Origin of the sequence: Streptomyces sp. NBC_00459 (assembly GCF_036013955.1) — a bacterium.
Lineage (GTDB): Bacteria > Actinomycetota > Actinomycetes > Streptomycetales > Streptomycetaceae > Streptomyces.
Window position 1 is genome coordinate 345272 of the sequence record NZ_CP107903.1, and the last position, 57671, is coordinate 402942.

42 protein-coding genes and 2 pseudogenes (2 of these 44 running past the window's edge) are annotated in these 57671 nt (G+C 69.6%); 21 read left to right on the forward strand and 23 right to left on the reverse strand.

The genetic code is table 11. From position 1 onward, the window contains the following. Together OHN74_RS01300 and OHN74_RS01305 are read left to right on the forward strand one after the other, a co-directional pair. Positions 1 to 744, forward strand: partial view of a DUF1353 domain-containing protein gene (locus OHN74_RS01300; protein ID WP_327692622.1) — the 3' portion only. 171 nt of this gene lie to the left of the window's left edge; the window shows 744 of its 915 coding nt (coding positions 172–915); its start codon lies beyond the left edge, outside the window; its stop codon occupies positions 742 to 744. 316 nt (positions 745 to 1060) lie between these two features. After that, positions 1061 to 1948: a GNAT family N-acetyltransferase gene (locus tag OHN74_RS01305; protein WP_327692623.1), complete on the forward strand. Its 888-nt coding sequence runs from the start codon at positions 1061 to 1063 to the stop codon at positions 1946 to 1948. A gap of 107 nt (positions 1949 to 2055) precedes the next feature. Here the strand turns inward: OHN74_RS01305 and OHN74_RS01310 are convergent, their stop codons facing one another. Further along, positions 2056 to 2931: an ATP-grasp domain-containing protein gene (locus OHN74_RS01310; protein ID WP_327692624.1), complete on the reverse strand. Its 876-nt coding sequence runs from the start codon at positions 2929 to 2931 to the stop codon at positions 2056 to 2058. 993 nt (positions 2932 to 3924) lie between these two features. On the opposite strand from OHN74_RS01310, the gene OHN74_RS01315 reads away from it, so the two are divergent. Then, on the forward strand, positions 3925 to 4773 hold the full coding sequence (locus tag OHN74_RS01315; RefSeq protein WP_327699943.1) for a phosphotransferase: 849 nt from the start codon (positions 3925 to 3927) through the stop codon (positions 4771 to 4773). Between the two features lie 145 nt (positions 4774 to 4918). Here OHN74_RS01315 and OHN74_RS01320 read toward each other — a convergent pair whose 3' ends face one another. Genes OHN74_RS01320 through OHN74_RS01335 form a run of 4 tightly spaced genes read right to left on the reverse strand, consistent with a single transcriptional unit; the run spans position 4919 to position 8301 of the window. Next, the gene (locus OHN74_RS01320; protein WP_327692625.1) at positions 4919 to 6091 is read right to left on the reverse strand and encodes a pyridoxal-phosphate dependent enzyme; all 1173 of its coding nucleotides are present in this window, start codon (positions 6089 to 6091) and stop codon (positions 4919 to 4921) included. Positions 6092 to 6143: 52 nt separating this feature from the next. After that, positions 6144 to 7310 (reverse strand): alanine racemase, encoded by a 1167-nt coding sequence (locus OHN74_RS01325; protein ID WP_327692626.1) that lies wholly within the window; start codon positions 7308 to 7310, stop codon positions 6144 to 6146. Then, on the reverse strand, positions 7307 to 7606 hold the full coding sequence (locus OHN74_RS01330) for a hypothetical protein (protein WP_327692627.1): 300 nt from the start codon (positions 7604 to 7606) through the stop codon (positions 7307 to 7309). Before OHN74_RS01330 ends, OHN74_RS01325 begins: the two co-directional genes overlap by 4 nt. After that, positions 7603 to 8301, reverse strand: coding sequence for a helix-turn-helix transcriptional regulator (locus OHN74_RS01335; protein ID WP_327692628.1), 699 nt, complete (start codon positions 8299 to 8301; stop codon positions 7603 to 7605). Before OHN74_RS01335 ends, OHN74_RS01330 begins: the two co-directional genes overlap by 4 nt. Positions 8302 to 8538: 237 nt before the next feature. Between OHN74_RS01335 and OHN74_RS01340 the strand changes: the two are divergent. Continuing rightward, positions 8539 to 9387, forward strand: a pseudogene (locus OHN74_RS01340) (IS256 family transposase); the annotation flags it as partial. 374 nt (positions 9388 to 9761) lie between these two features. Here the strand turns inward: OHN74_RS01340 and OHN74_RS01345 are convergent. Next, a complete protein-coding gene (locus OHN74_RS01345) occupies positions 9762 to 10787 on the reverse strand; it encodes a hypothetical protein (protein WP_327692629.1) in 1026 nt (341 codons plus the stop codon). Between the two features lie 532 nt (positions 10788 to 11319). Between OHN74_RS01345 and OHN74_RS01350 the strand changes: the two genes are divergently transcribed. After that, positions 11320 to 11928, forward strand: coding sequence for a hypothetical protein (locus tag OHN74_RS01350; protein WP_327692630.1), 609 nt, complete (start codon positions 11320 to 11322; stop codon positions 11926 to 11928). A gap of 367 nt (positions 11929 to 12295) precedes the next feature. Here the strand turns inward: OHN74_RS01350 and OHN74_RS01355 are convergent, their stop codons facing one another. Together OHN74_RS01355 and OHN74_RS01360 are read right to left on the reverse strand one after the other, a co-directional pair. Beyond that, positions 12296 to 12979, reverse strand: a complete 684-nt coding sequence (locus OHN74_RS01355; RefSeq protein WP_327692631.1) for an MOSC domain-containing protein — start codon at positions 12977 to 12979, stop codon at positions 12296 to 12298. Positions 12980 to 13048: 69 nt separating this feature from the next. After that, a complete protein-coding gene (locus OHN74_RS01360) occupies positions 13049 to 13315 on the reverse strand; it encodes a hypothetical protein (protein WP_327692632.1) in 267 nt (88 codons plus the stop codon). 119 nt (positions 13316 to 13434) lie between these two features. Here OHN74_RS01360 and OHN74_RS01365 point away from each other — a divergent pair, with 119 nt between their 5' ends. The 6 genes from OHN74_RS01365 to OHN74_RS01390 all read left to right on the forward strand — a co-directional run bounded on the left by OHN74_RS01365 (position 13435) and on the right by OHN74_RS01390 (position 20210). After that, positions 13435 to 14229 (forward strand): hypothetical protein, encoded by a 795-nt coding sequence (locus OHN74_RS01365; protein ID WP_327692633.1) that lies wholly within the window; start codon positions 13435 to 13437, stop codon positions 14227 to 14229. A 670-nt stretch (positions 14230 to 14899) separates the two neighbouring features. Next, positions 14900 to 15817: an NADP-dependent oxidoreductase gene (locus OHN74_RS01370; RefSeq protein WP_327692634.1), complete on the forward strand. Its 918-nt coding sequence runs from the start codon at positions 14900 to 14902 to the stop codon at positions 15815 to 15817. A 333-nt stretch (positions 15818 to 16150) separates the two neighbouring features. Next, positions 16151 to 16525, forward strand: coding sequence for a PadR family transcriptional regulator (locus OHN74_RS01375; protein ID WP_327692635.1), 375 nt, complete (start codon positions 16151 to 16153; stop codon positions 16523 to 16525). Beyond that, entirely contained in the window at positions 16522 to 17118 is a 597-nt protein-coding gene (locus OHN74_RS01380) for an HAAS signaling domain-containing protein (RefSeq protein ID WP_327692636.1), read from the forward strand. Before OHN74_RS01375 ends, OHN74_RS01380 begins: the two co-directional genes overlap by 4 nt. 214 nt (positions 17119 to 17332) lie before the next feature. Next, entirely contained in the window at positions 17333 to 19057 is a 1725-nt protein-coding gene (locus tag OHN74_RS01385) for an acyltransferase (protein ID WP_327692637.1), read from the forward strand. Positions 19058 to 19266: 209 nt separating this feature from the next. After that, a protein-coding gene (locus OHN74_RS01390; RefSeq protein WP_443060330.1) for an IS5 family transposase occupies positions 19267 to 20210 on the forward strand; the annotation gives its coding sequence in 2 pieces (ribosomal slippage) (positions 19267 to 19695 and positions 19698 to 20210; 942 coding nt in all). Here OHN74_RS01390 and OHN74_RS01395 read toward each other — a convergent pair. From OHN74_RS01395 to OHN74_RS01415, 5 genes are all read right to left on the reverse strand, one after another. Next, positions 20207 to 22198 carry a CASTOR/POLLUX-related putative ion channel gene (locus tag OHN74_RS01395; protein ID WP_327692639.1) on the reverse strand — a complete coding sequence of 664 codons (1992 nt, stop codon included), beginning with the start codon at positions 22196 to 22198 and terminating at the stop codon, positions 20207 to 20209. The two genes, OHN74_RS01390 and OHN74_RS01395, sit on opposite strands and share 4 nt — an antisense overlap. 667 nt (positions 22199 to 22865) lie before the next feature. After that, positions 22866 to 23651, reverse strand: a complete 786-nt coding sequence (locus OHN74_RS01400) for an IclR family transcriptional regulator (protein WP_327692640.1) — start codon at positions 23649 to 23651, stop codon at positions 22866 to 22868. A gap of 65 nt (positions 23652 to 23716) precedes the next feature. Then, on the reverse strand, positions 23717 to 24559 hold the full coding sequence (locus OHN74_RS01405; RefSeq protein WP_327692641.1) for a fumarylacetoacetate hydrolase family protein: 843 nt from the start codon (positions 24557 to 24559) through the stop codon (positions 23717 to 23719). Then, a complete protein-coding gene (locus OHN74_RS01410; RefSeq protein WP_327692642.1) occupies positions 24556 to 26241 on the reverse strand; it encodes a bifunctional 3-(3-hydroxy-phenyl)propionate/3-hydroxycinnamic acid hydroxylase in 1686 nt (561 codons plus the stop codon). Before OHN74_RS01410 ends, OHN74_RS01405 begins: the two co-directional genes overlap by 4 nt. A gap of 29 nt (positions 26242 to 26270) precedes the next feature. After that, a complete protein-coding gene (locus OHN74_RS01415; RefSeq protein WP_327692643.1) occupies positions 26271 to 26765 on the reverse strand; it encodes a VOC family protein in 495 nt (164 codons plus the stop codon). 227 nt (positions 26766 to 26992) lie between these two features. Here OHN74_RS01415 and OHN74_RS01420 point away from each other — a divergent pair, with 227 nt between their 5' ends. The 3 genes from OHN74_RS01420 (at position 26993) to OHN74_RS01430 (ending at position 31802) form a co-directional block, all read left to right on the forward strand. After that, a complete protein-coding gene (locus tag OHN74_RS01420; RefSeq protein ID WP_327692644.1) occupies positions 26993 to 28654 on the forward strand; it encodes an MFS transporter in 1662 nt (553 codons plus the stop codon). A gap of 95 nt (positions 28655 to 28749) precedes the next feature. After that, a complete protein-coding gene (locus OHN74_RS01425) occupies positions 28750 to 30213 on the forward strand; it encodes a benzaldehyde dehydrogenase (protein WP_327692645.1) in 1464 nt (487 codons plus the stop codon). Between the two features lie 59 nt (positions 30214 to 30272). Next, on the forward strand, positions 30273 to 31802 hold the full coding sequence (locus OHN74_RS01430) for a carotenoid oxygenase family protein (protein WP_327692646.1): 1530 nt from the start codon (positions 30273 to 30275) through the stop codon (positions 31800 to 31802). A gap of 446 nt (positions 31803 to 32248) precedes the next feature. On the opposite strand, the gene OHN74_RS01435 is transcribed toward OHN74_RS01430, so the two are convergent. The 4 genes from OHN74_RS01435 to OHN74_RS01450 all read right to left on the reverse strand — a co-directional run bounded on the left by OHN74_RS01435 (position 32249) and on the right by OHN74_RS01450 (position 36445). Beyond that, entirely contained in the window at positions 32249 to 32899 is a 651-nt protein-coding gene (locus OHN74_RS01435; protein ID WP_327692647.1) for a DUF402 domain-containing protein, read from the reverse strand. 323 nt (positions 32900 to 33222) lie between these two features. Beyond that, positions 33223 to 33501 carry a GlsB/YeaQ/YmgE family stress response membrane protein gene (locus tag OHN74_RS01440; protein WP_327692648.1) on the reverse strand — a complete coding sequence of 93 codons (279 nt, stop codon included), beginning with the start codon at positions 33499 to 33501 and terminating at the stop codon, positions 33223 to 33225. Between the two features lie 278 nt (positions 33502 to 33779). Beyond that, complete coding sequence (locus OHN74_RS01445) at positions 33780 to 35129, reverse strand: pectate lyase family protein (RefSeq protein ID WP_327692649.1); 1350 nt, start codon at positions 35127 to 35129, stop codon at positions 33780 to 33782. Positions 35130 to 35365: 236 nt separating this feature from the next. Beyond that, positions 35366 to 36445, reverse strand: a complete 1080-nt coding sequence (locus tag OHN74_RS01450; protein WP_327692650.1) for an endonuclease/exonuclease/phosphatase family protein — start codon at positions 36443 to 36445, stop codon at positions 35366 to 35368. A 410-nt stretch (positions 36446 to 36855) separates the two neighbouring features. Between OHN74_RS01450 and OHN74_RS01455 the strand changes: the two genes are divergently transcribed. The 3 genes from OHN74_RS01455 to OHN74_RS01465 all read left to right on the forward strand — a co-directional run bounded on the left by OHN74_RS01455 (position 36856) and on the right by OHN74_RS01465 (position 39500). After that, a complete protein-coding gene (locus OHN74_RS01455) occupies positions 36856 to 37551 on the forward strand; it encodes a response regulator transcription factor (RefSeq protein WP_327692651.1) in 696 nt (231 codons plus the stop codon). Between the two features lie 10 nt (positions 37552 to 37561). Next, positions 37562 to 38662 (forward strand): sensor histidine kinase, encoded by a 1101-nt coding sequence (locus tag OHN74_RS01460; RefSeq protein WP_327692652.1) that lies wholly within the window; start codon positions 37562 to 37564, stop codon positions 38660 to 38662. A gap of 310 nt (positions 38663 to 38972) precedes the next feature. Continuing rightward, positions 38973 to 39500 carry a hypothetical protein gene (locus OHN74_RS01465; protein ID WP_327692653.1) on the forward strand — a complete coding sequence of 176 codons (528 nt, stop codon included), beginning with the start codon at positions 38973 to 38975 and terminating at the stop codon, positions 39498 to 39500. Positions 39501 to 39641: 141 nt separating this feature from the next. Here OHN74_RS01465 and OHN74_RS01470 read toward each other — a convergent pair whose 3' ends face one another. Next, entirely contained in the window at positions 39642 to 40475 is an 834-nt protein-coding gene (locus tag OHN74_RS01470; RefSeq protein ID WP_327692654.1) for a DUF1206 domain-containing protein, read from the reverse strand. A gap of 384 nt (positions 40476 to 40859) precedes the next feature. Here OHN74_RS01470 and OHN74_RS01475 point away from each other — a divergent pair, with 384 nt between their 5' ends. Beyond that, on the forward strand, positions 40860 to 42290 hold the full coding sequence (locus OHN74_RS01475; RefSeq protein ID WP_327692655.1) for an MFS transporter: 1431 nt from the start codon (positions 40860 to 40862) through the stop codon (positions 42288 to 42290). Between the two features lie 139 nt (positions 42291 to 42429). Here OHN74_RS01475 and OHN74_RS01480 read toward each other — a convergent pair whose 3' ends face one another. Both OHN74_RS01480 and OHN74_RS01485 read right to left on the reverse strand, forming a co-directional pair. Further along, complete coding sequence (locus tag OHN74_RS01480) at positions 42430 to 42846, reverse strand: ATP-binding protein (protein WP_327692656.1); 417 nt, start codon at positions 42844 to 42846, stop codon at positions 42430 to 42432. A 193-nt stretch (positions 42847 to 43039) separates the two neighbouring features. Beyond that, positions 43040 to 43438, reverse strand: a pseudogene (locus OHN74_RS01485) (hypothetical protein); the annotation flags it as partial. Here OHN74_RS01485 and OHN74_RS01490 point away from each other — a divergent pair. From OHN74_RS01490 to OHN74_RS01500, 3 genes are all read left to right on the forward strand, one after another. Continuing rightward, positions 43425 to 46661 carry an ABC transporter permease gene (locus OHN74_RS01490; RefSeq protein WP_327692657.1) on the forward strand — a complete coding sequence of 1079 codons (3237 nt, stop codon included), beginning with the start codon at positions 43425 to 43427 and terminating at the stop codon, positions 46659 to 46661. The pseudogene OHN74_RS01485 and the gene OHN74_RS01490 overlap by 14 nt on opposite strands. Continuing rightward, positions 46658 to 49432 carry an ABC transporter permease gene (locus tag OHN74_RS01495; RefSeq protein WP_327692658.1) on the forward strand — a complete coding sequence of 925 codons (2775 nt, stop codon included), beginning with the start codon at positions 46658 to 46660 and terminating at the stop codon, positions 49430 to 49432. The genes OHN74_RS01490 and OHN74_RS01495 overlap by 4 nt, the downstream gene beginning before the upstream one ends. A 77-nt stretch (positions 49433 to 49509) precedes the next feature. Next, positions 49510 to 50505 (forward strand): ABC transporter ATP-binding protein, encoded by a 996-nt coding sequence (locus OHN74_RS01500; protein ID WP_327692659.1) that lies wholly within the window; start codon positions 49510 to 49512, stop codon positions 50503 to 50505. Between the two features lie 248 nt (positions 50506 to 50753). On the opposite strand, the gene OHN74_RS01505 is transcribed toward OHN74_RS01500, so the two are convergent. The 3 genes from OHN74_RS01505 to OHN74_RS01515 all read right to left on the reverse strand — a co-directional run. Then, a complete protein-coding gene (locus tag OHN74_RS01505) occupies positions 50754 to 51446 on the reverse strand; it encodes an ABC transporter ATP-binding protein (RefSeq protein WP_327692660.1) in 693 nt (230 codons plus the stop codon). A gap of 192 nt (positions 51447 to 51638) precedes the next feature. Continuing rightward, a complete protein-coding gene (locus tag OHN74_RS01510; protein ID WP_443060331.1) occupies positions 51639 to 54152 on the reverse strand; it encodes a SpoIIE family protein phosphatase in 2514 nt (837 codons plus the stop codon). Positions 54153 to 54201: 49 nt separating this feature from the next. Then, a protein-coding gene (locus tag OHN74_RS01515) for a HAMP domain-containing protein (RefSeq protein WP_327692662.1) crosses the window boundary here: on the reverse strand, positions 54202 to 57671 show its 3' portion. 799 nt of this gene lie beyond the right edge of the window; 3470 of the gene's 4269 nt are visible here — the last part of the coding sequence; its start codon lies beyond the right edge, outside the window; its stop codon occupies positions 54202 to 54204.

Here is a 57671-nt window from a genome sequence, read left to right on the forward strand (position 1 = left end):
CGCATCGCCTACAACGACCGGCACCTCGGCGAGCTCCTGGTGCCCCGGAGGACCCGCACTTTCTGCAGCGATCTGACTTCGGTGCCCACGCTCTTCACCTGGCTCGTGCCGAAGACCGGGGAGCACCTTCCGGCGACGCTGCTGCACGACGGGCTGATCCACCCATCGGGGGACCCGACGTACACCTCGACCAACGGCCATGTCGTACACCGTGTGGAGGCCGACCGCGTTTTGCGCGACGCAATGGCGGACGCGGGCACCGCGCTGATCCGGCGGTGGCTGATCTGGTCGGCCGTGGCGATGGCGACCATGCTCGACGGCAGTGGAACGGGCTGGTCGAAAGGGCGCAAGTGGTATTACCGCCTGACTGCGGGCGTGACACTCCTGCTGGTCTTCGCGCTCGGCATCTACGCGTTCTTCGACCTGTTCGACGCGCACATCCCGAAGCTGCCCTGGATGGGAGACCGTCCGTGGTTCGTCGAAGTCGTCGGAGGGTTGTCGGGCGCGGTGGTGATCCCGCTCGTGCTGGCGCTGTTCTGGGGACGTTTCCGGATCGCCGGCGCGGTTGTGGGGGTGAGCCTCGCGGTGCTGCTGCCCGTCACGGTCGCTCTGCTCGTCCCGACCCTGATCTACCAGTTGCTGGAACTCACTGCGAAGGCGCCGAAGTTGGCACGCGGGCTGGCACTCGCGCTGGGGGCGGCGGCGCTCGCGGTATGGCTCACCTTGAGTCTCCGCCAACTTTGAGTCGCAGGTCAGAGAGCCGGTGTGACCAGAACTCGGGGCGCTCACACTGCTTGTGGGCGGCTGTCCGCTCCCCCGCTCACGCTGTGCCTGATCGCCGTCCCCGCGGTACGGCTCACTCTCCGGACGGGCTCCAGCGAACCGCTCGTCCCGCACAGAGACACCTTCTGCTAGCTTCCGTTCATGGGGCAACTCCACGCTTCAGAGCGGGACTTGGTGGGCATGGCGCATGGCCCAGCCCGATCCACGGTGCCCGCTGGAGTCGGGCGCTCTCTGGGAGCCGTACCACCGGCTCGATCAGCAGGAAGTAGCCATCGGTATGACGATTGTGTTGGGCAAGCCGGGAGCCGACGGGCTGAGCAGGATTGTGGACGTGCTGCGGGAATGGCAGTACGACGGGGCGCCGATGCAACTGCACCCGGGGGACCTGGGCTGGTTCTGGCGGTTCGGTGCAGAGGCGACCGCCGCGGCGGTCCGCACCTGGAGCCGGAACGGACGGATTCTCGCCGTCGGGCTGCTGGACGGTGCCACGCTGTTGCGGCTGACGATCGCGCCGGACGCCGTGCGGGACGAGGAGCTGGCGCAGCAGCTGATCGAGGACGTGACCGGGCCTGAGCGCGGTGTCCTGGTGGAGGGAGAGGTGTCCGTCGAGGCGCCGACGGGCGCACTGGTCCAAGATCTCTTGTTCGAGAACGGCTGGATCACCGACGAGCCGTGGACGCCGCTGCGTCGCGACCTGGCGGAGCCGGTGAAGGACCCAGGCGTGCGGATCAAGGTGATCGGTCCGGAGCAGGTGGACATGCGGACCGCCGTACAGCGGGCATCGTTCGACAGGTCGACGTTCACAGACGATCACTGGCACGCGATGGCAGCCGGATTGCCGTACGCCGACGCCCGGTGTCTGGTCGCGTACGACGACCAGGGCAACGCGGTGGCGGCTGTAACGGTGTGGTCGGCCGGTCCGGGGAAGCCCGGGCTGCTGGAACCAATGGGCGTGCACCGGGAACATCGCCGTCATGGCTACGGCAAGGCGATCACCGTCGCCGCGGCGGCCGCACTCCAGGAGCTTGGCTCGTCGAGCGCGATCGTCTACACCCCGAGCGCCAACGTCGCCGCCGTCACCACCTACGAGGCAGCCGGTTTCCAGCGACTCCCTGAGATCCGGGATCTGCGCCGGACTTGTCGGAGCCAAGGACCGCCGGGATGAACGGCATGGACCTGACCGGTCAGGTCCTGCACCGGACCGCCCTGATGGTGTCCGCGCCGCGGATCACTCTGGTGTGACGAAGGCCGGGGTGAAGGCATTTCCAAGTGCTACGGACCCACCAGCAGCGCGGCCAACTCGCCTCGACTGCTCGGGGGGAGGTCACTGACCTGGCCGTCACCGACTTCGACGACTCGCCACATCCCGTCCGAGCGAAGGGCCACGTCGGTTGTCACGAACCGGCATCCCAGGCTCCGCACCGCAGACACGATTTGGCCGAGGTCAGGTACCGGCCCGCGCTCGAACGGGTCGTCCGGGTGGGGTGTGACCAGTCTGGGTTCGCCGTCCAGCCACCACACGCGCGCTTCAGTCGCAACGGACTCCGGCTTCGAAAACTCCTCGAAGCTGCGCAGAACGATCCCACCAGCAAGGAACTCCTCCTGCAGTTCCACGAAGCGCCGCACGATCCGTGCCAGCCCCGCGGCGTCGGCGAGCTCGGGAACGAAGCACGCCTGCTCCCACTCGTGCTTGCGGGATTTGACGTAGTCCTTCACGATTCCCGGGCCCGGCGCCAACGGTTCGGCGAGAACAGCAAGGTCTTCTGCGGCCAGAACCTCACCCGGCTCGGTGGGACGCCACACGCTCGCGGGCGTGATGTCGACGAACTTCGGATACCAGCCCGGCAGTTCGTGAGCGGCCCGGTATTGCTCGGGAGCAACGAGCAGCGGGGTGCCGCGTCGGCTCAGCGCCTCAGCCAACGCGGGGTATCGATCGCCCGGAATCATCCAGCCCCGGTACCAGGCGCTCCCCAGCCCAGCCGGTACCTGGGCAACAGCTTGTTCTGCGTCACCCTGCAACAGCGCATCGTGGTCGACCAACCCGACCACCCCGCCACAGGCGCGCACCTCCTGTGCTTCCTGCGCGAAATGCTCGTCCACGCGTCGTGGATTCAACGGATCACGGCAGTACAGGACAGGAATCGGCACGACTGACACGCTACGGAATCTCCAGAGAGTCGGGCCACTGATTTCGCGCTGTCAGGCGCGGCGATCCGCCAACCGGTTCAGCCGCATGTACGGGGGCACGTCAGCCCGGTCACCTGACGGTGCGCGCGATCGTGCGTGGGACGCGTGGGTTTCCCCCACCTGCGCCGACTCTCTTCGATCCACCTGATCGAATAGGTTCCCCGCGCGGAAGACGTCGACGGTTCTACTCGGCTGGGTGGTGACGACGTGCACCCCTCGCGACGAGTCTTGATCCCGTATCTGAGCTGGACCTACGCGATTCAGCCGACCGCCGTAGGTGTGGGAGGTGCTACGCGTGTCGCCTGCCGTCGGATCCAGAGGCCGCCGGCCCCGAGGCCTGGGCGCCGACAGGTGCGACGGTGGCGCCGGCCCACCCGGTCGACGTCCTCACCCGCCTCCTCTTCAGCATCCTTGCCACAGGACTCGCCCCGACCTCCTTCTGCACCAACGAGGACCGCGCCCACTTCGACGGCCTCCGCGTCGACTTCACCGCCGAGGCGGTCAACACCCTCGGCTCACGACCCACCCCGACCCACCGCACCTTCAACGCGGTCGACCCCTATGACGACGACATCTCCCTGGACACGTTCGTGACATGGCTGCAAGAAGCGGGGCACCACCTCCGACACTCCCCCACACCTACTGGTCCCCCCGCCTCGAAACCGGCCTTCGCTCCCTCTCCGAACATCGCCGCCGCCACTCCCTCCTCCCCCACCTCCACGCCTTCACCCCGCCCACCCCCAAGCCCGGCTGCTTCGCCCCAGCCGCCCGCTTCCGCACCGCCGTCCGGGAGACAGGTATCGGCACGGACAAGGAGTACTGGCCTTCCGCATCGTTCACGCAGCCGATCGGTGCCTGCCGGTCGAGTGCGGTGTGGCAGCGATGCTGGTCGCAGGTGTGCAGGTCTCCTTTTGCGATCCTTGTCGCCGGGTCCGCGTTTGGAGGGAGAACGGGATGGAGCCAATGGAACTCCGCCGAGCCGTTGAGGCAGGCCGGGCGACCGCTTCGGAGCTGGGCCTTCAGGTCGACGATGTGATCGTCATCCACAACTCGGACCGCGTCGCGCTGCGCCTGGTCCCTTGTGATGTTCTGGCTCGGGTCGCGCCCTCGGGGCATCTGGCGGATTCCGAGTTCGAGGTCGAGGTCGAGGTTGCCCGCCGTCTCGCCGACGTCGGCGCTCCGGTGGCTGAACTCGACCCGAGGGTCGAGCCCCGAGTCCATTTGCGCGACTCCTTCGCCGTCTCGCTCTGGACCTACTACGAACCGGTGGAATCAGAGATCGCGCCCACCGACTACGCACACGTGTTCCTGCGCCACCATGCCGCTCTGCGTCAGATCGATCTGACTGCTCCGCACTTCACCGATCGGGTCGCCGTGGCGCTGAGCGTGGTGAACGACGGGGAGCACTCCCCTGAACTGTCCGATCCTGACCGCGAGTTCCTCAGCGACACACTCGGGCGACTGAACGCCGCGATCGGAATCGACAAGGACGGCGACCAGCTGTTGCACGGCGAGCCTCATCCGGGCAACCTCCTCAACACGCGGCGAGGGCCACTTTTCGTAGACCTCGCCACGTGCTGCCGTGGGCCGGTCGAGTTCGACCTCGCCCATGCGCCCGAAGAAGTGGGAGAGCACTATGCGGGGGCTGACCCCGGTCTGATTCACCGGTGCCGCGCCCTGAACTGGGCAATGTTCTCGGCCTGGCGCTGGCGCCGGAACGACCAAATGCCCGACCGGGGCCACTGGAGAGTGGAGGGCCTCAACCAGGTTCGTGCGGCACTCGATCGCTGCGGACCGGGCTGAACCGGCACCCGTTCAGGAACACGATGCGTGGGTCGTCGCCCGCCGTCGCACCTACGTGACCGCAGACCCCTTCAGTACCCCAGCATCATCGAAGCCGAAGATCATTACAGGTCCGAAGCACGCCTTAAGTGGTGGCAACGCCCTCTCACCGCGAGTTGGAGTCGAGCAGCCCGGCCATTGTCGCGGCGGCTTTGTGTCCCGATCCGGTGAGGATCACCACCACGTCATCGTCCGGACGAAGGTGTCCTGCAGCAAGGAACTGAGCCAGTGCCGGGACGACTTGAGCGCTGGTGGGTTCGGTGTACAGGCCGGTCCGGGCCAGTGCCAGGACGGCCGGACCCAGGTCTGCCTCGTCCACCGCGGTCATCGCGCCGCCGCCGGAGCGGACGGCGGCGAGCACTTCTTGATCGCGGACTGGTCGGGTGATGGCGGTGCCCTCAGCGAGTGTGGAGTGCCACTGGGTCGGTTCGACGTGGTCGTGGCCTGCCGCGAACGCTCGCACCAGGGGGCTGCAGCGGGCGGGTTGACTGACCAGGAGCCGAGGCGGGCTGGCGATCTCGCCGGCCCGGTACAGCTCGTCGAAGCCTTGTGCGCAGCCGAGGACCAGGCTTCCGGCGCCTGCGGGCATCACAACTGCGGTGGGGGCGGTGAAGCCGAGGTCCTCCCAGATCTCGTAGGCGATCAGTTTGATGCCTTCCAGGAAGTGGGGCTGCCAGTTGTGGCTGGCGTAGAAGCGTTCACCGGCGCGCCGCAGCGCTTCGTCGGCGGTGTCCTGTCGGGTGCCGGACCACAGTTCGACCTCGGCGCCGTGGAACCGGCTCTGCAGGAGTTTCGCCGGTGAGGTGGTGGCGGGTGCGAGGATCTGCGCGTGGATGCCCGCAGCGGCGCAGTACGCCGCCACGGACGAGCCGCCGTTGCCGCTGGAGTCCTCCAGGAGCGAGGTCACGCCCTGGGCGCGGAGCACGCTGAGCATGACCGAGCTGCCCCGGTCCTTGAAGCTGCTGGTGGGGTTCTGGGCCTCCATCTTGACGGCGACGTCGAGCCCGGCCAGACGGCGGGGCAGCAGCGGTGTGCGGCCTTCGCCAAGGGTGACGGGGGCGAGGCCCGGCATGCCCAGAGCGGCTGCGTAGCGCCACTGCGACGGTATGCCGGGGTCGATGTCGGCTCGGGTGATGCCGGGGCGCTTCGCGACGGTCAGCGGTGAGCCGTCGTCACCGCACCACCGCGGCCGATCGCCGGGGTACCGGCGGCCCGCTCGGTCCACGAGCGCAGGCCATGCGGTCGGCTTGTCCAGTGTGACGGGGCCGGCGGTGTTCATCGTTCCTCCACTACGTGGTCAGGGGTGGGGGCGCGCCGGAGGGAAAGGTCGGTCACCAGCCCGTGATCCGTTGCCAGAGGTCGGTGATGCGGGGGACGGCGCCGGGGGTGGGCGGTTCGGCGCTGTCGATGACCTGGTAGCCGTGGTGCTGGGCGGCGGTGGCGCACGCGTGGTTGGGCAGGATACGCAGGCGGGCGCCGACGGGCAGATCGGGCAACGGATGACCGTCGCGGGCGGTGAGGATTCCGTGTTCCTGGCTCGCCCCGGTCATGACCAGGCCAGGGATCAGGTTGCCGGTGAGATCGGTGACCAGGCCGTATCCCTGGTCGACGGCCTGGTTCGCGGTGCCGCGGTCTCGGGACATCGCCATCCAGCCACCGTCGGTGAGGATCCATCCGCGTCCGGGCCGGTGCCCGATCACGGTGACGGCCACGGACAGTGCGAGATCCTCGATGCCGCACACGCCCAGGCCGGCCATCACCAGGTCGAAGAAGACGTAGTTCCCGGCGCGGACCTCGGTCACTCCGGTGAGGTCGGTGGCAGCATGCGCGGTCGGGGTGGAGCCGACGCTGACGGTTGCGACCTCCATCCCCTTCTGGCGCAGCCGTTGGGCGGCCGCGACAGCGACGTCACGCTCGTGGGCGGCCGCCTTGCGCTGCCCTTCCGCGGTCGGGGCGAAGTAGGACTCACCGGCGTGTACGAGAATCCCGTCCAGACAGCCGGCCTTGTGGAGCTCGTGTCCGATGGCGAGGAGTGCGTCGTCGTCGACCAGAACACCGCCCCGGTGGCCGTCGCAATCGACCTCGATCAGCGCCGGGATGCTCACTGCCGCCTCACGGGCTGCGGCGGTCACGGCGCGCGCCTGCTCAAGGCTGTCGAGGAGGACCTGCAGCGTGATCCCGCGCCGCAGCAGCGCCACGACACGGGGCAGTTTGTGCGGAGCGATTCCGACCGCGTAGGTGATGTCCGTGTATCCGCCGTCGGCGAAGGCCTCAGCTTCGGCCAGGGTCGAGACCGTGATCGGTCCCGGCCGACCGCCGTGCATGAGCGCGGCAACCCGCAGACTCTTCGCCGTCTTCACATGCGGCCGCAGAGCCACCCCCAGTTCCTGCAGTCGGCCGGCGAGACGCTGAGCGTTGCGCTGTGAGCGGGACACGTCCAGTACGGCGAACGGCGTGTCCGGGTCGGCCAGCGTGGTGTGCGGGGCGGAAGCGGTCACAGCGAGACTCCCAGTGGTTCCAGCACGGCAAGATCCAGGTGAAGGCCCTGAGGACCGATGCGTGAGCTGTCGAATACGGTGATGTCGTGATGGCTCGTCCGGCCTGGTGCGTGGCCGGTCAGCACGTCGCCGAGTGGGGTCACTGGCGCGTCGGCGGGAGCGTGCTGCAACTCGCCCAGTCGGCGGGACTGCTGAGGAAGGTCGCAGGACAACGCGGCCCCGTGCGAGCAGCGGCGGGGGAACACTTCCCGCTTGCCGGGGGCGTTGACTGCGGCGTGCTGGTCACGGTTCCTCACTTCGCGTAGTTGTAGACAGTGGCGCGGGAGATGCCGAGGAGGTCTGCGATCACCTGCGCCGCGTCGCGGGAGTCGAAGAAGCCGTCCTCGCGCAGCTGCCTGACCAGTTCTCGCTTGGCCTCCCGGGGAAGCGCGCGGGGGCTGACCGCCCGCTCGGCCGCGCGGCTTTCCACGATCTGGCGCAGCTCCCGGGAGTTGCGGTTGCGCAGCGCCTCCAGGGGCTCCCCGCGATGCTCGGTCTCGGTGGCGACCAGGTTCGCCAGGGTCAGGGCCAGCGGTGAGAGCACGGACACATCGAGGTTGAGGCACAGGGCTGCGATGTAGTCGCCGGAAGCGTTCTTGATGCCGATCGAGGTGCTCTTGACCGGTCGGCCGTCCGGAAAGCGATTGGCGTAGTTCTGGATGACGCTGGGGTACTCGGGGTCGCTGATCCTTGCCAGGCCCAGCTCGGTGGCCGAGTCGCCCACCTGACGTCCCGACAGGTTGTTCTCGATGGCCCGAATGGCGTGGTCCGGATTCCGCAGGTCGTGGAGGACGACCTCGCACAGGCCCGGCAACGTCCTGCCCACGGCCGTTGCGATCTTCTCCACCTCGCGAATGAGGTGCTCGTCCGCGTCCACAGCGCCTGCGGAAGCGGCAGGCACCGGATCGGGCCGACGGCCCGGCACGTCGTTCACAGTTCCCTCGTCCCTCATCCCTCTGATCGGACCACACCGTGCTGCAGAACGAGCAGGAGCGGTCGGCGCCGTACGGAACACGCATCGGCATGTCCGTGAATGCCTGGGCGAATCCCAGCGACATCAACTTATAGTCTATCTCTAGACAAATAATCTAGACGGATTTATATTCTCTCGTCCAGGGGCAAGACAGCCGCTCGGCGACGACGAGGGCCGACCCGTCTCGACAACGCGAACGACTCCCCAAGGGCGCCACTTCCCCTGCTCTTCCTGCACGGACTGTCCTCCGGCGACTTCGTGCCCGCCATGGAGCAGTTCCTCGGCAGCTCGGCCGGGCTCTCGACGGCCACCGTGACCCGGCTGACCAGCAATGGAGCGATGACCACGCCGTCTTCCAAGCCCACGACCTGTCGGAATCCGACTACGTCTACGTGTGGGCCGACGGCGTCCACCCCAAGATCCGCCTCGGCCAGGGCCGTTCCTGCGTCCTGGTTCTCATGCGTGTGCGCACCGACGGCCGCGCGGAACTCATCGCACTCGCCGAAGGACTGCGCGAGTCCACCGAGTCCTGGGCCGACCTGCTACGTGACTGCCGGCGGCGCGGACTGCGGCCCCGGGCTCGTGGTCGGTGACGGCGCGATGAGCCTGTGGCGGGCTCGCACGGAGGTTTTCCGCAGGCCAGGCACCAAAGGTGCTGGGTTCACATAACCCCGCGACGTGGTCAATGCCCTGCCGAAGTCGTCCCGGCCCGGAGCGGAGAAAGCATTGCAGGAGATCTACAACGCCGAAGACCGCGACCACGCAGAGAAGGCCGTCAAGGACTTCGATCGCACCCACCGCGCGAAGTAGCCAAAGGCGGTGAAGAAGGTCACCGACGAGACCGGTGAACTCCTGGCGTTCTACGATTTCCCCGCCGAACACTGGATCCACCTCAGAACAACGAACCCGATCGAATCCACCATCAGCACCGTCAAGTTGAGGCCCCGGGTCACTCGCGGAGCTGGCAGCCCCGCAGCGGCCCTGGCCATGGTGTTCAAGCTCACGGAGTGCGCCCAGACCCGCCGGCGCGCGATCACCGCACCCCACCTTCTCGCCCTCGTCCGCAACGACTCGCGCTGCCGTGCGACCTGGTCTGGGCCACCGCTTGGGAGGAAGAGGCCAATATCGAGCTGGCACCGCGACTACGGCCTGCCACAGTTGCCGGTCGTGAACTGGCCAGAACCCTCAACCGCCCACGAACGCGAAGACCAGTGGTGCGCGCTCCGTGGAAGACCCGAACCCTCGTCGCGTGCGCGGCCTTCCCGACCGACGAGCTCACCGGGACGCGCTCAACCTGGGGCGATGCGTCGCGGTCGCGTCAGGAATGGCCTGCTTCCTTCTCGGATGTCGAGACGCAGGTGGGCATCCGGGGCCTCCCGGCCACCCGGCGTCACGGCCATTCCCGCACCATGACGCCCCGGCTGCACACTGCGGACGGGCTACGTCATCAACGCGATGTGCGGATGCTCGGGCTCTACCGGGCAGACGAACAGGTGCTTCCGGTAGCCGCTGCCTATCTGGACGCCGGTGGCGTTGTAGCCGCGGTGGCCGGGGTACGGTCCAGCACCTGGGTGGGGGTGAGGAGACCAGCTGTTACCGGCGTCGTCCCCTTCCTCGAACGTGGCGACGGTCATCAGGACCTCCATGCCGGTGCCGCACTCGGAGCAGGACTGCGAGCTGGGGTCGGTGGAGTTCCAAGCGGGCCAGCCGCCGACCTTCCAGCCGGGTGCGTTGGACAGCACACAGTCGTAGTACGTGACCGGGTCCATGTCTTCCTCTTCTGCCTGCGGCACACTCCATTGCTCGATCTGCTCCCGCAGTTCTTCGTTCAGCTCCAGACGGTCTGGGTACTCGGTGATCTGCTCCGGTTCGAGCACGCACTGTTCCGGCAGATAGCCGTCGAACTGCACTGCGGGCGGCTCGGGGGGCGTGTCGAGGATGTCGGTGACGGCGGCTGCCGAACGCCAGAAGAGCAGGGTCCTGGGCATGATCGGATGATCGAAAGGACACCACAGAACCTGCAGCAGGTCCTTGCCCTCCGGCGGGCTCAGATCGGGCACATCCCGTACGTACAGCTGCGCGACGGGCAGCATCGCTATGGGACCGTCGTACGCCTGGACCACCCGCCTCACCGGATACGTCCGAGGGGGCCGGATCCGCTCGAGAGTCTCCCGTTCCTCCGGAGTCAGGTCCCGGCCGTGCGAGGCGGCGAAGATCCTTCGTTCCAGCCGCAGATTCGTCGGGGACTTGGCTGGGTTGATGCCATCCACCACATGCGGTTCCTCACAGTGCGGCCAGCGCTCCTCAGCGGGCCACAGCAGCGGCCCGCCGATCGAGCTGTCGTGCCACGTCGGCGCCCCGGGGCGGGGGTGCAGACGGGTCGCCGTGCGGGCCAGCGGAGCCATTTGGGGAAAGACCGCGGCAACGTCGATCGGCCGTGGCGGAGTGACAGGAGTGACATTCATGACCGCAATCTTGCCAATCGCCTCTGACAACGGCCCTCCTTGCCGCCCCCCGAAGAGCTCCGGCACAGGCGCCACCCGGGAGAGCGCTACGGGTGACGAACGATGCCCCGGCCGTCGTACAGGCGGGCAACGAGCGCCTCGTACGGGCCGTCCGGCACCGCCAGCCGGCAATGCACCGTGCCCGGCCGCCGGGTGAGTCCGGCGATCGGCCAGACGAGCCGGGCCTTGGGCGGACGGACGCCCGTTCGCCTGGGTCGACGACGAGATCACTGACGCCGCCGAGACTGGGTATCCACCCACCACCCGGCCCAGGGGATCCTCCATGGCGTCGCGTCGTCCCGCGGCCTCACGACCGGGACTTCGCAGGCCTCAATCAATGGCTCCAACTGGCTTGAGGTTCTCCGCGATGGTCCACAGGACTTGACAGTTACTCCCACGGGCAACGGGACGGATCGGCTTCATCAGGCCGGCAAGAAGGCACATGTCAGAGCCGTGCAGCAGGATACGCATACGCATGTGGGAGGGGATTGCCATGGGAATCGGCTACAAGACGTCCTGGCTGGCCGTGCCCGGCAGTGACAACAGACAGGTCGCCGACGCGCTCGGGTTGCTCACGCGAGTGGCAATGGACTGGGAGGCGGGGACACAAGCGGCATACCGACGAGGCGTCTTCGTAGCCTCTCCCGTGGACGGCTGGACGCTGGCTCACAGCCGGATCCACCTCCCAGTCGGACTTGAGGACAGCGGTCCGTCCTTGCTGTCCTGGCTTCGGACACTCGGCCTGCGGCTGGGTGACCTTCAGTACTTCCGCACCGATCGCATCGGCGAATTCCACGCCTGGGCAAGAGTGGAGGCCGGCCAAGTCGTCCGGGCCTACTGCTATGACAGCTCAGCCGGTGACGGGCCCCTGCGAGTCGGCGAACCAACCGAGATCGAGCGCCAACTCGGTGTCGGAATCAGGGGGGCGGAAGAGGGGATGGCGTCCTGGGACGAATCCGACTGGGACGACTGGTATGCCGCCATGCCGTCCGAAAGGCACGTCATGGCGATCGCAAGGCACTGGGGAATCTGTCCTCTCGACATCCCGGAAGCGCCACCGCCGGGCGATGGCATCTATGGCTTTCCACCCGGAGCGGAGTGACTTCCGTAGGTGCCGCGACAAGCAGCCCGTTGAGGGCGCACCGTGAGCTCGGGAAGCTGCTTTGCTCCACCGATCGGATCACAATCAATTTCAGGATTGGGCTTGGCAGTTGAGTGTCAGTCAGATCGGGACGAGCTGTTGGGCGCGCGCCGATCTTGTGCCTGATGACCTGTGGGAGCGCGGCGCCACTGTTGCCTATTCGTCCACCCGAGCGCGATCGGCGTCCCGGGCGGCCTTCCTCGGACCAGGTGGCACCGCCGCATGCCGCCACGATGAGGCCGCCGATAGACGATCACAGTCGACGATCTGCCTACCGAGCACGCCAGGTGCCGGACGGCACTGGAGTGCTGAGCCACAGTGATGACATTCAGTCGAGCCAGCGGGCCTTGTCCCCGATACCGACATGGCCGGGCTTCTCGACCGCCGCGTACATTCCGAAGGCGTTGCCGAGCTCGCGGGCGACCCAGCGCAGCACGGCGCGGTCATGCGGGACAGTCGGAGTCTCCTTGGTGATCATCACGCAGCGGTCGCACCTCTGGGTGAAGCGCAACCGCAGTGTGCCGATGCCCATCCGGCGGCCGGTCCAGTCGTGCTCGGGGTACCCGGTCGCGTGGTCGCCGGGCACGTCGTCGAGCACCAGGTTGGGCCGGAACCGGCTGGCGTCTGTCGCACTGTCCGGCAGCGACGAGCCGAGGCTGCGCAGCGCCGTCGTCGTCAGTACATGGAGCGCGGTGTCGGGCCGGTGCGGCTGGTGCTCGACCAGTGTGACCCTGGCCTGTACAGCCGCGCTGAGCCGACTGCCGGCGTCAGGCGCATCGGAGCGGAACCGCCGGCCGTCCGGCAGGACCAACTCGGCCACGCCCGGCCCGAGGGTGACCGCCCGCAATCGCATGAGCGCCGGAACAGCACCGGCCCAGGTGACCTCTTCCCGCTCGTCGTGGACGGCGATGCTCCGGTCACCCTCGATTCCGAGCACCCCGACCGTGGCGGCGGTCAGTCGCTCACCACCCACCGACTTCACCGGATATCGCCACAGTTGGTCGACCCGCATCCATCGCCCCCTTCATCCCAGCGGCCCGGCGACCGTAGTCGACGCCTGCCCGGGCAAGCACCGCGACCGTCACCGTACTGGGGGAGCATGCCGTCGTTCCACCGCCGCCCGGCGACCGTCGGCCAGGGCCCGTACGGCGTCCTCCCAAAAGCCGAGTGCCTGGAGGAGGGAGTCGAGGTTCACGCGCCGGCCACCTGCGGATCGCGCCATGCGCCGGCCGATCTCGACGTCGACGCCGGAGGCGGCCCCGTGCGTGACGACCTGGTCCTTGAGGCCCTGATCGACCAGGGTCTTGCCGACCGAGCCGCCCTCCGCACAGGCCGACCGACCGGACAAGCCACAAGAGAGACCAGGCGGCAGAGCCGAAACCCCCGGGCCCCGCCATTGTTTTCATGCGAAGATCTACAGGCCCTTTCGGGCTCCACCCTGCCGAAGTAACGATTCCTCGGAGAGCCATGCGCCGCACCCACCTCTTCTCTGCTGCTGTCCTCCTGTTCTGCACCGCCTGTTCCAGCGGTTCGGACAATGGCTCCGGAGAGAGTGCGAAGAAGGCCGTGGAGCACGGGGCGGCCGTGCGCGCCGCGATCGAGAGGACGAGCGCGGACAGCGCCCGCGTGAACGAGAAGATCGAGCTGCGGTCCGTCGACAGCCCCACGACATACGTGTTCGCGATCGCCGGCGCCTTCGACCTGGCTGGTGACAGGGGACGGCTCACGGTGGAGCTCGAGGACAGCGGCATGGACCCCGTCGAGGAGGTCTTCGTCGGCGACACCGTCTACGTGCATGGCTCACGGGCGGTGGACGAGGGCAAGTGGGCCTCTGCCGTCCGGAGCGAGGCCTTGACCCGCTTTTTCCTGCGGGCGCCGCTGAACGACCCCGAGCACCTGCTCCGTCAGGTGAAGGCGATGCGGCAGGTGTCGAACGAGGGCGAGGAGCGGGTGAACAACGCCCCTGCGGTGCACTACCGGGGCACGATCGACCACACCACCGCGACACTGGGGATGACGGCAGAGACGAAACAGGGGTTGAACAACCTGCGCGAGAAGCTGGGCGAGGACATGCCCGTCTACGCAGACGTGTGGGTCGACGGGAAAGGACGTGCCGTCCAAGCCCGGTTGTCCTACTTCGGCGGCATGAAGGCCATGGCGACGATGACACTGTCGGACTTCGGTACGCCGGTGAAGGCCGAGGCGCCGCCGGCCAAACAGGTCGTCCCCGTAACGGTGGGAGAGGACGTCCTGCTCGCATGAACGGGGCCGAGCCCGGCACCGAGGCCCCTGGCCGACAGCCAGACCGAGGGGTAGGTCACGGGGGACGACACGCCGTCTCGCGCGGCCGGGCTCGACCGGCTCGCCGGGCGCCTGGGTTCTCACGGCTCGGATCTGCGGTACGCCAACCCCGCCGTGATGCGAGGACACTGCCGGGTCGTCGAAAGCACCGGGCAGACAGCCGCCACCCGCCTGCTGCTGCACACCTGCTCCTACGCCGAGGACGCCTCTCGTCTGCCGGGCAAGCGCTGGACGGGCTTGCTGATCGGTCTGCTGCCGCAGCGACCCGCCCGCTTCGGGCAACCGCACGCCGCTGAGCCCGCTCTGCCGAACGGGTGCCGAGTGACCGCCTGTCGTAGCCGCAGGACATGGGCCTGCTTTGTCGGCGGCCATGGAGAAGTCCCCCACGTACGGCCACTTGTGCCGTCACTCTCCGTCGACGTCCCGCGTGCTCGGGCTGCACGGTGTGGATCAGGACAGGGGTGCCTTCCCGGCGGGGCCACTGTCGACGCGGACGTCATCGCTGTCGGCGGCAGTCCTGGGAAGACAACCCCGTCCCTGAGCCGTTGAATGCGATGGCACGGTCGACGCCTGGCATCCGGCGCGTGGCCGTCCAAGGCTTGTCCGAGCGAGGGAAAAGGGTGATCACGCGATGAAGGCGGTGCGGTTCCACGAGTACGGCGGGATCGATGTGCTGCGGGTGGAGGAGGTGGAGCAGCCGACGCCCGGCCCCGGACAGGTGCTGGTCGAGGTCCGCGCGGCCGGGATCCAGCCCGGCGAGGTGATGATCCGCAAGGGCGCGCGTCACGGACGCTGGCCTGCCACGTTCCCCTCCGGGCAGGGCAGCGATCTGGCCGGTGTCGTGGTGGAGGTCGGCCCCCAGGTGCGCGGCTTCGCGGTGGGCGATGAGGTCTTGGGCTTCACCCATGACAGGGCGAGCCATGCGGAGTTCGTCGTGGTCGACGACGTGGACGTGGTCTCGCGTCCACAGGGGCTGTCCTGGGACGTGGCCGGGTCGTTGTACGTGGCCGGCACGACCGCGTACGCCTGCGTGTTCGCGGCGGATCCCGGGCCGACGGACACGGTCGTGGTGTCCGGTGCGGCGGGCGGCGTCGGGTCTCTTGTCGTGCAGCTCGCGCGGCGGCGCGGCGCCACGGTGATCGGGCTGGCGAGCGAGGGCAACCATGCCTGGTTGAAGGAGCGCGGTGTCGTCCCGGTCGCATACGGGGAGGGCGTGGCTGAACGGATCCGGGAGGCTTCCGGCGGGAACGTCGACGCATTCATCGACACGTTCGGCGACGGCTACGTGGACCTGGCGGTGGAGCTGGGTGTGCGGCCCGAGCGGATCAACACGATCCGCGATTGGCAGGCCGCGGCCAGGGTCGGGGCGCAAACCTACGGAGAAGGTGCGGCGGCGTGCGCGGTCGTGCTCGGCGAACTGGCCCGGCTTGCCACGCGCGGGGAGCTGGAGGTGCCGATCGCCCGCACCTACCCGCTGGAGCAAGTGCGAGACGCGTTCCGCGAGCTGGAACGGGGGCACACCCACGGCAAGATCGTGCTCCGTCCGTAGCCCCGGCAGGCCGAGGCGACCGTCGAGCCGGCACCCCGGAACATCAACGCAGTGTAACCGTTGGCGGCCAGATGACTCCCCGTCAAGTGGCCGCCAGCGGGGAACCACACAACTGGCCACTGACACTGCTTGGGCGCGAGATGCCGGAGGGGCCGCCGATCACGGTGACCTACCGGCTCGCCGGACCGCCGGGCTGGCGGGCTGGCGGGCTGGCGGGCTGGCGGGCTGGCGGGCTGGCGGGCTGGCGGGCTGGCGGGCTGGCGGGCTGGCGGGTTACGGATACCCACTCCCCCCTGTATCCGTCTGCTTGCCCCACCAGGTATCTTGCATCGCATGGAACCAGGTGATTCGACCAAGCAGGCCCGGGCAGCCGCCCAACTGCGCAAGGGCGTCCTGGAGTACTGCGTACTCGCCCTGATGCGGGACCGCCCCCGCTACGGCGTGGAACTCCTCCAGGCCCTGGAGGCCTCCGGCGCGCTGGCCACCAGCCAGGGCACGGTGTATCCGCTGCTCTCCAGGCTTCGCCGCGACGATCTGGTCACCACCACCTGGCAGGAGTCCGTCTCCGGCCCACCCCGTCGCTACTACGCACTGACCGACAGCGGCCGGGCCGCACTCGACGAGTTCACCCGGGTCTGGCCCGACTTCCGCAACGCCGTCGACGCCTTCCTGACCGCCCCGCATCCCTCCACCGGAGACCTCGAATGAAGACCTCTGCCGATCTCGCACGCGACTACCTCTCCGCCGTCGAGCGCGAGGCGTCCGCACTCCCCGCAGACCGACGCCAGGAACTCCTCGCCGACCTCGCCGAACACATCGAGGTGACGCGGGCCGAACGCCCCGACGCCGCGATCGGCGTGGTCCTGGCGGAGCTGGGCGACCCCCGCGCGATCGCGGCGACGGCGCTGGCCGAGGCAGGCAAGGGGGTCGACGGGGCCCCGGCCCGGAGCAGCGTCGGTGCTCCCACCCGGCGTGGCAAGGTGCACCCCCTGGTCCCACTCCTGATGCTCACTCTCTCCATGCCCTTCATGATGGTTTTCCCCGACAACCCCGGGCAGTTGTTCGGCGTCCTGTTCCGCATCACCGGCGCGGTACTTCTCTGCACCTCACTGCACTGGACCGCCGTCCAGAAAACCACCGGTGTGCTGCTTGCCGCCGTCCTGCCGAGCGTCATCATCGGTACCTGGAACCTGTCCACCGGCGGCCCGGAGGCCGGCACCCCGGCCCTCCTGGCCAACCTGGCGATGCTCGCCCTGATGGCCGGCACGGCGGCCTGGCTCTGGCGGGTCCGCCGCGCCTGAACTGCTGATCCGGTCTGCGGGTTCGTCAAGAGCCGTTGGCCGTCCGGTGCGGTCACGGACGGTTGCCGGTCAGTGGAAGAGACGACGGCCGTCGTCGTGCCAAGCGCTCCAGCCCATGGGCGGACGCTGCGGTCACTCACCACCCGCGGGCGACATCATCTTCAGCAAGCAGGCCCTCTTCCTCGCGCGCCACCCGTCTGTCTAGCGTGCTGTCATGGATCACCGACAGCAGCCGTCCGTACGCTCGTCCGACCGCTTCGACCACTGTCCATGGCTGTTCGAGAAGGAGGCCACGGAGGAGCGGCGAGCCGCGCAGGGGGAGCGGCAACGATCCCTCGGCGGGGACAGCGAGGTGGGCGAGCGTTGCTATGTGGCCGAGTCTGCGGCGGTCTTCCCCGACGTCCTGCGACTGGGCGACGACTCGTACATCGCCGCCCACGCCTACGTCACCGGCACCCTGACCACGGGCACGGACTGCACGCTGAACCCGTTCACCGTGGCCCGCGGCACAGTCGCTCTTGGCACCGGCGTACGCATCGGCGCCCACACGTCGCTCCTGGGCTTCAACCACTCGACAGCCCCCGACCAGCCGGTCTTCCGGCAGCCCCAGACCAGTCGGGGCATCACCGTCGGCGACGACGTCTGGATCGGCTCCCATGTGGTCGTCGTCGACGGTGTCACGATCGGCGACCACTGCGTGATCGGCGCCGGGGCGGTGGTCACGAAGGACCTACCGGCATGGACGGTGGCAGCGGGGAATCCGGCGCGGCGGATTCGGGACCGGCGCGAGCCGGGGGGACATCGACGGCCAAGCACCCCCAGCGGCGATGACGGTGCCGGCGATGCCCTGGCCCGGTTCGCCGACACAGCCCGCGCCCAGGCCGCCGGCATCCTGGCCCGCTGCTGGAACGGGGACCACTACACCGACCGCCCGGGCGCCGCGCCCAGTGTGCGGGCACACTGCGACGCCGTGGAGATCGCCGACCTGCTGCTGTCGTCCGCGCCCGAGCAACTGGACAGGACGGAACACATCGAGCGCCTGGTGTCCCTCCAGGACCGGACGACCGGTCTCATACCCGAACTGGGCGAACAGCCGCCGCCCCTGGACGCCGACGGCTTCATAGGCGAGGGCCCGGCCCTCTACCACGTCCTCTCGGTGGGCTACGCGCTGGACCTCCTTGGCACCCCGCTCCCCCAACCGGTGCGCGGAGTAAGCAACATGACGGCCAGTCAACTCGTGTCACGTCTACAGGGGTTGCCCTGGCGGGACAACGCATGGGGCGCGGGCGCCTGGATCGACTCCTGGGCCACAGCCGCCCATTGGAACCTACGGCACCCCGCCACCGCCCACCTCACTCCGGCCACGCTCGAAGCCCTCTTCGGGTGGCTCCTCACCCGGGCCGACCCCTGGACCGGCATGTGGGGCAGCCCCTCGACCACCGCCGGACGCCTCCAGGTGGTGAACGGCTACTACCGGCTCACACGGGGTTCCTTCGCGCAGTTCGGGATACCCGTCCCGCGTCCGGAGCGGGTCGTGGACGCGGTACTGGACCACAGCCGGGACGCCCGCTACTTCGGAGCCGGCCGCGAGAACGCCTGCAACGTACTTGACGTCGCGCACCCGTTGTGGCTGTGCACAAGGCAGTTGGGCGGCGCGGGCGGAGGCGACGACACCTACCGGGCCGCCGAGATCCGAGCCTGGGCCGAACGCCGACTCGCCGCCGCCCTTGCGACCTGGCAGGACGGCAAAGGCTTCGGATTCGGACCGGGTACGGCGGGTCCGGGCCCGGAACCCGGCCTGCAGGGAACGGAGATGTGGCTGGCCATCGTCTGGCTGCTGGCAGATCTGGTGGGGCGGTCGGACAGCCTCGGGTATCGGCCACGTGGGGTGCATCGCCCCGAACCGGGCGACGGAACACGGCACTTGCACATGCCTTGACCGGGGTCGGTTCCGGCGGCGCGGCTCCCGGAGTCGCCGGCACCGACTGCCACAAGCGACTCCGCGTTCGAACATCTCCACGTACCGCCCATCCGAAGGCCGGTGAGGTTCTCTTGCCCATCGAAGGAAGTACGCGCCGCGACTAGGCCGTTTCTGATGGCTCTTGGTGGGCTGGGTGGATCTCGGGGTCGACCGGGCAGGACGTTCGTATGGTGCGGCGACATGAGCTCACGGACGTGCAGTGGCAGCGGATCGAGCCTCTTCTGCCCGACAACGGCAGACCGGGCGGGCAGTGGGCGGATCACCGCAGGGTGATCAACGGGGTGCTGTTCCGGGCCCGGACCGGGGTGCCCTGGCCGGACCTGCCGGAACGGTACGGTCCCTGGCAGACCGTCTATGAACGGCATCGCCGCTGGTCGGCCGACGGCACCTGGCGGGCCATCCTCCAGGAGCTGCAGATCGAGGCGGATGCCGGTGACCCGGACGCGGCGCTCGCCCGCGAGGAGTCCCGGCAGGAGTGGGCGGTGAACATCGACTCGACCTCCTGCCGGGCGCATCAGCACGCGGCCGGAGCGCCCCGCAAGCTCCCGGCCGACCACCCGCAAAAGGGGGCGGGACGCGTGAGGAGGCCGATGGGCGTGAGGCGTTGGGGCGCTCGCGGGGCGGGCTGACCAGCAAAGTCCATCTGCTCTCCGACGACCGGGCCCGCCCCCTGCACTGGCTGACCTCGCCCGGGCAGCGCGGTGACAGCCCGATGTTCGCCCCGGTCCTGGACGGCTTACGCATCCGGCGCCGTGGACCGGGCCGCCCGCGCAGCCGGCCGGACCGGGTGCGCGGTGACAAGGCGTACTCCAGCCGCGACAACCGCGCCTACCTGCGACGGCGCGGCATCAAAGCCACCATCGCGCAGCCCGACGACCAGCGGGCCCACCGCAGGAACCGCGGACGCTCCGGCGGCCGGCCCCCGGCCTTCGACAAGACCCAGTACCGCCGCCGCAACGCGGTCGAACGGTGCATCAACAAGTGGAAGCAGTTCCGCGCGGTGGCTACCCGGTACGACAAACGCGACTACATCTTCAACGGCACCCTCACCGTCACCGCGATCGTCATCTGGCTCCGCGACACCGTCCAAGAGCCATCAGAAACGACCTAGGTCGGTGGCGAGTGCGCAGCGGAGGACTCAGGCGTGCTCGACAGTGAGTCCCCTCCCCCGCGTTCCGGTCGCATGCCTGGTAGGGCATACCGGCTGAGGTCGGGGGTGTCGGGCTTGCCCCGCCCCGCTGTCAGCACCAGGATCTCGTCCTCGGCGCTCCAGACGCGCTGTTGGGACTTGTCGGGGCACAGCCGCACGGTGTCGTGGGGGCGGTACGCGTGCGGGTCGTGGGGGCGGTAGCCGATCGCGCACTCGTCGCGTTCCCATGCCGCCGCGACCACGGTGGCGAAAGAGGTTTCCCGGCCGGCCAGTACGTAGTGGTCGGCTGTGCGCAGAGCGAGTGCGCCACCGCGCACGGCGAAGATTTCCTCGAACACGGCGGCCAGGTCGGGGTTGTGCACGATCTGCGCCATCAGCAGGGCGGTGAGCTCTCCCCGAAGGACGATGTCGGACGCGCGGCCGACCGGGGCGATCCTCCGGCTGCGGTGGTCGCTCATCTCGGCCACCACGGGCAGTACCCGGTGTGTTGTCTCCTCCCACGAGCGCAGGGTCAGCATGCTCAGCAGCGTCCGGTCGTCGGACCGCTCGGGACATGTCTCCTGGTCCGCTCCGAGGGCGATGACGCTGTCGTAGACGCTGAGGTCGAGCCCGCTGAGGGTCTCGGGATCGGCCGGGTCACCGGTTCGGTGCACGACGCGCAGCGGCGAGGGGTCTTCACGGCCCGGGGTCCCGTTCTGTGGGGAGCCGGTGTCCGTGGCGGCGACCACGTCGAGGACGGCGCCCGGCAGGGCGGTCCGGCGCAGCATGTCCACGATCAACGGGGCGCGGCGGTTCCATCCCAGGAGAAGCAGCCGTGAGGGAGATTCGGGCCGTGGGCGGGGTGGTGCCATGGCAGTGGTGTCGACCTGTGCGCGGGAGTCGGTGAGCGGGACGGGGCGGTCGTCGTAGGCGACGGTCACCAGCCGGTCCCCCGGTTCCAGCACGGTCCGCGGCGCCGGAGTGAGCAGCGGAGAGTTGTCCGCCCGCAGGATTCCCACAACGCAGGACGTCTCAAGGCGCAACGCCACCTCCTCGAAGGTCAGTCCCACTGCCTCCGGGATGTCGCTCACATGGAACTCCGCTCCGGAGAAGTCCAGGAGGTCGCGCAGTACCGACGACATCCCCGAGTGCGCGGCGGACTGGAGAAGCAGCCGTGCGGTGGTCCGGTCGGTCTCCAGGACGGTGCCGTGCGGTCCGGCCGCGAGCCGCGCGGCCGGCACGTAGCGTCCGTCGCGTACGGCGGCCACCACGCGCGGGCCGTTCTCGGCGTGGAGCAGGGTGCGCAGTGCCAGCAGGGTCCGTACGACCGTCAGGTCGCCGTCGGTGTCCTCGGCGGGCAGTACCGTCACCGTCCGGGCCGTGCCCGGCGTGACCAGGGCCAGGGCGTCGGGGTCGGTCGGTGATCCGGTGCGGCATTCCAGGCGGACGCCCTCGGTGACTCCCAGGGCGGCGGTGAGGGCTGATTCCATGGTGGCCGGGTCCCGGTCCGCGAGGATGCTGATCACATGTCGAACGCCGGCGGGGCGTGCGGCGATCAGCTCACCGACCAGGGGGAAGATCTGATCGGACCAGCCGAGCACCACGGTGTGGTCCTGTTCCAGGATCCGGGAGCGGCCCCGTCTCAGTTCCGTGAGCCGGTCCCCCAGGCTGGTGGTGACGACTCCGACGACTGTCGAAACGCACAGCAGAGCGATCAGACCGAGCAGGACGGACAGCACCATGCGTACGGGCGCACCGGTCGCTGCGCCGAGGCGCAGGGTTTCCGCGCTGGTGCGCCACACCTGGGTGAGCCGGCCGGACAGGGAATGCGGGGCGTCGGGGTCCGTCCACACCAGCAGGGCGCTGACGGGTACGACGATCGCCAGGCAGCACAGGGCGAGCCAGCCGAGCAGTGCTCCGGTGCTGCGGGCCAGTGTCCTGTCGAACAGGTAACGCGTCCGGTGGTGCAACGGAGTTCGTTCCTGTCGCCGTTCCACGTCTCCCCCTGATCTCCGCACCGCCTCCGGAGATCGAAGCGTGCCGGTCCCGCCGTCCGCGACACGCCGTTCCACCGGGACCTTCACTCTTTCGGGCAGACGCACGGACTGAAACCTGGGCGGGGCGGGCTGGCTCCACGGGGGGCACAGTCAACGCGGCACTCACCTCGCCGGTATCCCCCGATGCCCGAAGACCGTGCCGCCATCGCCGAGTTCAGCGCCCTGCCGACAGACGTCCACCACATGAGTTCACCGGCCCGCAACGAGCTCAAGCACGCCTACCGCTTCCGAGGCACCTCAGGGTGCCCCAGCTCACACCCCACGTGGTGTCAACGGCGGAACATCCAGGGGCAGTTGACCGTTCATCTGTATGTGGCTGCGGAGGGGACAGTGTCCCCGGGCCTCACCCATAGCCCATGGGGAAGATCGTTCGGCTGAAGCCCCATGGAGCCCTTCGCCGCGAGGCGACCGCCCTCCGCACGCCACCACCTACCGCCCCGGCTGGTCTCCCCCGTCCAGCCGGGGCTCATTGCCACTCGGCCTCCGGACCCGCTGCCGCCCGGCGCACCGCGACTTGGGCCCGGTCGCCACGTTCCTGCGAACGGCCCGACTCAGCGCTCCCGTTTGGCAGGCGGCGAGGTCATCCCGCGACGACGGCCATCCGGTCGCTGATCCCCTGTGCGGTGGCCAGAACCTTCTGGGCGATCTCCGTCTCCGCCTCCGGATAGACCCGGGAGGCGAGAGCGGCCACACTCACTGCCGCGACCACTTGGTTGTTCTCGTTCCGGATCGGCGCGGCAATGCCCACCACGTCGGGGTCCAGTTCGCCGCGGGTGACGGAGTAGCCGATACGGCGGATCCGGCCGAGGCGTTCCATCAGGGCGTCGACGTCGGTGAGGGTGGCCGAGGTGAAGCGGAGAAGCTCGGCGTTCTCCAGCAGTCGGCGAGCCTCGTCGTCCGGGCTCCAGGCCAGCAGGACGAGGGCGGAGGCGCCGGCGTTGATGGGCAGGGCGCTGCCGCGCTCGTAGGAGATGCGTACCGCGCGAGCGCTCTCCGCGCGGTCCACGCACACCACCAGGTCCCCGGTGCGCCGGGTCAGCAGCACGGTCTCGTGCACGTCCTCGGCGAGCGACTCCATCAAGGGCAGCGCGACCTCGGAGAGCCCATAGCTGCGGCGGGCCAACCGGGCGATCTCCAGAACGCGCAGGCCGAGCCGGAAGCCGCCACCAGGGGCTTCTTCGAGGAAGCGCCCGGCCACGAGGCTCTGCAGGTAGCGGTAGGCGGTGGAGCGCGCCACGCCGAGCCTCTCGGCCACGTCGGTTCCCGAGACGACGAGCTGGATGTCGTCGAACATGGTCAGGATGTCGAGTGCCCGGTCGGCCGTGGAGTTGCGGTCGCGATAGCTGGGGGACTCGTTTCCTGACATGCGAGACACTGTAGCGGGTGGGCGCGGACCGGTGGGGGCCGCGCCCGGTCGCCCGCCTGTCGGCTCTACAGCCGGTCCTTGACCACGGTGTTGCGCAGTTCTCCCACGCCCTCCACGGTCGTGACAAGTTCCTGCCCGGGCCGCAGGAACACCTTCGGGTCGCGGCCGGCGCCGACTCCTCCCGGGGTTCCGGTGAGAATCAGGTCGCCGGGCAACAGCGTGATGATGGTGCTGATGTAGGCGATGGTGTCGGCAACGTCGAAGAGCAGGTCGGCGGTGTTGGACTTCTGCATGGTGTGGCCGTCGACACTGCAGGAGATGGTCAGGCCCGAGGCGCCGGGCGGGAGTTCGTCGGGGGTGACGAGCGCGGGTCCGACCGGGGTGGTGGCCTCGAAGGTCTTGCCGGAGAGGAACTCTCGGGTGCGGTGCTGCCAGTCCCGGACGGTGACGTCGTTGGCGACCGTGTAGCCGGCGACGTGCTCCAGTGCCTTCTCGTGCGGCACATGGCGGCCGGGGCGTCCGACGACGATCCCCAACTCGGCCTCCCAGTCGAGGTCGTCGCTGACCGGCGGCATGTGGATGTCGTCGTGCGCGCCGACCAGGGAGCCGTCGTACTTGGCGAACAGGGTGGGATGCGCGGGGGTCGGGCGGCCCATCTCCTTGATATGCGTGGCGTAGTTGAGACCCAGGCAGATGATCTTGTTCGGGTGGGGGACGAGCGGGGCGAGTGACGCCTTCCCCGACGGCAGGCGCTCACCGTCCGTGGAGACTGCCCGTTCCTGCCAGTCGTCACCGGTGGCGAGCAGAGCGCCGATGTCGGAGTAGGGCAGCAGGACCAGTTCGTCGCCTTCCTGCCGGGCAGCGGCGGTCTTCCGGTCGTCGGCGACACGGACGGTGCTGAGTTTCATCGGGGTACTCCTGTGCGGTCGTGCCGGATCTGGGGCACGGGATCGGGGGTGGGATCGGAAGGAACGGTGGCGGGTGTCGGGGTGGCGGTGAGACGGCGCAGTTCCGCGCCGACATGCTGGGCTCGGTCCGGGCTGAACGCGGCGGCCACCAGACGGTCGGGGCGTACGAGCGCGAAGCGTCCGGTCAGCCCGGCGAAGAGGGCGTCGAGTCGGCCGTCGGCATCGGCGACCCCCGTCCGGCCGGCCCGGTCACGAGGTGAACGGTCGTCCAGGAAGATCGCCAGCGCGGTGGCGTCCGGGAGGCCGGCCCGCAGGGCCGCCTCCCAGTCCGCGTCGGTCACGTCGATCCCGAGCAGGCTCCACCCCTGCCCGAGGACATCGTCGAGTCGGGTGAGGCGGTGGTGCGGCCCGTGCAGAACGCGCGGCTGGGGCAGCATCATGCCGACGAGTTCGCGGCCGGGGCCGTCCGTACGGACGACGACTCCGGCCCGTACCCGGGTGTCGGGGCGGTAGCGCATCTCGGTGAGATAGCGGCGTCCCGGCGGGGTATGCATGGCCGTTCGCACCAGCAGGTCGCGCAGCAGGGCGCGAGGGCGGCTGGTGGTCATGACGATCCGGCCGAGTCGTACGGACAGGTCGATCACCGCCCTGGCGTGGGGGCGCCGCTCCGTGTCGTACGTGTCGAGCAGCGCGTCTCCGGCTCGTCCCGCCAGGGCCTCGGCGATCTTCCAGCAGAGGTTGGCCGCGTCCCGGACACCGGAGTTGAGGCCCTGGCCGGCGAACGGCGGCATCATGTGCGCGGCATCGCCGAGCAGGAAGCAGCGGCCGTCGCGCAGGCGGTCGGCGAGCAGCGCGTGGAAGCTGTAGACGACCGCGCGCTCCACCTGCCCGGGTGTGATCTGCCGGTAGGGCTCAAGGAGTTGGCGCACCAATTCGAACGGCGGAGAGGCGCCGGCCTCGCACTCGCCCGGCTTCAGGCGGAACTCGTAGCGGCAACGGCCGTCCCGGCCCGGGACGATGACGACGGGGCGGTCGGGGTCGCCGTGGTGCATGCCGTAGCGCTGGTCGTGCGAGTCCCCAAGGGTGTCGGCCACCAGCCACACATCCGGGAAGCTGAGGCCGTGCATGGGAATGGACAGCAGGTCGCGCACGGTACTGCGACCGCCGTCGCAGCCCAGGACGTACGAGACGTCCATCTCATCGACAGGCCCGTCCTCCGCACCTGTTCGCAGCGACACCCGCACCCGGCCGGGGTGCTGGGTGAGAGTTGTCAGCCGGGTACCGAAACGGACATCGACGCTGGGGAGGTGGCGCAGCTGCTCGCACAGCACGCGCTCCAGGTCTGGCTGGGCGAAGGGGTTTTTGAACGGATGTCCGAAGCGCTGGTCGCCGGTGCCGCGTGCGTGGACGAGCGTCCGTCCGCCGATGCCGAAGTACTTCGTCCCTGTGCCCGGCACGAGGATCGGGTAGACCGCCTCGTCGAGGCCGTCGGCCGATTGGAGAGTGCGCAGGGACTCGTCGTCGAGGCTGATCGCCTTGGCGTCGTTGCTGGTGGTGGTGTTGCGCTCGACCAGCAGTACCCGTACGCCCCGCGAGCCCAGCAGATGGGCGGCCGTCAACCCGGTCGGGCCGGCGCCGACGATGAGCACGTCGGGCCCTGTTTCCGGCGGTGGGTGCGTCATGAAGGGCCTTCTGTCGTTCGGACCGCTGGTCACTGGACCGGCTGGTAGGCGGGGCCGCCCTCGGTCAGCAGCCGTTCGGCCTCGGCGAGCACGTCCGCCGGGTCCTGGTCGAGGTCGATGCTCTTGCGGAACGGCTGGCGTACGTCACGCTCCAGCCGGAGGTAGACCTCGTTGCGATTGCCCTCGGGGTCGAAGAAGTAGATCCCGATCGCGTTGCCGTGGGTGACTTCCTGCTGGACCTCGATGCCCTCGCCGCGGAACCGGTGATGGAAGTCGATGATCGACTCCAGGGAGTCCACGCGCCATGACACCTGGTGGGTGAGCTTGGCGCCGGGAGGCGCGGTGCGGCCCCGCTGCAGGACGAACTCGTGATGCTCCTCCTCGGGACGCGAGGAGAAGAACACGATGCCCCGCTCCTCGTCCTCGTCCGTGACGGTCAGCCCCAGAACACGGGAGTAGAAGTCGCGCATCGTCTCCAGGTCGTCCACCCAGAAGCCGGTGTGACCGAGTCCAGTGATCGCCATGACCAGTGTCTCCTTTAACGGGATACCTGTTTCGCTTAACAGGACACTAGATCGCAGGGCACATCGACGTCAACGGGGGAAATTGCACGATCCCGGCCTCTTGACTACGCAAGTATTTGAGGTGCAGCGTCCTGTTCTACGCAACATACGTCCGAGCAAACAGGACGCTGGTCTGAGCTTCTGGTGAGCCTGCCGGGAACCGCTCACGCCGCTACTGGAGGCAACCCATGACCCGTTCCGATGCCGGGAGAACCACCGCCCAGGCCGCCACCGAAGGCCCGCCGTCGCTGGACCGCGCCACCCTGATCGCCGCCTGCATGGCCATCTGCGTGGCCCAGGTCGGCATCCCGCTCGCGTCCCCGATCATCGGAGAGATCCAGCGGGACTTCGGAGCATCGGCCGCCGCGCTCGCCTGGATTCCCGCGGCGTTCATCCTGCCGACGGCCATCCTGGAGCTGAACTTCGGCGTCCTCGGCGATCTCTTCGGACGCAAGCGCCTACTCGTTCTCGGCGGCCTGCTGATCACGGCCGGCTGCCTGGTCGTCGCGACCTCGGGCTCGCTGACCCAGCTCATCGCCGGTCAGGCGGTCGCAGGGCTCGGTGCCGCAGCGGTCTTCCCCTCCTCGCTGGCGGTGATCGTCGCCGCCACCCCGGAGGCCGCCGCCCGTGCGCGAGCCCTGTCGTACTGGGCCGTCAGCCTGGCGTTCGGCGCCATGATCGCCCCGCTGATCAGCGGGTTCACCGCCGAACACACCGACTGGCACTGGGCCTATGTACCCCTCGCGGTGCTCGGCCTGGTCACTGCGGCCGTCAGCGCCCGGTGGATCGTGGACTCCCGGGAGCCGGCCGGGCGGGGGCTCGACTGGCCGGGCCAGATCACGGTCGCCGTGTCCCTGCTGGCGCTGCTCTACGCCGTCATCGAGGGTGCCAACGACGGCTACACCGCGACCCACATCGTGCTCGCCTTCGCCATCGCCGTCGCCGCCTTCGTGGGCTTCCTCGTCGCGGAGCGCAAGTCGAGGACGCCGATGCTGCGGCTGGAACTCTTCCGGATCCCCTCCTTCGCCGCGGCCGCCGCCATCGGACTGCTCGCCATGTTCGGCTTCATCGGCACCGCCTACGCGCTGAGCATCAAGCTGGAGGCGGTCTACCACCTCTCCCCGCTCCAGGCCGCTCTGCCCTTCGCACTCATCCAGGCGGTCCCGCTGCTCCTCACACCCGTCCTGCCCAGGTTGCTCCAGCGCGTGCACCCCCGCGCCCTGCTCGTCGGCGGCCTGCTGTCACTCGCCGCAGGGGAGATCTGGATGGCGATGCTGCCGGGCGACGCCACGGATCTGGCGTCGATGGCCGGATCGATCCTGCTGCTGGGGGTCGGCTTCATCACGATGTTCTCCGCACTGACGGCCGTCGCGGTCGGCGCCGTCGGCATCCGGCACGCCGGTATGGCCAGCGCCGTAACCAGCCTCGTCCGTGAGACCGGGCAGGCCCTCGGCCCCGCGATCGTCAGCGCGGTCGCCCTCGGCACGGCGAGCAGCGCTCTCGCCGCGAAGCTCGCCGATGCCAAGCTCCCCGCCGAGGCCATGGGCGCGGCCAGTGCCGTCAACGCGGACGGGGGTGCGATCGCGGTCGCCAACGCCGATCTCGGCGAGCTGTCGCGCACCCTGGTGCCACTGGCCCGCCAAGCCCTCGAATCGAGCCTCGACCTCGGCCTGTACCTCTGCGCCGGCGCCAGCCTGGTGGCCGCGCTCATCGCAGTGCTCGCCCTGAAGCACAGTGCCGCCTCGGGCGCACCCGGCGGCCTGAACAGCGAGGAAGCGGCCGACACCGCAGCGGCACACGAGGACACGGACACTCCAGCCCCGAAGGTCAAAGCACTGCCCAGCCACTGACCATCCGCAGCCCGTCCGCAGGTCACTAGGCAGCGACACGGGCACGGGCAGGGATTTCGCCAGGCCAAACACGGCAGAACTGGATCGGGACACCAATGACGTTCTTGGACAGCAGTATCTGGGAAGGCCTCGTCTTCTCCGGTGGGTGGGTCAACGGCTCCGGTGGGGAGTACGACGCCGTCGAGCCCGCCACCGGCAAGACCCTGGGCCGCGTCGGCTGCGGCACACCGGCCGACGTGGACAAGGCGGTGGATCAGGCTGTGCGGGCCCAGCGCGAGTGGGCCGCCCTGCCGTACTCCGACCGTGCCGCCGTACTGCGCCGCGCCGCGCGCCTGTTCGAGGAGCACCGACAGGAGATCGAGACCTGTCTCATGCGGGAGTCCGGTGCGGTCCGGCCGTTCGCCGCCCTGCAGGTCAGCAGCGGTGGCGCGGAGGAGTGCTACGAGGCCGCCGCCCTTGCCGGGGCACCCTACGGTGAGCTGCTGCGTTCAGGACAGGAACGGCTGTCGTTCGCCCGCCGCAGGCCCGTGGGAGTGGTCGGCGTCATCGCCCCGTTCAACGTGCCGATCACTCTGGCCATGCGGGCGGTCGCCCCGGCGCTCGCGCTCGGCAACGCGGTCGTCCTCAAGCCGGATCCCCGTACCGCGATCAGTGGCGGCGTGGTCTTCGCCCGCGTCTTCGAGGAGGCGGGTCTGCCTCCTGGTCTGCTGCACGTCCTGCCCGGCAGCGCGGACGTCGGTGCCGCCCTGGTCGAGCATCCTCGGGTCCCCGTCATCGCGTTCACCGGCTCCACCCGGGCAGGCCGCGCCATCGGCGTGGCCGCGGCCCGGCACCTCAAGCGGGTCCATCTGGAGTTGGGCGGGAACTCCGCGCTCGTCGTGATGGACGACGTCGATCTGGACAAGGCTGCTTCGGTGGGCGCCTGGGGATCCTTCGTGCACGCCGGGCAGATCTGCATGGCCAGCAGCCGCCACCTCGTCCACGCCTCGGTCGCCGACGAGTACACCGCGCTGCTCGCCCAGCACGCCGACGCCCTTCCGGTCGGCGACCCGCTCGGTGAGAACGTCGCCCTGGGACCGATCATCGACGCCGGTCAGCGCGACAACATCCACCGCATCGTCACCGAGACGGTCGAGGCCGGTGCCCGGCCGGCCGCGGGCGGCACCTACCAGGACCTGTTCTACCGGCCGACCGTGCTCACCGACGTACCGCTGACCGCGCCCGCCTACGCGCAGGAGATCTTCGGGCCCGTGGCACCCGTCGTCCCCTTCCGGGACCTGGACGAGGCGGCCAGGCTCGCCGCGGGCACCGAGTACGGGCTGTCCCTCGGTGTCCTGACCCGGGACGTCATGAAGGGTCTCGCCCTGGCGGAGCGCGTACCCAGCGGCCTGGTGCACATCAACGACCAGACGGTCAACGACGAGCCGCTGGTCCCGTTCGGCGGGGTCGGCGACTCCGGCACCGGCTCCCGCCACGGCGGCAGCGCAGCCAACCTCGAAGCCTTCACCGAACAGCAGTGGGTCACCGTACGGGGCGAAATCCCCGACCACCCCTTCTGACGGGGCTCTTCCGACGCCCGTACCCAGCTCGTTTCCCCCACCCGTACCCAGGAGCAACGATGCCCCCGAACCCGATGACCGTCGTGCCCCGTCGAACCGGACATGCCTCCGCTGCCACCTCCGCCCCCGCGGGAGCTGTGTGGCCCACCGACAACAAGTTCCTCAACGGCCCCTTCGCACCCTGGACGGAGGAGAACGAGGCGTACGACCTTGAGGTGGACGGCGAGATACCGTCCGACCTCGCGGGCGCGCTGTTCCGCGTCTCTTCCAACCCTCGTTTCGAGCCCCGCAACACCGACCGCTACCACTGGTGGGAGGGGGACGGAATGGTGTGCGGCATCTACCTGCGTGAGGGCCGGGCCGCCTACCGCACCCGCTGGGTCGAGACCGACTCGATGAAGGTCGAGGTGGAGGCCGGCGAAGCGGTCTACAGCGGCTTCGTCAACGGCGGCACCCCGGGCCGGCTGCCCGAGGGCGCCCCGCCCGCCAAGAACGTGGCCAACATCAACGCCGGCATCTTCGACGACCACCTGATCGTCTACTTCGAGGGCGGACTGCCGCACGCGCTGGACCCCGAGACCCTGCGCACGATCGGTACGTACGACTTCCACGGCGGCGTCGACGTCCTGTGCACCGGCCACTACAAGACCGACCCCGACACCGGCGACATGCTCTTCTTCGCCGCCACCGGCCCGGTCGTCACCTGGTATCGCGCCGACGTGAAGACAGCCGAGATCATCGACTCGCACTCCTTCGATATCGGCGTGCCGGTCCTCATGCACGACTTCGCGGTGAGCGACACCTACGCCGTCTTCTTCGTCACCCCTGCCCAGTTCCGCCTCGACCTGGTCATGCAGAGCAGGCCCGGCGTTGTCTGGGACGAGAACTCCCTCGAACACGGTGTGCAGATCGTCCTGATGAACCGCCACACCCACGAGGTCACCTGGCACGAACTCGGCGGCCACTGGGCCAACACCCACTTCTTCAACGCCTACGAGCAGGACGGCGAGCTCGTCATCGACGGGCACCGCATCAGCCGGCTCGGCAATCCCGTCGACCGCCTCTCCACGCCGCTGGGCTCCCACGAGTGGTTCCCTCCGGCCCAGCCGTACCGATGGCGCGTCGACCTGGCCACCGGACGGGCCACGGAGGAGATGATCAGTGGCATCTTCGGTGAGTTCCCGAAGATCAACGACGCGTACACGGGTCGGCCGAACCGCTACGGCTACTACGTCACCACGCGCGGCCTGGCCGACGACACGATGTCCGACGGACTCGCCCGCCACGACCACCTCCTCGACCGCACCACCGTCGTCGAGGGACCGGACGGCCTGACCAGCCCCGGCGAACCGGTCTTCGTCGCCCGCGAGAACGCCTGCGGCGAGGACGACGGCTACCTGCTCACCCTGTGGTGGAACCGCACCACCAACCTGAGCGAACTGCTCATCCACGACGCCGCCGACCTGCGCCGCACCCCGCTGGCCAGGGTCAGGCTCCCCAGCCGCGTGCCCTTCGGCTTCCACGGAAGCTGGGCCGACCACGTCGTCCTGGACCGGGCCATCGCGGCCCGTAGCAACGACGGCCGGTAGCGATGCCACGTCAGAGCCTTCTCCCAGCCGGCTCTGGCGGCCGCCACCTCACAGCGGTCGGGAGGGCTGAGCCGGCCCAAAAGGGGGTAGTCGAGCCGAGAAAGGCACTCGCCGGTACCGAAGAATGGAGCCGCATGCCAGGCATGTTGGAACGTATCAAGCAGTTCGCAAAGAGTCCCCAAGGGCGTCGCGCGGCCGAGCAGGCGCGGCGGGCCGCAGCAGACCCCCGTCGCCGGGCCCAGGCCAAGAGCCTGCTGAGCAAGTTCCGGGGCCGTCGCTGACGACATCCGCCCCGCACAAAACGTATTCCGGAATGCCGCGAGCACCCGGTCCTCCAGTGGCAGGCTCCAGGGCCTGTCCTTGCGGACCGGGACCGCCGCAGCCTCAACCCACAGGTACCGAAACCACGTCGGCTCCTTCCCCTGCGGCCCGACCTCTTGGGCAGGTCACGGCAGGCCAGGCGTGGACCAGGCCGAATCCCACCGCCAGGACCTCCACGCAGCATCGGCGAACGGGCCCGAGCGTTCCCCGATCATCGCGAGAGCCCGGGCACGGGCGTCGTCGACGGCTCGATGCTCGCTGTCGGTGACGATGCCGAGCCGTCGTGCATGGGCGTACTCGTCTTCGTCCTTCCAGTGCCACCGGCTCAGGTCGGGATCGACGACCAGGTCCACAGCCAGGTCGAAGGTGTCGAAACCGATGGCGGTCCGGACCGTGGGCCGCTCAAAGTTCACGTACCAGTTCCGCAGCCGACGGCCGCCGTCGACAGGGTCGGCCGGGACGAAGAAGGCGTTGACGCTGAACCACATCCCTGGCTGCTTCCACAGCAACAGCTCGGTCTCCTGCCACCGGCTGTCCGCGAGCGCCCACTCCCCCGCCGCCATCGCCTCGAACGCCTTCGCACGCACCGAACGGTCGCCGTCAGCACGGGCCTTGGCATACAGGGCGGGCCAGCGGGCCTCCGCCCCCGGCGCGCAGGCCGTCACCAGAACCGCACCGGTGTCGGCGACGACACGCAGCGCCTGCTCGCTCCACACCCGCCCGCTGCTGTGCACATCGCGCCGTACGACCGTCTGCCCCGTCTCGAAACTGCGCACGCCTCCTCCTCCGTCCGGGCCGGAACGCCCGGCACGGGCAGCACGGTTCAGCGCCGGCCGGGCGGCTCGGTCAAGGCACCGCCTGGGAGGGGAGAGGTTACCCCGCTCCTGCTTCGGCCCGGCGTGGCTCGGACGTCCGCCTGTCGGTGTACGAGCAGTGCTTCGCGGGCGCCGTTCCTGGCGAAGACCGCAGCGAGGGTGACTCATGTCGGCCCACGCTCGCCTCCAACGCCCTGTCGCTGCCCTGACGGACCGACGGCTCCCGCCCTTGTGAACAGAGAGGGAGCCGTCCAGCGTGTCGCACGCGTACTGCCGTCAGCGGGTCATGCGTGACGGCTCGAATGCCGGTTGCCGGTGACGAGACGGTAGAGGGCGAGCAGGATGAAGGAGCCGACGATCGCGGCGATCCAGGTCGAGATGTCGAAGAACCCGTCGATGGAGTCGACGCCGAAGATCACCTTGCCGAGCCAGCCGCCGAGCAGACCGCCGACGATGCCGATGAGCATGGTGATGATGATGCCGCCGGGGTCCTTGCCCGGCATCAGCGCCTTGGCGATGGCGCCGGCGAGCAGGCCGATGATGATCCACGCGATGATGCCCATGGTCTTCTCCGTTTCCTCACAAGAGGCTGTGTCAGCTCATCGTCTGCACCGATTACGCCCGAACAAACGCCTTCTCCGTATCAAAGCCCCGCCGGCCCTTGAACCAGATGAACGGTCCGGCAACGCAGAGGCCCACACGTCACGCCCGCATCAGCGGCACACCGGGCGACCGCACCAGCCAGTACGCGGCACTTCGCCCCGCCGGACGGATCCGACGGGGCGAAGCAACCGGGCCCGGTGGAACCAAGAGCGTCACTCCCTCGGCACCGGGCCCCGTCTCACTTGGTGAGGACGCCGGCGCCCGCGGTCCCCGCCAGCTCCGTCGCCAGGTTCTTCGCCGTCGTCTGGAGGCCCGCCGTCAGGGCCGGCTTCCAGTTGACCGTCGTCTTCAGCTTCTTGGAGTTCGCGGCGTTGTACACGGCCACGAGATCCGTCGCCGTGCCGTTGACCAGGTTGCCGGTGCCCGCGACCGAGCCGGTGCCGTCGCCGCTCAGCAGCTTCGCGGCCTTGCCGCCGGAAGGGAGCTTCCAGGCGTTGAACTCGGCGACGACCTGCGCCTTGGCCCGGGAGTTGACCGTGTAGAGGGGCGCGTAGCCGTTGATGGTCGTCGTGTCGAAGTAGTTGTTGTAGATGTGGATCTGGCCGATCCGGGCCAGCGGGGCGCGCTGGACGATGCCCTTCCACACGTTGTGGTGGATGGAGACCCGCAGCTTTCCGACGCTGTCGGTGTCGCTGCTGCCGATCAGCATGGTCTTGTCGTGGTTCGTGAACTGGTTGCGCTCGACGGTCACCAGGTCGGAGCCGTTGGTGATGTCGAGGGCACCGTCGTGGATCTGGTACTCCCGGCCGTAGTACTTCGGGTTGGCGCTGTCGAGGTGCGGCGCGTCGGTGAACGTGTTGTGGTCGGCCCATACATGGGTCGCCCCACGCAGGGTGACGGAGTCGTACGCGGAGTTCCAGTTGCCGGTGGAACCGTCCGTCGGGTCCCACTGCGGGAAGCAGTCCTCGGTGGCGCTGAAGGTCAGGTTCCGGATGATGACGTTGTCGACGCTCTTCGCCTGGAGACTGCCTCCGGTGATCCCGGCGTTGGTGCCCGGCACTCCCACGAGGGTGGTGTTGGCCGGCACCTTGAAGACGATGTTCTTCGCCTGCGCGGCCTGGGCGGCGGCCCGCGCCTTCTCCTGCGTACCCGAGGGCAGCTTCGAACGGCCGTACGTGGCGGGGTCGTACGCCTTCAGATAGGCGGCGAGCGAGTATCCCGTACCGGCTGTGTAGTCGGCGCAGGTCAGCTTCTTGCCCGCATCGTTCGTATTGGCGTCGATCGTGCCCTTGATCTGGATGATCTTCGCCGTCGAGTTGGTCGCACTGCCCAGCGCCTTCACCAGCTGCGCGCGGGTGCTGACGGTGAAGACGTGCGCGGAGTCGGCCTGCGCGCCACCGGTCGTGCCGGTGCCGGAGGCCGCCCAGCCGTCCTTGGCGGGCAGCACCTGGTGAGCCAGGTCGACGGCACCCGCGTTCGCGTTCATGGCGAAGACTGCGGCGCCGAGGCCCGCGGCGGCCACGGCCGCGGTGGAGACCAGAACGGTGCGGCGTGTGCGGAGGGAGCGGCGGTGGGAAGGGGAAGCCACGGATGAGTCCTTACGTGGTGGTGGAACGTGTGCGGTGTGTGAAGCTCCCGTGTGCGGGGCTTTCGACTCGTCAGTGGTCGCGGAACACCGAAAGGTTGCCCACGGGTACCTGTGATTTTTTGAGGCCCGTTTGACGGGCGCCGAACCCAACGCCCGCACCCACAACGGCTCCTGACAGCACTTCCCCCCGACGTACGGTCAGGGCTGCCACCGGTCTTCCTGCCGCGATCGTGGGTTCACCAGCGGATTGCGGCCGCCACCGGCAGATGGTCACTGCCCGTGGCCGGCAGCGTCCACGAACTCTCCGGCTTCACCCCGCGGACCAGGATCTGGTCGATCCGCACCACGGGGAACCTCGCGGGCCAGCTGAAGCCGAAGCCGTTCCCGGCCACAGCCTGGGTCGAGCGCAGCTGCGAGGTGAGGCCGGCGAACGCGCGGTCCTCCGTGGTGCCGTTCAGGTCGCCGAGCAGCACCACGCGCTCGTTCCTCTCGGCGGCGATGGCCTTGCCGAGTGCCCGCGCGTTTCTGTCCCGCGAGTCCGTCCAGAAGCCCGCGCTGGGATTCACCCGCGCTGACCCCAGGTGGGCCACGTACACCGCCAGGGGACCCTGCTCCGTGGCCACCGTGGTCCGCAGTGCCCGGGTGTCGGCCATCTTGATGTCGACCGGCTTGGTTTCCGCCAGCGGCCCGTAGTCCGTCTGGATGTCGACCGGCCGGGTGTCCGACAGCGGTAGCTTGCTCCACAGCCCGACCGTGCCCAGCACCGTGTGGTGGGGGTACGCCTTCGCCAGTTCCTTCTCGTACAGCGGCTTCGCCTGCGGGGTGATCTCCTCCAGAGCCAGCACGTCCGCGCCGGCCGCGGCCAGGTCGCGGGCGGTGCCGGCCGGGTCGGAGTTGTTCGCACCGACGTTGTGGCCGGCCACGGTGAGGTCGCCGCCCGGGTGGGACTTGTCGCTGAGCAGGTCGCCGTAGAGCTGCAACCACACCAGGACCGGCAACAGCAGCGCGACCACCGCGGAGGCGGAGCGGCGCCACAGTGCCCCGGCCAGCAGCAGCGGGACGAACAGTCCGAACCACGGCAGGACCGTCTCCGTCAGGCTGCCGAGGTTCCCGATCCGGTTCGGGATCCTCGCGTGCAGCAACATGCACAGGCCCAGCAGCAGCGCCGTTGCCGCGAGCACCGGACCACGCTTCCAGGGCCCCGGGCGGGAGCCGATACGGATCGCCCGGCGGATGCCCGCCCGCCAGGTACCGGGGCCGGTGTCCCGGGGGTCGCCGATGCTCCGCCGGGTCTCCGCCGCGTCCGCCCGCGTCATCGTCCGTCCTCGCTCGCTGCCGGTCACAGCCGCGTCCTCGGGTCCTGGGCAGGGTCGGCACACATACGCGCGCAACCGCGATCGATCTCTGCGGTGGCCACCCGTTGGGCGAGCTGATTCCGGTGATCCGGGGAATACCGGCCGCTGTTGACGTGGAACGCGGCTCGATGCGCATTCGGTGACGGACCCGAGGAAGGCCTCGAAGCCGCTGAGTCCGAGGAGATCCAGGAGACCCAAGAGACGCAAGAGACCCAGGAGTCCGAGAAATTCTGCGACTGGTGTCCGAAGGACATTGATCGTGCCGAGAAAGGGGTTTGAGCCATGCTGCCAGTCAAGGCAGTGCCGTGTTGTCGGCGCGTATGTCGTTTTCGATACGCCGACGATATGTGTCGGCTCGTAGCATCAACCGCATGCGTGTGTTGATCGTCGAGGACGAACCTTATCTGGCAGAGGCCATCCGCGACGGCCTACGCCTGGAAGCGATCGCGGCCGACATCGCGGGTGACGGAGACACCGCTCTGAAACTGCTGAGCATCAACACCTACGACATCGCCGTCCTCGACCGGGACATTCCTGGACCGTCCGGGGACGAGATCGCCGAACGTATCGTCGCCTCCGGCAGCGGCACGCCGATCCTCATGCTCACCGCTGCCGACCGTCTCGACGACAAAGCCTCCGGGTTCGAACTCGGCGCCGACGACTACCTCACGAAACCCTTCGAACTCCGAGAACTCGCGCTCAGGCTCAGAGCGCTCGACCGCAGACGTGCCCACAACAGGCCGCCCGTACGGGAGATCGCAGGTCTTCGGCTGGACCCCTTCCGCAGAGAGATCTACCGGGACGGTCGCTATGTGGCGCTGACCAGGAAGCAGTTCGCCGTGCTCGAAGTCCTCGTCGCTGCCGAAGGCGGTGTCGTGAGCGCCGAGGAACTTCTGGAACGCGCCTGGGACGAGAACGCCGACCCGTTCACCAACGCCGTGCGCATCACCGTCTCGGCACTGCGCAAGCGGCTCGGCGAACCCTGGCTCATCGCCACCGTGCCAGGCATCGGCTACCGCATCGACACGCGACCGGAGTCCGGACAGGAGGGGCGCGAGTGTGGATAGGGCACCCGGGTTGAGCGTTCGCGTCAAACTCACCCTCAGCTACGCCGGCTTCCTCATGCTTGCCAGCGTCCTGCTGCTCGCGGCGGTGTGGGTGTTCCTCCTGCGTTACGTCCCCGACCAGGCGCTCATCGTCCCCGGTTCCGCCGGCAGTCTCACCAGCGGCGTTTTTCCCATCCGGTCCAACCTCCTGCGCGTTTTCGCTCCGCGGGCAGCCGCAGTGCTGGCATTCCTGCTGGTGTTCGGCCTCGTGGGAGGGTGGATCCTCGCCGGCCGGATGCTCGCCCCGCTGACCCGCATCACGGGCGCCACACGCCTGGCCACGAACGGATCGCTCGGCCATCGAATCCGACTACCGGGTCGCAAGGACGAGTTCCGCGAATTCGCCGACGCCTTCGACGCGATGCTCGCACGGCTCGAAGCACACGTCGCCGAACAGCAGAGATTCGCAGCCAACGCCTCTCACGAGTTGCGCACCCCGCTGGCCGTCTCGAAGGCGCTTCTCGACGTGGCCCGCGCAGATCCGAAGTACGAGGCCACCGAGGTCATCGACCGCCTCCACGCCGTCAACACCCGAGCGATCAACCTCACGGAAGCGCTGCTCCTGCTCAGCCGCGCCAACCAGCGGTCCTTCCCCCGGGAACCTGTCGACCTGTCCCTGTTCGTGGAGGAGGTCACCGAAACACTCCTTCCCCTCGCGGAACGGCAAGGCGTCACCATCGAGGCCTCCGGCGACATCACCCCCGCCATCGGATCTCAGGCGCTCCTGCTTCAGCTGACCACGAATCTCGTGCACAACGCGATCGTCCACAATCTGCCTGAACAGGGCACCGTGTGGGTCAACAGCCGCGTCCGCCCCAAAACCGTGGTGCTCACTGTCGAGAACACCGGCGAGCAGCTCACTCCAGAGCTGGTCTCGACATTCACCGAACCTTTCCGGCGCGGCACCGAGCGCGTACATGCCGACCACGCAGGCGTCGGCCTCGGCCTGGCAATCGTCAAGACCATCACCCACGCACACGACGGAACGCTCATCCTCACCCCGCGTTCCGCCGGCGGGATCCGTATCACTGTGGAACTACCCGTGACAGCCTCACACGCAGACAGGCGATGAATCGGGGAATTGACGCGCCGCCACAATGGTGAGCAGGCAGTCATGCACTCTTTTCCATACTCGGCCGACGAGTGCTGAAGGGCCCGGACAACGTCACGCGGCGTGCAGGGCAACTGCCGTACAACCCTTTGGGCGTCCAACGGGTCTCACCTTGTGTCCGAAGCGTTCCGGGCAATCCGGAGATGGCCGCTTCGCGCCACGGGGACCTGCACTGACCATGCATGCCTTTTCGGTGTCCCCCACTTCGGAGCACGTCACAGCCCGTGTCATGACACGTGGCTCAACCACGACGAGCAGGGGGAAACACCACATGCGTCATCTCAAGACCGCCACTGCGGCGCTGGCCTGCGCCTTCGCTCTCATCCCGGCCGGAGTCGCCACCGCCGGGACCGGCCCGGCGCCCGCTCCGACCGCGCGCACCACTGCGGCGGCCTCCACCGCGCCGTCCGCCGACGGTAACCCGGCAAGCCAGCGGGCCCGGGCCGCCGGGGTGTGCGCGGACGCGTACCAGATCGGTTCCACCGGCTACATCACACGCGCCGGCAAGACTGTCGCCTCCGTCAAGCAGTTCTACTCGCCGTCCTGCGCCCGGAACTACGGCTATGTATGGGTCTGGCAGAGCTTCCGCGACGCGGTCGGAGACTACGACGTGACCTCCGCCGTCTACAGCTACTCCCAGGACGAAGTCCTGGGCAAGCGTTCCTGGACCAACACCACCGCCCAGGAATTCTGGTCCAACGGCACCAGCACCGTGAGTGAATGCACGGCCGGGTCGGGCACCGTACGGGCCGCCGGTGACCCCGCACCTGTAGGGGGTTACTCCAGCAAGCGCTGCTGAACCCCTACCCACGGCGGGGGAAGCGACCAACGGCTCAGAGCCCCTGCACCGCATGGTGGCCCGACCGCCTTGGCATCGCGGGCTGTCGCCCTTCCCCCGAGCCACTGCCGGAACTGCTCCGGCAGTGGCTCGGGGCAGCGTTCACAGCCGCCGCCAGCGGGCCGAGGCGAAGGAGAAGACGCCGAAGAGGATCAACCCGATCGCGACGGCGACCAGGAGCCACGGCCCCACCGGCGTCTGCGCGAAGCTCCGGAGCGTCGCGTCCACGCCCTTGGCCTCGTCCGGGTCGAAGCGGACAGCTGCCACCAGAACGAAGACCCCGGCCGCGGCGAACACCACACCACGTGCCACACCTCCGCCCACGCCCAGAGCGGTGACGACCTGCTTCGTACGACGGCTCATGGTGGCGGTGTCCAACTGCCGCAGGAAGCGCCGAAGGGCCGCCCGGACGGCGAGTACCGCGCCGATGCCGATCAGGAGACAGCCCGCAGCTCCCACCAGCACCTGGCCGTACGACAGTTCGAGCGCCGATGCCGTCCAGTCCTGCGACTGCTCGTTGCTGCTGGAGCCCTGGCCACCGCCGGCGGCGTACACCGCCGTGGCCCAGCAGACGGAGGCGTAGAAGAGCGCCCGGCCGCCGTCGAGAAGTCGTGAACCCGCCTTCCGCCGGGGCCCCCTGGTGAGCACGGCGCGGGATCCGCGCCAGAGCGCCATGGACGCGAAGCCGACCACCAGCGCCCACAGCATCGCCTTCCCGAAGGGCTGCGTCGCGATCTCGTGCAGCGCGCCCTGTCGGTCCGCCTGGCCGCCACCGCTCCCGACGGCGATCCGGATGGACAGCAGCCCGATCAGCACATACACGATGCCGCGCGCGACAAAACCCGCTCGCCCGGCGGCGGTCAGCGTCTCGCGCTGCGTGGAACGGGCCGCGGACTTCGCGGCCCGTCCGCGCCCTTGCGTGTTGGACGACGTCACGATGTCCTCCCCATGGGGTGGGCACTCGTTTTACGCCCACCGCCCTCAAGTGCCCCGGGCCGGGGGCTTGATGCGCGCCCCCGCGACGAACCCCGCCCGCGAAGACACGAGCCGACGTACATCCGCGGAACACCGGGAGGTGATCCGCGAACCAGGTGTAGTGTCAGGCGCTGGAAGTAAAAACGTGTGTTCACTGCTGGGCATCGGCACCGGCCGACGGAGCAGGGGCCACACGCGCACACGCGGTCTCGGACGAGCCGCCACTTCTTCACATCGAAGGAGTGCGCAGTGAACGTCCGCCGTGTCCGCCGTGATGGAGCCGCCGAGAATGTCGGCGCCCCGACCGAAGCCTCAGGTTCGCCACGCTCCCTCCGCGAAGCGGGGATGGCGCTCGCAGGGCTGTCAGCGGTGTTTCTGTTCGAGATGCTCGACAACTCGATCCTCAACGTCGCCTTGCCGACCATCGGCCGCGAACTGTCGGCGTCGACGACTGTGCTGCAGTGGGTCACGGGCGTGTATGCCGTCGTGTTCGGAAGCCTGATGCTGGCCCTCGGCGCGCTGGCCGACCGGGTCGGCCGCCGCAGGGTCATGCTGGTCGGGCTGGTGCTGCTGGGTGTGGCAAGTCTGGCAACCGCGTTCGTCACCACGGCGGAACAACTCGTCGCGGTCCGCGCGGCGACGGGCGTCGCGGCCGCGATGACGACGCCGGGCTCCCTCGCCCTGGCGTTCCGCCTGTTCGACGCAGACGGGCTCCGTGTCCGTGCGACGACACTGATCTCGACGGTGGGTCTGATCGGACTCGCGGTCGGGCCCACGGCAGGTGGCTTTGTCCTCGCGTTCGCTCCGTGGCAGGTGCTGCTGCTGGTGAACGTGCCGATCGCCGCACTCGCGTTCATCGGCATTCGGCGCGGCATCCCCGCTGACAAGGCGGACGAACTGCACCGTGACCCGGTCGATGGCGCGGGCGCCCTGCTCGGTTCGGTCACGATCGCGCTCACGCTGGTCGCCCCGACGCTGTTCGTCGGCGCCGGCGCCGCATCGCCTCTTCCGTGGCTGACCACGGCAGCGGCCGTCGTGATGGCAGTGCTGTTCGTCGTCCGCGAGCGTTCCGCCCGCTGTCCGCTGCTCGACCTCGAACTCGTCGCTCGCCCACTCGTATCGAGCGGTCTGGCGTTCAAGGCCGCCGCAGCCCTCGCGACCGCCGGCCTCGGCTACCTCGTGACCCTGCAGCTCCAGCTCGACTGGGGCTGGACGCCCGCACAAGCGGCCCTGGGAATGTTGCCGCAGGTGGCCGTGCTCATCGCCGGCGGCGCTCTCGTCGGTCCGCTGGTCACGCGTGTCGGTCTCGACAAGGCCGCCCGGCTCAGCGCCGGAGCCGTCGTGTGCGGGCTCGCCGTCTACGGGCTGTTGGGCCGCTTCGGGTACGTGTGGGTCGCCCTGGCGCTCGCGCTCGTCGCCGCCGGGATGCGCGTCGTAGGTGTCGTCGCCGGGACCAACGTGATGCGTGGCCTCCCGGCCAACCGCACCACCATCGGCGCGGCGCTGGTGGACACCGCAGGCGAGGTCAGCACCGGGATCGGCATCGCTGTCAGCGGCACCATCCTCGCAGCGCTCTTCACCGGCGATGTCGCCACGTCGAGCTGGAGCACGGACCAGACCGCGGAATTCCGCGAGGCGGTCACCTCGGCCGGCCTCGCGCTCACCTTCTTGGCTGGGACGCTGGTGGGATGGGGCATCATCCGTGCCCGACGCATCACGGACGGCCCGACGCCATCGACATCGCCCGCGGCCGATGCCGAGGCCGACAGCGTGTAGGCACGCAGGCACAGGCTTTGGCGCCGCACAAGCGTCGGCTCCCGGGTCGGCCCGGCCGAGTGGACAACACGCCCCGATCGGCCATCGCGTCCAGGCGCCCAACGGGTCGATCACATGCGTTGACGCAACGTTCTGCTGCTCAGCCTCCGCCGGGCCGGTCGGCACCGGCCGGGCGGAAGCACGCCGACACGGTCTTGCCGTGTCGCTGACACTTCATCTGCAAGTCATCAGCGAGCATCCGCACGATGCCCACCCCGCGACCGGAGGTCTCGCCCGCCTGCGGACTGCGTTGGCGTGGCAGTGTCGGGTCCTCGTCATGGACGCTCACATGAAGGCAGTCGCCGTCCCAGGTAAGGATCAGATGCGCGTCGCTGTGCGCGTGGACATGTGCGTTGGTGAGCAGTTCGGACACGGTCAGGACGACAGCGTCCACTGTCTCGGGCTCGGCAGCGGTCCAAGGAAGTGACTCCAACTGCCTTCGTGTCCATCGCCGACCGGCGCGCACGCCCCCTGACGCGGGAAACGAGTGCGCCCAGCCCATCGCCTTGATCGCCACCGGCTTCCCCTTCCTGCCGTCCGAATCCGGCTCGTACACAGCGTGTGCCCACCAGCCGCGAGCGCAGACGTCCCACCGGCCGAGGCATGACAGGGCCGGCTGAAGGCAGCCCGTTCGCCTGGCCCGACCGACCGGCATGCCGGCCCACGGTTGCGCCAGTCGCGTCTTCAAAGGACCTCGCTGCCTCGTACTGGCCGACCGTAAGGAAGTAGCGCAGCGCTTCTGATGTGTTGTCGTTCAGAGGCGCGTTCGCCGCCGTGCGCAGGGCGGCGCTGATGTCGGGATCGGCCAGGATGTGGAGGATCGCGATGCGCAGGTCGTCCGCATCCATCTCGTCGTAGGGAGAGTCCGTGTTCGCCGCCGCCACGACTGCGGCGGTCGACGGCGTTGCGGCAGTGGCCAAAGGGCCGGAGCGAGGGCGCCGACAGCCAAGGCACCCGCCAAAACCGATCACAAGGCGACCAAAGTCGGTCCTAGAATGCCCTCTTGCACCTGCACGCTGCCGACGCCGCATCGCGTTCCGGTACGTGTGGTTGGAATCGGGGGGTTTGGTGGGGGAACGAGGGGTGCCTGCAGGCGTGTTGCGGTTCATCGCACTGCGGGCGTGGGTGTACCGCGCGCTTATCGGTGCTGCCCTGCTGACCGTGCTGCTGACCACGACCGTGCTGGCCGCGCTCACCGCCTACTCGGGCGCGATAGGCGACGCGGCGCTGCGGCGGTCGCTCGCCGAGCAACGTACCGCTGCCGAGGCCGCTTTGGTGGTCAAGGGTGACGTGCCGGCCGAAGAGCGGCAGGCTGCCGACGACGCCGTGCGGGCGGGGGCCCGGACCATCTTCGCCGGGCTGCCGGTGCGGGTGCGTACCCTGCTGCGTTCCGGCCCCTACGCCCTGCCGCCCACGCTGCGGCCGGCGTCAGAGCGGGGCGAGAACCCGGACCTCACACAATTCGCGGACCTGGATCGCACGCAGGTGCGGACCGTCGCAGGGCGGCTGCCCCGTGCGGCGGTGACAGCCGGCTCCATCGAGGCGGCACTGCCGCAGAGCGCCGCCCAGCGACTCGGGGTGGCACCCGGCGCCCGGCTGACCGTCACCGACCGGCTGGGCGGCCCCGCGGTGCGCGTGCTGATCACCGGCGTGTACCGGCCGGTGGACCTCCGGGCACCCTACTGGCAGTTGGACGACCTGGGCGGCCGGGGAGTGCAGGCGTCGAGCTTCACGACGTACGGCCCGTTGCTCACCGCTGCGGGCGTGCCGGCGTCGGGGCGGGTGAGCGTCGGCACGTCGGGCTGGCTGGCGTCGGCCGACTACTCCTCGCTGACGACTGAGCGGATCGACTCGCTGCGCGCGGCTGTCCGCTCGGGGAGCGCGCAGTTGCGCGAGCGGCCCGCCCTCGGCGGTGCGACCGTGGCGGCCACCGCGTTGCCGGAGGTGCTGGACCGCATCGAACGCTCCCTGCTCGTCACGCGTTCCAGCATGCTGATCGTCGCCGGTCAGCTCGGACTGCTCGCGGCCTGCGCCCTGTTGCTCGTCGCCGGGTTGCTCAGCTCCGAGCGCGTGGTCGAGACCCGGTTGCTCCGTGCGCGCGGTGCCACCCGGGCACGGCTGGCGGGCCTGGCCGCGCTGGAGTCCCTGCTGATCTCCCTACCGGCGGTGCTGGTGGCACCACTGCTGTCGGGGCCGTTGACGCGGCTGCTGGTCGGGCAGGGTGCGCTGGGCCGGACCGGCGTGCACGTGGACGTGCCGGTCGGGGGCCGGCCCGAGGTGTGGTCGGTCGCCGTGGGCGTGGCTGTGCTGTGCTCGCTGGCGGTGGCTGTCCCCGCGTGGCGGGCGTCCTTCACGCGCACTGTCGGGGTGCGGGCCGGGGCGTTGCCCGCATCGCTGCGCGCCGGGGCGGATGTCGGGTTGATCGCCGTGGCCGGTGTCGCCTTCTGGATGCTCGGAAGCCAGCGCTCCGGTGCTGTCACGACCGACCGTGAGGGGGTCCTCGGCGTCGACCCGCTGCTGGTGGCGGCGCCCGCTCTGGTCCTGCTCGCCGGAACGGTTCTGGTGCTGCGGCTGCTGCCCTCGCTGGCGCGTGTCGGCGAGCGAGTGCTGACCCGCGGGCACGGCCTCACCGCGGCCATGGTCGGCTGGCAGTTCAGTCGCCGACCGATGCGAGGGGCGGGCCCGGTGCTCCTCCTGGTCATTTCCGTGGCGTTGGGCGTGATCGCGATCGGTCAGAGCGCGTCCTGGCACCGTTCCCAGGACGACCAGGCCGACTTCCGCGCGGGTGCCGAGGTGCGCGTCATGACCTCCGGGAGCGGCGGTGTCGGCCGTACGGACGCCTACGCGAACCTTCCGCACGTTGCCGCGGTCGCCCCCGCGGTCCGTGGCACCGTGTCGCTCTCCGGCAGCCGCACCGCGACCGTGGTGGCCCTCGACACGGCGGAGGCTGCCGGGGCGGTTCTGGCGCGCCACGACCTGACGGACGGTCCGCTGCTCGCCGGGCTCGCGCCGCGCGGAACGCCCGCAGGCGTCGGGATACCGGAGGGCACGGCCCGGCTCACACTGACCGCTGCCCTGCACAGCACCAGGCCGGGGCCGGGCGCGGACGCCACACTCACCGTGCGGGACCGTTACGGAACCTCCTACGAGATACCGGCCGGCCACCTCGCCGCGGACGGCCGCCCGCACCCGCTGACCCCGGATCTGAACGGCGCCCAGGGCCCGTTGGCGCTGACCGAACTCACCCTGAGTACGTTGCAGCCGACCGACCGTGCGCACCGGCACCGCCTGGTCCTCGGCGCGCTCACGGCGACGGCCGGCGACGGTGACGTCCGGCAGTTGACCTTGCCGACGAGGTGGGCGACCGCGTTCCAGACCGACTCGGTCACCTTCGCCCCCGACGACAGCGCCCGGCCGACCCGCCCCCGGATCACGTCGACGGCACCCCTCACCATGACGTACAGCACCGGATACCTGCCGCCGGACGTTCCGCCGGCTTCCATGCCTCTGGAGGTCCGGCTGAAGGTCGTCCAGCCCGCGGCGCCCGAGATCGTCGCGGTCGCCACCCGCCAGTTCCTGACCGCGTCCGGTGCGCGCGAGGGCCAGCGCGTGGACGTGACCTTCGACGGCCGTTCCGTGCCCGTACGGATTGTCCGCACCGCGAGCGCCCTGCCCACGACGGAAACCACCGCGCAGGACGGTGGGGCCCTGCTGGTCGATCTCCGGGCCGTCAACCGGGTGTTGGAAGCCCGGTACGGAACCGGCCTCACGCCCACCGAGTGGTGGTTGCGCACTGCCGCGCCCGGTGCCGCGGCAGCTGCCGTGCGGGCCCTGCCCGACGTCGAGCCGGAACAGGTGGTGGTGCGCGACGAGATGGCGGAGGAGCTGCGCGACGATCCGTTCGGGGCGGCCCCAGAAGCAGCGCTGATCGCGGCGGCCGCGGTGACGGTACTCTTCGCCTCGCTCGGCTTCGCGGTGAGCTCGGCAGGCGCGATGCGGGTCCGGGACGGCGAGTTCGCCGTGCTGCGCGCCCTGGGGACACCACGCCGTCGGCTGGCCCGGCTGGTCGCCGTGGAGCACGGCGTGCTGGTGGCCCTGGCGCTGTTGGTCGGCACGGCCCTGGGCACGGTGCTGACGTACGCGCTGGTTCCCCTCGTCGTCCTGACCGGGCAGGCCACCCGGCCGCTCCCGCCGGTGCTGGTCGAAATCCCACTCCTGCGTCTGGCCACCCTGCTGGCGGCCCTCGCAGCGGGCCCGGCCCTTGTGACCGTGGCCCTCGCGCTTCGGCGGGCGAAACCCGTGATGACTCTCAGGGACGAGGTGACGCAGTGACCGCGCAGCCGGTGCCCCCGCCGAGCGAGGGGACGAGGGCGGTGCCGCCGCACGTACGGGTCGGGTTGCGGACCCGTCTGAGGGCCTTCGCCGGCACGTCCGTGGCCCTCGCGCTGCTGGTGACCGTGACCGCCGCGCTGGCTGCCGCGTACCCGCGTGCCGTCGACCGGTACGGAGACGCGGGGCTGCGCCGGGCGGTCGAGCAGGCCTCTCCCGGCCGGACGACCGTGCAGGTGGACGCCCCGCCACCCTGGACGGACACCATCGAGGAGGCGGAGGCCGCCCTGCGCACCGGTCCGCTGGCCGCGGCGCGGGCCGAGGTTCTCGCCACCGCGAAGGCGCCGTTCGTTCCCGACCTCGCGCAGTCGTCGTACGGCGTACGCACGACCGTCGGCCTGGCGGCGTCCGACCCCTGGCTTCCCCAGCCCGCAGGCATGCCCGCCCAACTGCTGCTCGCCGCTCAGCAGGATCTCGCCTCCCACGCCCGGCTCAGCGCGGGCCGGTTGCCACGCACCACGGGTGAACCGGTGACCGCGGAGACCGCGCAGGTCGAGGCCGCCGTCACCGCGGACACCGCCCGCACGCTCGACATCCGGGTGGGCTCGGTGATCCACCTGCCAAGTCCGGTACGCGCCCCGCTCGCCGTCCGGGTCACCGGGATCGTCGTCCCGCGCACCCCTGCGGGCGCCTACTGGTCGACACTGCCGGTGCTGCGCACCCCCGCGCTGAACCGCCTGCCCGGCAGCCAGCTGACAGAGGTCTTCTGGCTCGGCGGCCTGCTCCTCGCCCCGGAAGCCGGCCCGGCCCTCCTGTCCACCGCCGGCCAACCACACCGGTACTGGCAGGTGGCCCCCGACGTCGCCACCCTGCGCGGCCACGATCTCGACCGTCTGGCGTCCGCCGTCGCCGCCTTTGAGTCAGGCCCGGGAGTACAGCGCCTGCGGGCTGTCGTCGACCCGCGCCTGGAGGCCCAGACGAATCTCGACGAGGTCCTCACAGACCATGCCGGACTACGGTCGGGAATCGCCCCGCTGCTTCTCCTCGCCGCCGTCGGGACCGGCAGCCTCGCCCTGATCGTCCTGGCCATGGCGAGCGGTGTGGCAGCCGATCGCCGACGCGCGGAGCTGACGCTGCTGCGTGCTCGGGGCGCCTCACTGTCCGGCCTCGCCGTTCGGCTGCTGGCGGAGACGGCAGTGGTGGCCGTGCCGGCCGGCGCCCTCGGACTGACCGTCGCCCTGCTCGTCCTGCCAGGTGACCGAAGCGCGTCCGCTGTCGCCGCCGCCCTCGCCCCCACTCTGCTCGCCTGTGTCGCGCTCCCGCTGCGCGCTGTGGTGGCGCACCGCACGGTACGCATGCACGACGGCCGGGAGGGCCTCACCTCCACCCGGCCGTCCCGGCACCGTACGGTGGCCGAACTGACCGTGCTGGTCATCGCGTTGGGGGCGGTCGCCGCACTGCGTCGGCAGGGATCCGGCAGCACCGGTCTGGTGGCCACCGCCCCGCTGCTGACGGGCGTCGTCGCGGCTCTGTTGCTGGCACGCCTTCACCCCCTGCCGCTGCGTGCGCTGAGCAGGGCGACCACACGCATGCGCGGCCTGGTGATTCCGCTGTCGCTGGCCCAGGTGGCCCGCGCCCCCGGCTTCGCGGTGCTGCCGCTGCTCGCCCTGCTCACCGCTCTGACCACAGCCGCGTTCGGCGGCTCGGTCCTGGCGGGGGTCACAGCGGCACGCGACCAGGCCGCGCTTCTCGCCGTCGGCGCCGACGGCCGTGTCGAGACCAGCACCGGTGAACTCCCTCAGGGCCTGCCCGACCGAGTCCGCCGACTGCCCGGCGTACGGAACATGACGGAAGCGAGCGTCATCAACGAGGCGAAACCGCAGGAGGGCAGTCAGCCGGTACCGCTGGCCGGTGTGGACCCCGACGCCTACGCACACCTGTCTCAGCGCACGGGACTGGGACCGTTCGACGCGGCGAGCCTCCGGCACGAGGACGCCGGTACGACGGCCGGCGCCGACCGGCCCCTGCCCGCGCTGGCCTCACCTCGCGTGGCCGAGGACTACGGCACCGGCCCCTACCCCGTCCTGCTCCCGGACGGCACCTCGGTCACCGTCCGGATCGTCATGGTCCGGGAGCACACGGCGGCTGTGATCGGTGACGACTTCCTGATCGTGGACCGCGCCGGTCTTCCCCGCACCACCGCGCGCACGACGACCCTGCTGTTGACCGGCGACGCCCTGAACGGCCGGGCACTGCGCTCGGCGGCGGACGGCACGGCGACATCCGTCCGGCTGCGCATCGAGGAACGCGCGCGGTACGTCGACTCACCGCTGCAGTCCGGCGCGGAACGCCTGTACGGTGCCGCGGTCGCCGCGGGCGCCGGCTACGCGGTTCTCGCGCTCCTCCTGACCGTGCTGCGCACCGCGCCCGAACGCAGCGCTCTGCTCGCCCGGTTGCGCACGATGGGCATGAGCCGTTCCCAGGGCCGCCGACTGCTGATCCTCACAGCCCTCCCGCAGGCGTTCCTGGCCGCGGCGGGCGGTCTGCTCACCGGTTGGGCCGGCATTCACCTGCTGTCGTCCGGCGTCGACCTCACGGCCATCGCCCTGGCCTCCCCGTCCGCCGTCGAGGGGGCCGCACTGCGCACAGATCCGCTCTCGCTGGCGGTTCCGGCGCTCACCGTGCTGCTGCTGGCCGTCTGTGTGCCCGCCGGCCAGGCCTGGTGGACCGGCCGCCGTGGCTCGGTGCGCGAACTGAGGATGGGTGACGACTAGACAGTGAGCAGAACCCCGAGACCAAGCCCCCGCCCCCGGCACCGGCCCGTGTCCCTCTGTCCGCCCAGGAGCAGCCGATGACCAGCAGCCCGACCTTCCACGAGCTCACCGACCGTGCCCTTGCCGCGCGCAACGCCGCCGTCTACGGTCACGACGCCCTGATCACCTGCGACCGGCTGGTGCGGATCTTCTCCGCCGACGGCGTGGAGGTCCAGGCGCTGCAAGGCCTCGATCTCCTCGTGCGCAAGGGGGAGTTGATGGCCCTGGTCGGTGCCTCCGGCAGCGGCAAGTCCACCCTCATGAACATCCTGGCCGGACTGGACAAACCCAGCGCCGGCGTGGCCCGCGTCGCCGGCCACGACCTGGTCACGATGTCCTCCAAGGACCGTCTCGCCTACCGTCGCAAGACCGTCGGCTTCGTGTGGCAGCAGACCTCCCGCAACCTCCTGCCCTATCTCACCGCCGCACAGAACGTCGCCCTGCCCTTGCAGTTGGCCCGCGCACGAGGTTCGCGCCGAACCAGGGCCGATCGCGCCATGGAACTCCTGGACCTGCTGGACGTAGCGGAATGCCGCGACCGTCGGCCGCACCAGATGTCCGGCGGCCAGCAGCAGCGCGTCGCCCTCGCGGTCGCACTGGCCAACGATCCCGCGGTCCTGCTCGCCGACGAGCCCACCGGCGAACTCGACTCCCACACCGCAGAGCAGGTGTTCGCCGCGTTCCGCACCGCCAACGAGGAGTTGGGGACCACCATCGTGATCGTCACGCACGATCAGTCCGTCGCCGGTGAGGTCCGCCGTACGGTCGCCATCCGGGACGGCCGCACGTCGACGGAGGTCCTGCGCCACAGCGAAGTCGACTCCGCCACAGGCCAGGAGAACCTGGTCGCCCGCGAATACGCCATGCTCGACCGGGCCGGCCGCCTCCAGCTCCCCGCCGAGTACACCCGGGTCCTGGGGATGCGCGACCGCGTCGCCCTGGAACTGGAACCCGACCACATCGCCGTCCGCCCGGACGACACACGCAACGGCGGTCACGGCCAGGGCCCAGCCGCGGAACAGTCGGGGCTCTGAAACCAGCCAGACGCGTCCGGCGGACCCACTCCTCAGCCAGGGGAGGCGCTGCCTGAGGGGCGGAGGGCACGGTGTTCCGCGGACATCGGCTGTGTGGAGGAACACTCGTCGACTGTCTGCAGAAACGCGGTGCGCCCGGTCCTCCGATCGCTCCAGCGGTCTGCCCTGCGGATCAGGCCGCAGAGCAGAAGACCCTGGGGGAACGCATGCCGGACTCGACGTCTGCAGTGTGATCCAGACAGCTGGTCCTAAGAGTCGGTGATCTCTCCGTCCTTCAGCTCCAGCACACGATCTGCGAGGTCAAGAAGCGTTCTGTCGTGGGTGGCCACGAGAGCCGTGATCTGTTCGCTGCGGACGACCGCGCGCAGCAGTTCCATCACGGAGTGCCCGGTCTCCGCGTCCAACTGGCCGGTCGGCTCGTCGGCGATGAGAATCGAGGGACTGTTGGCCAGGGCGCGGGCGATGGCGACGCGCTGGCGCTGCCCGCCCGACAACTCGCTCGGGCGCTGCGCGGCATGGTCCGCGAGACCAACGAGGGACAGCAGCAGCTCGACGCGCTCCCGCCGTTCGCGCGGGTCCGCCCTTCGCAGCCGCAGCGGCATGCCCACATTTTCCGCAGCCGTGAGGATGGGAATGAGCCCGAACGACTGGAAGACGAAGCCGATGCGCTCGCGGCGCAGCGCGAGGAGGGCGTCCTCACCCTGGTCCCGCAGATGCAGCCCGTCGACGGTGACGCGTCCGCTGTCCGGCTCGTCCAGACCACCGACGATGTTGAGCAGAGTGGTCTTGCCCGAACCCGAGCGTCCCTTGAGAGCTACGAGTTCCCCCTGAGGGACCTCGAAGGACACACCGCGCAGAGCATGAACGGCACTGGCGCCTCGACCGTACGACTTGTGCACATCCGCCACCTGCAGCATTGCTGCGGTCACCGCCTGGCCCATCGCGCCCCCTGTATGCTCCGCCGATTCCGCAGCGCGCCAGTGTCTCACCCGGCACCACAACCGGCAAAGCATGTTGTGGTACTGCGCTTCAGTTCCCGTGCGTCGGCCCCTCCCGTGAGTGACGGTGGTCGGCAGATCGCACCTCGCCACGAAGTGGACCATGACGCATCGAGATCCACTTTTGAACGCGCCCTAGGTCACCCGGACTCCCACAATGCAGGTGTCGTCGTCCGTATCGGACTTGCTGTAGGTGAGCAGGCGGTCCAGTTGCTGGTCGAGCGTGGGCGGTACCGTGCGCGCGGCCAGCAGAAGCTGGGCCAGCGATTCCTCCACGGACCGGTCACGGCGTTCGATCAGGCCGTCCGTGTACATCAGCAAGGTGTCGTCGACGGCCAGTTGGACCTCGTGTTCCTCGTACGTCGCCTCCGGCAGGGCACCGAGCAGCAGGCCCGTGATCCAGGGCAGCGGCGTCGCCTCGTTGCCGCGTACCAGGACGGGCGGCAGATGACCCGCCCTGGCCCAGCGCAGGGTGTGGCGGTCGGGGTCGTACAGGCCGCAGACCGCCGTGGCGGTGACGGTTCCGGTCAGATGGTGGGCCACCATGTTGAGCCAGGACAGCAACTGGCCCGGTCCTGCGCCGGTCACGGCGAGACCACGCAGCGCGTTGCGCAGGACGACCATGCTGGTGGCCGCCTCTATGCCGTGTCCGGCGATGTCTCCCACACAGAGCAGCACCAGCCCGGACGGCAGCACCACTGCGTCGTACCAGTCGCCGCCGACCAGGTGCTGGGTCTCCGCGGGCCGGTAGCGGACGGCCACGCGCAGTCCGGGCGCCTCCAACGGAGCCTGCGCCGGGGGCATGATCGCGTGCTGGAGCTGGAGGGTGAGCTTGTTGCGTTCGCTCGCCTGCTGCTCGGAGTGGGCGAGTTGGTCGCGGGTGGCGGCGAGGGCGACCTCCGTCCAGTGGTGGGCGGAGATGTCCTGGTAGGCGCCCCGGACGACGAACAGCCGGCCGTCGGAGTCGAGGACCGGCTCGGCGACGACGCGGATGTGCCGGGTCACGCCGTCGGGCCGCTGGAGCCTGAAGGCCGCGGACGCGGGGCGACGATGGTGCAGCAGGGTGCGCAGGAACCTGCCGATGGCGACGGCGTCGTCGGGGTGGGCGTGGGCGGGGAGATCCTCCAGCGGGACCGGGCCGCTGACGGAGGGCTTGCCGTAGAGGCTGAAGAGCTGGCCGTTCCAGGTGATCTCGCCGGTGAGGAGGTTCTCCTCGAAACCGCCGATGCGGCCGAGGCGTTGGGCGTGCTGCAGCAGGCTCGCCAGCCGTGCCGTCTCGTCCTCCATGCGCCAGACGAGGAGGACACTGCCACCGTGCCGGCTGGCGCTGATGTCGGCGACCGCGGCGAGCGGGACGTCGTCCACCAGGGCCGTGAGCCGCATACGGCGGGCACGGAACGGCTCGCCCGTGGCATAGACGCGTTCGATCTGCTCGAACAGTTCGCTCTCACCGGCGGCCATCGGATACGTCTCCAGGAGCAGGGCTCCGTTGACGGCGCCTCGCGGTCGCCCGGCCGGGTCGAGGAAGCAGATGTTGACGTGGTGGATACGGAAGTCGACCAGCTCGCCGGTGGCGTCCAGGTGCGGGACGAGCACCAGCGCCGGGTCGTGGAGTCCGTCGGCCAGGTCCATCAGTTCGGCCGTGGCCGGCAGGACAGCGGGCCGCGTATCGCTGTCGGGGTGCTGCGGGGCGTAGGTCTCCAGGGTGTGCGCGCACAGCTCGGCCAGGGCCTCGACCTGACGCACGATCTGCGGGGGCTGGGCTTCCAGCGGCGTGGGCCAGACGATTTCCAGTACTCCGTGGATCCGGCCGCCGGTGCCCGCGGGTACGGCGGCCCTGCCCCCGTCGGGGTGATGGGACCGGCCGATGGAGGGCAGGCCGGTCTCCGACAGGCTGCCGATCCACTGCCCCGTTCGCTCGCCGAGCCCGCGGCGGGCCACAGTCACCACGCCCGGCGGCACGTACCGCCAGCGTGCTGCCTCCGCGGCCGGGAATCCGGCGCTGCCCGCCAGGCTGAGGGAGCCGTCCGCGCCCAGTGCCCAGATCGCCACGGCTTCCGCGCCGAGCGGCGTCAGAGCGTGTTCCAGCAGGGAGTCGGCCACGGCCTGGGCGTCGTGGGCGGCCAGCGCGCCGCTCTCGGCGGTCCTCAGCCGTACGGCGAAGGAACCCGTCCCCCGGGGGTCGGCGGCTTCGCTGTGGTCCGCCGTGGTCGTGAGGAAGGCGGTCGTCACGTCGGAGACCCGGTCACGCGCGGCCTGGTTGATGACCTCGACGGCGAATGCGAGGGGTGTCACGCCCGCTTGTTCGGTCAGCTCGGCGAGTTGCCGTGCCGCCTGCGACGGCCCGCACCCGAGCCGCTCGACGAGGATGCCCTTGGCCAGTTCGATCAGGGCGCGCCCGTCCGCTTCCGCCTGGGCCGTCTGCACCTCACGGCGCAGTCGCTCCACCGTCGCCGCGAGTCTGCCGACGGGGGAAGGCTGCCCCTCCCTGTCCTCTTCTTTCGTACTGGCTCCGGCTTGACCGCCGCTGCGGGCGACTGGCACCAGAGCCGGTGGGTTGTCGGGCAGCAGGCCGGTGTCCGCCGTCGGATCCTCTGCGTCCTGCGGGTCGGAGTCGCTCACGGTTGACCTGTTCCTCGGCTCGGGCATGCAGGGACATCACGCGGTCGGCTTGTACGCACGGCGGCGTGACTCCGCGTCATACGGACAGCCGGCGTCGGACGCGGCCGATGAGGTCGTTGGTGTCGACCGGCTTGGTGACGTAGTCGTTCGCGCCCGAAGCGAGGCTCTTCTCCTGGTCGCCGGGCATCGCCTTCGCGGTGACGGCGATGATGGGCAGATCGGCGTACTGGGGCATCGACCGAATCTCGGCGGTGGCGCTGTAGCCGTCCATCTCCGGCATCATCACGTCCATCAGGACAACCGAGATCTCCGGATGGGCGAGCAGCATCTCGATGCCCTTGCGGCCGTTGTCGGCGTGCAGGACGTGGAAGCCGTGGAGTTCGAGCATCCCGCTCAGCGCGAAGAGGTTGCGCGCGTCGTCGTCGACCACGAGCACCGTACGACCGAGGAAGGCACCGTCGACGACCTGCGCGGCCGGGCGCTGGGACTCCTCGGTACGGACCAGGGACAGCACGTCCCCCGGCTCCTCGGCGGAGAGATGCAGGGTGATCCGTTCGCGCAGTTCGTCCAGGCTGGAGAGGAAGTCCAGCGGGCGGCCGTCCGCACGGGAGCGCAGCGCCTGCTCGTGCGCCAGGTCCCCGCGGTGGCCGGTGTGCACCAGCACGGGCACGCCGGCCAGTGCCGCGTCACCCTCGATGGCCTCCAGCAGACGCGTGCCCTCGTCGTCGGGCATGCCTAGTTCCAGGACGACGCAGTGGCAGGGCTCGGCGGCCAGCGTGGTCGCCGCCTCCTGTGCCCCGATCGCCGTGATGATGTCGATCACCCCGAGCCGGTTGTCGTCGGGCGCGAGGTCCGCTACCGCGCGTTCGGCGACGAGGGTCAGCAGTCCGCGCGGGCGGTCCTCGACGACGAGCAGGCGGCGTCGGCGCTGTACGGGTACGCCGGGGGAAGCGGCGTCCGGCCGGGAGGCCTGCGGGAGTTCCCGGCCGGTGGTCCGGGGGTGTTCCGTCGGCGAGGCGGCGCCGTCGAGCACCTCTTCGAAGTCGGCGCGTGCCACGGGGAGGTAGAGGGTGAAGGTACTGCCCTGACCGGGCGTGCTGTCCACCGTGACGGCGCCGCCCAGCAGATGGGCGATCTCCCGGGTGATCGACAGGCCGAGACCGGTGCCGCCGTACTTGCGGCTGGTGGTGCCGTCCGCCTGCTGGAAGGCTCCGAAGATCGTCTCCAGCTGCTGCTGAGGAATGCCGATGCCGGTGTCCTTCACCCTGAAGGCCACGACGGGACCGCCCCGAAGAACGCCCGTGGGCACCTCCCGGTCCCCGGCGGGTTCGATGCGCAGTGCGACGCCGCCCTGTTCGGTGAACTTCACCGCGTTCGACAGGAGGTTGCGCAGGATCTGGCGTAGCCGGGAGTCGTCGGTGAGCAGGTCGGCGGGCGTTCCAGGGGCGGTGGCGACCGTGAAGTCCAGGCTCTTCTGCGTCGTCATGGGACGGAACGTCGCCTCGACGTACTCAAGGAGCTTGCGCAGCGGAACCCGCTCCGGTGTGACATCCATCTTGCCCGCCTCGACCTTGGACAGGTCGAGGATGTCGTTGATCAGCTGCAGCAGGTCCGAGCCCGCCGAGTGGATGATGCCCGCGTACTCGACCTGCTTGGGCGTGAGGTTGCGCGAGGGGTTCTGTGCCAGCAACTGGGCCAGGATCAGAAGGCTGTTGAGCGGGGTGCGCAGTTCGTGGCTCATGTTCGCCAGGAACTCCGACTTGTACTTCGACGCCAGGGCCAGCTGCTGTGCGCGCGTCTCCAGCTCCTGCCGCGCCTGCTCGATCTCCAGGTTCTTGGCCTCGATGTCGCTGTTCTGCGAGGCCAGCAGGGAGGCCTTCTCCTCCAGTTCGGCGTTGGAGCGCTGCAGTTCGTCCTGCTGCACCTGCAACTCCTCCGAGCGCGCCTGGAGTTGGGCGGTGAGCCGCTGGGACTCCCCCAGCAGTTCGTCGGTGCGGGCGTTGGCCACGATGGTGTTGAGGTTGACGCCGATGGTCGGCATCAGCTGGGCGAGGAAGTCCTGGTGGATCTGGGTGAAGGGGGTGACGGAGCCCAGCTCGATGACACCGAGGACCTGGTCCTCGACCACGATGGGCAGCACCACCAGGGCGCTGGGAACGGCCTGCCCGAGGCCGGAGGAGATGGTCACATAGCCCGCCGGCAGCTCCTCCACGCTGATGGGGCGGCGGTTGCGCGCGGCCTGTCCCACCAGCGAGCGTCCGACGGGGATGCGCTCGGGCCGGTCGGTGTCGTCGGGATAGCCGTACGAGCCCACGAGCCGCAGCTCGGGACCGCGTGCGGTGTCCTCGGCGAGGTAGAAGGCGCCGTACTGCGCGGAGGCCAGCGGTGCGAGCTCGTCCATGATGAGCTCGGCGACGACGGGCAGGTCGCGATGGCCCTGCATCAGGCCGGAGATCCGAGCGAGGTTGGTCTTCAGCCAGTCCTGCTCCTGGTTGGCCCGCGTGGTCTCCCGCAGGGACTCCACCATCGAGTTGATGTTGTCCTTGAGGTCGGCGACCTCGCCCGACGCCTCCACGGTGATCGAGCGGGTCAGGTCGCCCTCGGCGACGGCACTGGTCACTTCGGCGATGGCACGGACCTGGCGGGTGAGGTTCCCGGCGAGTTCGTTGACGTTCTCCGTCAGCCGCTTCCAGGTGCCCTCGACGCCCTCCACCTCGGCCTGTCCGCCGAGCCGGCCCTCGCTGCCGACCTCGCGGGCGACGCGGGTGACCTCGGCGGCGAACGACGAAAGCTGGTCGACCATCGTGTTGATGGTGGTCTTCAGCTCCAGGATCTCGCCACGGGCGTCGACGTCGATCTTCTTCGACAGGTCGCCGTTGGCCACGGCCGTCGTCACCAGGGCGATGTTGCGGACCTGGCCGGTGAGGTTGTTGGCCATCGAGTTGACGTTGTCGGTGAGGTCCTTCCACGTACCCGCGACGTTCGGCACATGAGCCTGGCCGCCGAGGCGTCCCTCGGTTCCGACCTCGCGGGCGACACGGGTGACCTCGGCGGCGAACGCGGAGAGCGTGTCGACCATCGTGTTGATGACGTCCGCCAGGGCCGCGACCTCACCCTTGGCCTCGACCGTGATCTTCTGGGACAGGTCTCCACGCGCGACGGCCGTGGCGACCTGGGCGATCGAGCGGACCTGGCCGGTCAGGTTCGACGCCATCACGTTGACGTTGTCCGTCAGGTCCTTCCAGGTCCCGGACGCGCCCCGGACGATCGCCTGTCCGCCCAGATTGCCCTCGGTGCCGACCTCGCGCGCGACGCGCGTGACCTCGTCCGCGAAACCGGACAACTGATCCACCATCGTATTGATGGTGTTCTTCAACTCCAGAATCTCACCACGGGCATCCACCGTGATCTTCTGGGAAAGGTCGCCCTGAGCCACCGCCGTGGCCACCTGCGCGACATTGCGGACCTGCGCGGTGAGGTTGCCCCCCATGAAGTTCACGGAGTCCGTGAGGTCGCGCCAGGTGCCCTTCACGCCCTTGACGTCGG

What these genes read in the sequence shown, in the direction of transcription:
- OHN74_RS01305 (WP_327692623.1), top strand. Translation starts at nt 1,061, where the DNA reads ATGACGATTGTGTTGGGCAAGCCGGGAGCCGACGGGCTGAGCAGGATT.
- OHN74_RS01315 (WP_327699943.1), top strand. Translation starts at nt 3,925, where the DNA reads ATGGAGCCAATGGAACTCCGCCGAGCCGTTGAGGCAGGCCGGGCGACC.
- OHN74_RS01320 (WP_327692625.1), bottom strand. Translation starts at nt 6,091, where the DNA reads ATGAACACCGCCGGCCCCGTCACACTGGACAAGCCGACCGCATGGCCT.
- OHN74_RS01335 (WP_327692628.1), bottom strand. Translation starts at nt 8,301, where the DNA reads ATGAGGGACGAGGGAACTGTGAACGACGTGCCGGGCCGTCGGCCCGAT.
- OHN74_RS01345 (WP_327692629.1), bottom strand. Translation starts at nt 10,787, where the DNA reads ATGAATGTCACTCCTGTCACTCCGCCACGGCCGATCGACGTTGCCGCG.
- OHN74_RS01350 (WP_327692630.1), top strand. Translation starts at nt 11,320, where the DNA reads ATGGGAATCGGCTACAAGACGTCCTGGCTGGCCGTGCCCGGCAGTGAC.
- OHN74_RS01355 (WP_327692631.1), bottom strand. Translation starts at nt 12,979, where the DNA reads ATGCGGGTCGACCAACTGTGGCGATATCCGGTGAAGTCGGTGGGTGGT.
- OHN74_RS01365 (WP_327692633.1), top strand. Translation starts at nt 13,435, where the DNA reads ATGCGCCGCACCCACCTCTTCTCTGCTGCTGTCCTCCTGTTCTGCACC.
- OHN74_RS01370 (WP_327692634.1), top strand. Translation starts at nt 14,900, where the DNA reads ATGAAGGCGGTGCGGTTCCACGAGTACGGCGGGATCGATGTGCTGCGG.
- OHN74_RS01375 (WP_327692635.1), top strand. Translation starts at nt 16,151, where the DNA reads ATGGAACCAGGTGATTCGACCAAGCAGGCCCGGGCAGCCGCCCAACTG.
- OHN74_RS01380 (WP_327692636.1), top strand. Translation starts at nt 16,522, where the DNA reads ATGAAGACCTCTGCCGATCTCGCACGCGACTACCTCTCCGCCGTCGAG.
- OHN74_RS01385 (WP_327692637.1), top strand. Translation starts at nt 17,333, where the DNA reads ATGGATCACCGACAGCAGCCGTCCGTACGCTCGTCCGACCGCTTCGAC.
- OHN74_RS01400 (WP_327692640.1), bottom strand. Translation starts at nt 23,651, where the DNA reads ATGTCAGGAAACGAGTCCCCCAGCTATCGCGACCGCAACTCCACGGCC.
- OHN74_RS01405 (WP_327692641.1), bottom strand. Translation starts at nt 24,559, where the DNA reads ATGAAACTCAGCACCGTCCGTGTCGCCGACGACCGGAAGACCGCCGCT.
- OHN74_RS01410 (WP_327692642.1), bottom strand. Translation starts at nt 26,241, where the DNA reads ATGACGCACCCACCGCCGGAAACAGGGCCCGACGTGCTCATCGTCGGC.
- OHN74_RS01415 (WP_327692643.1), bottom strand. Translation starts at nt 26,765, where the DNA reads ATGGCGATCACTGGACTCGGTCACACCGGCTTCTGGGTGGACGACCTG.
- OHN74_RS01420 (WP_327692644.1), top strand. Translation starts at nt 26,993, where the DNA reads ATGACCCGTTCCGATGCCGGGAGAACCACCGCCCAGGCCGCCACCGAA.
- OHN74_RS01425 (WP_327692645.1), top strand. Translation starts at nt 28,750, where the DNA reads ATGACGTTCTTGGACAGCAGTATCTGGGAAGGCCTCGTCTTCTCCGGT.
- OHN74_RS01430 (WP_327692646.1), top strand. Translation starts at nt 30,273, where the DNA reads ATGCCCCCGAACCCGATGACCGTCGTGCCCCGTCGAACCGGACATGCC.
- OHN74_RS01440 (WP_327692648.1), bottom strand. Translation starts at nt 33,501, where the DNA reads ATGGGCATCATCGCGTGGATCATCATCGGCCTGCTCGCCGGCGCCATC.
- OHN74_RS01450 (WP_327692650.1), bottom strand. Translation starts at nt 36,445, where the DNA reads ATGACGCGGGCGGACGCGGCGGAGACCCGGCGGAGCATCGGCGACCCC.
- OHN74_RS01455 (WP_327692651.1), top strand. Translation starts at nt 36,856, where the DNA reads ATGCGTGTGTTGATCGTCGAGGACGAACCTTATCTGGCAGAGGCCATC.
- OHN74_RS01465 (WP_327692653.1), top strand. Translation starts at nt 38,973, where the DNA reads ATGCGTCATCTCAAGACCGCCACTGCGGCGCTGGCCTGCGCCTTCGCT.
- OHN74_RS01475 (WP_327692655.1), top strand. Translation starts at nt 40,860, where the DNA reads ATGGCGCTCGCAGGGCTGTCAGCGGTGTTTCTGTTCGAGATGCTCGAC.
- OHN74_RS01500 (WP_327692659.1), top strand. Translation starts at nt 49,510, where the DNA reads ATGACCAGCAGCCCGACCTTCCACGAGCTCACCGACCGTGCCCTTGCC.
- OHN74_RS01505 (WP_327692660.1), bottom strand. Translation starts at nt 51,446, where the DNA reads ATGGGCCAGGCGGTGACCGCAGCAATGCTGCAGGTGGCGGATGTGCAC.
- OHN74_RS01510 (WP_443060331.1), bottom strand. Translation starts at nt 54,152, where the DNA reads ATGCCCGAGCCGAGGAACAGGTCAACCGTGAGCGACTCCGACCCGCAG.